Source organism: Agrobacterium sp. (assembly GCF_032092815.1).
Lineage (GTDB): Bacteria > Pseudomonadota > Alphaproteobacteria > Rhizobiales > Rhizobiaceae > Agrobacterium.
The window spans coordinates 90,002-146,446 of record NZ_DAMDBP010000010.1; the positions used below are offsets into that span (position 1 = coordinate 90,002).

The following is a 56,445-nucleotide window of genomic DNA, read 5'->3' on the forward strand; positions in this document are numbered from 1 at the left end:
ATGCGGAAACCGATTTGCCCGATCCGCTTTCACCGAGAATGGCGAGCGTTTCACCGCGGTCCAGATGCCAGCTTATGTTGCGCACCGCCTGTACGGTACCGGCTGCCGTATGAAACTGGACGGAGAGATTGCGAACTTCAAGCAAATGTTCAGCCATTTTTCTTGCCTCCGATTTCAAGTCTCCAGCGTTGCACAGGGTCAAGCACGATGCGCATCCAGTTGGACAGGAGATTGAGCGACAGGGTGGTGAAAATGATTGCCAGGCCCGGCCAGAAGGCCAGCCACCAGGCATTGGTCAGATATTGTTTGCCCTGTGCCACCATCAGGCCCCAGGTTACCTCGGGTGGCTGGATGCCAATGCCAAGGAACGATAGAGACGATTCCGCCAGCATGACAAAGGCGAAATCCAGTGTCGCAATGGTTACCAGTGTCGGAATAACCATCGGCAAAATGTGCCTAAACACGATGCGCATCGACGAGGCGCCCATTACCTGTGCGGCCTGCACGAACATGCGCTGGCGAATTTCCAGCACTTCGGCACGCGTGGTGCGCAGATAGATCGGGATACGGGTGATGGCCAGAACGATGACAATATTACCCACCGAAGGCGCCAGCATGTAAAGCACGATCACCGCCAGAAGCAGCGACGGAAACGACATGATGACATCTGCCAGCCGCATGATGATGTTCGAGACGCGTGGTGAGGAATAACCGGCAACCAGCCCGAGGAGCGCGCCGATCACGCTGGAGCAGATTACAGCAGCCGCCGCGATCATCAGCGTATTCTGGGCCGCAACAACGATACGCGCCAGCAGCGAACGGCCAAGCGCATCCGCGCCCAGAAACAGCAGCCAGCCATTTTCCAGCGAAAACGGTGGCAGATTGCGGGCCCGCAGGTTCTGCGCAACGGCAGCATCTCTGAGCAGCATCGGACCGAAGATCGCGCACAATGTCGCGAGGATCAGGAACAACGCAGCAAAGAACGCGAACTTGTCACGCCACAACATGCCCAGCAGCACCATTGCCTTGTTGCGAGGTTTGGCTGAAACAGCCTCTACGTTTGGAAGAGTATTGGTCATGGACATGGCCTTCAGGTCCGCAAACGAGGATCGAGCACGCTGTAGACGATGTCGATCAGCAGGTTCATGATGAAGATGGCGAGTGCCGTGACCATGATCGCGGCAAGGATGACGTTGAAGTCACGTTGCAGGATGGAATCGATCATCAGCTTGCCGACACCGGGGAAACCGAAAATCGTTTCAACAATCACCGCACCGTTCAGCATGGCAGCAGCCTGGTCACCGATAACAGTGATAACCGGCAACATGGCATTGCGCAGCGTATGCACGAAAATGATGGAGCGGTTGCCGACACCCTTGGCGCGCGCCGTCTTGACGTAGGCCGAGCCAAAAGCCGTCAGCATGGAGCCGCGCACCACCTGCAAAATCAAGCCAAAGGGGCGAATGAACAGGACGGCAATCGGCAATATCCAGTGCCAGACGGTGCCTGTACCAGAGGTTGGTACCCAGCCGAGCGAAACGGAAAACACCACGATACCGACAATGGCTATCCAGAAATCGGGCGCCGATGCACCGATTAGAGACAGGAGCGACACGAAGCGGTCAAACACACCGCCGGGGCGAAATGCAGCTAGCGAACCGATGACGATGGCAGCAACAGTTACCAGCGTAATGGTGATGAGCGCAAGCTGCAGGGTCCAGGTGAAGGCTTCCAGCACCACATCGATGGCCGGACGTGCCTTGCGGATCGATTCACCGAAATCAAGCTGCATGACATCACGCACATATCTGGCGAATTGTTCGATCAGCGGATCGTTCAGCCCATGCAATTCGCGGAACTTGTCCAGCATTTCCTGACTGGCATCGATCGGCAGGAACAAGGCTGCCGGATCACCTGTCAGGCGAGACAGGAAGAACACGATAACGATAAGCGTGACCAGCGAAAAGAAGCTCGCCACGATGCGCGTGAATATCTTTTTTCCCATCGCGTCTACTCCAGAAAGAAGCAGAAAGGCGAAGACAATTCTTCGCCTTTCCTGAGGTTGTGGAAAGGCTTATTTGAAGCCGATTTCAGACAATTGAAGCTGCGAGTTTGTTGCAATGGTCGGCGTGAAATCGATGCGCGGATTGACGCGGGCGAAACCAACCATGTGGAACATCATCACATCTGCAACGACGTCATTGTAGAGATAGGCAATAAGCTTTTTCCAGTCTTCCGTACGCTTGTCGCCAGTTGCAGCGGTGGCATCAGCAATCATCTGGTCGACCTTCGGGTCGGAGATACCGGACTGACGGCCCTTGCTGTCATATTTGAAGTACATGGAAAACACCGGATCGCCGCGTGAATTGTCGTGCTGGGCAGCAACCAGCTGAGGACCACGGCTTTCTGGATAGGGCTTTGAATACTGCTTTTCGAATTCGGCCACTTCATACATTTGCAGCTTGGTTTTGAAACCGACAGCCTCAAACATCTGCTGCGCAGCTTCCAGAACTTCAACAACGTTCGGGAAGTTGTTGGTCCGGCCAACAATGGTAATTGGCGTATCAACGGCAACACCATCAGCCTTGGCTTCTTCCAGCAGTTTCTTGGCACCTTCCGGGTCAAACGGCAGCGGCTTCACATCCGGGTTCCAGCCAACTGTGCTTGGAGGCACCATGGCAACAGCCTTGACCGCACCCTTCGGCAACAACGTGCCAATGAAGGCGTCACGATCGAGCGCCATGTTCAGCGCCTTGCGAACGCGTACGTCGTCAAGCGGTTTGATGGATGTATCCACGCGCATGTAGAAGGTTTCTGAGTTCAGGTAGCTGAAATCCATCTTCGGATCGGTGGCATCAAGCTCCGAAATATTGGTTGCGAGATCAGCTTCACCGGCTGCAACCATCGCTGCACGAACGGCAGGATCGGCGCGGAACACGTAGGTTGCTTTTTCAACGGCTGGAGCAGTACCCCAGTAGTCAGCGCGACGCTCAAGCGTGATGCTCTGGCCGGCTTTCCATTCCGCCAGCTTGTAAGGGCCGGTACCGATTGGTTCGCGGGTGAATTCGATCGGTGTTTCAGATGGCACGATGGTGACCAGCGTCATCAGCAGTGGCAGAATTGGCTGGGCCGGCGTTGCTGTAATGTCGATGGTGTTATCATCCACCACCTTGGCTTCAATCTTGGTATCGCCGAAATAACGCGGTGTTTCGCAGGAAATCTTGTCGCTCATGGCGCGCTCGATGGAGTGCTTCACATCAGCCGCATCGAACGCAGATCCGTCCGAGAATTTCGCATCCTTGCGCAGATGGAAACGCCAGGTTCCCGGCTGGCTCTCTTCCCATTTTTCCGCCAGGCGCGGCATCAGACCCTTGTTGTTGCGCACATCCAGTTCGGTCAGGGTTTCCGACACGTTCTGCAAAATGATACGACCAATGTTCGAACGCGTGGCCATGCACGGTTCGACCAGATCGACCTCCTCGTCCAGAACGACCGTGACGTCCTTTGCGCCCTGCGCATAACCGGTGGTGACGACCGACGTGGCCATCAACATACCGAGCAAAATCCGTTTGCCTTTCATCTGTTCCTCCCTTTGATGCAGCACCTTGCGATTGTCCGCTGACGGCTGCGCTGCAAATGCCGTTACGAATTTTAAGCTAGATATCGCGCTCGGCCGCAGCCTGCGCACGCCGTTTGAGGCGCCCTCCTCCCGCCACGGCCAGCGTGGACAGGAAAATCACTGCAGCACCGATCCAGGTTGAAAAGCCTGCGACCTCGCCGAACAAAACCCAGGCCATGACAGCAACGAATGGCAGACGCAGGAAATCCATCGGCGCGATATGGGACGCCTCCGCCATGCTGAATGCCTTTGTCATCAGCGTCATGTTGGCCGCACCCATCACGCCCTGCAGGGCAAGCAGGCAAAACTCCCTGAGATCAGGGGTCGACCAGAAGAAAAAAGCCGGAATAGCGGCCAAGGGAACTGTGACGATCAGGTTCCACGCCACGAGTGTTTCCGAATTATCCTTGTCCGACATGCGTTTAAGCATCAGTTGCACCAGCGCCTGCAGCGCCGAACCTCCCAGCGCAAACAACAAGGCCGGGGCAACAGTGCCTGCCGCACCTGGTTGAATGATGATCAACGCTCCCAGAAAGCCACTCACCACAGCGAACAGCTTCATCAGGTTGAAGGTTTCGCCCAACCATAGCCATGCACCAACCATCAGGAAGATCGGCGTCATGAACATGATTGCCATTGCATCAGCAAGAGGTGCGGCAGCAAAAGCCACAAAATAACAAACCAGCGCCGCCAGTTTCAGAGCGGCACGGCTGACATGCTGAAACCTGTAACCTGACTTCAGAATTTGCGGGCGGGTGGCAATCAACGGAAGGATAACGGCCAGCCCGAACACACTTCTGAAAAAACCAATGACAAAAGGGTGCACCTCGCCTGCAAGCAGACGAATAACGGCAGCATCAGCAGCGGCCAGCGCCGCAGCAAGGGCGACGTAGCATGAAGCCACCATAATGGTGCGATCATTTCGCTGAACATCAGCCGTAACCATGATTTCTCCCTGTGGATGCTCCCACATTCACTGACAACAAGCTTGCCGCAATCACATCAAGTTGTCAATTCTTCGCACATTAATGTTTGAAGAAGAATTTTTCTGACAAAATAAATATCTGATATTAAACAATATTTTTTATGAAAAACATCATTATTCGTCAAATTTTACATTCGTCATAACTTGACAACATATCAAAATCGGCAATGATGGGGATGAAAAAGCATCATAGGGAGGATGCAGGCGTGACACCGGAAGACATAGCCGCCAGCATGGATGGGCGCATCGCCGCATCCTCGGGCGGGCTGACACAGGCATTTTTGCCATCACCCAAAATACAGAACCACGCAGCATTTCTGCGTTTCCTGCCAGATGGCACTTTGGCCTGCGCATGGTTTGGTGGCACGCTGGAAGGAAAATCCGACATTTCCATCCATGTCTCGACATTGGCACAGGGCAGCAAACAGTGGTCGCAAGCGCATCAACTCAGTGATGACCCGAACCGCTCTGAGCAGAACCCGATGCTATTTGTTGAACCGGACGGCGAAATCAGCCTGTTTCACACCGCACAGCCCTCCGGTAACCAGGATGAGAGCCGGGTGATTGCAAGGAAAGTGTCATTTGACGGCACTCTTAGCGCTGGCGCGCCACGCGACATCGGCCTTGCGTCCGGCACCTTCATTCGCGCCACCATCGTGGTGCGCGACGACGGCGCATGGATGCTGCCACTGTTCCTGTGCAATCCCCGCCCCGGCGCACGCTGGACCGGCACCCATGATACCGCAGCCGTGGCTGTCAGCACCGACAAGGGTGCCACATGGAGCGTGACCGACGTGCCGGACAGCTATGGCTGTGTGCACATGACGATTGTTCCGCTCGACAACAACAAGATGGTGGCCTTCTTCCGCCGCAGGCAGGCGGACTTCGTGTATCGCACCGAAAGCCTTGATGGCGGCAGAAGCTGGTCAGTTCCTTCCGCCACCGACGTGCCCAACAACAACTCGTCGATTGCCGCCATTCGTTTGAGGGATGGCCGCGTTGCACTGCTTTGTAACCCCGTGTCAGCAGCCGAATATTCGCAGCGCCGTGCATCGCTCTACGACGAACTGGAAGAACAGGATGATCGCCCGAATGCTGAAGGCGGCATCGTGCCGATCTGGGGCGTGCCGCGCACACCGGTCACACTTTGCGTGTCGACCGATGAAGGCCATAAATTCCCGATCCGTCGCATCGTGGAAGATGGATCCGGCGCCTGCCTGTCCAACAATTCGATTGACGGCCACAACAAGGAAATGTCCTACCCGGCCATGGTGGAAGACGATCAGGGCGATTTGCATCTTGCCTATACCTACCACCGCAGGGCCATCAAATATGTCCGGCTGAACAGGGGCTGGATCGACGGAGAAACCGCATGAGCACACTCGTTGGAATAACCATGGGCGATCCCGCCGGCGTTGGCCCGGAGATCACCATCAAGGCACTGGCCGAGATGAGCACTGAGGACCGCGCCAATACGCGGGTCTATGGCAACCTCAAGCAGCTTGAAGCCGCCAAAACAGTGCTTGGCATTGATCTCGACCTGACTGGCCTTGTTGTTGATGTCGAAGTAGAGGGTGCCCCGGTTGCCTGGGGCAAGCTCAGCGCCATTTCTGGCGATGCGTCGTTCCGCTTCATTGATACCGCCGTGAAAGATTCGATGGCTGGCAAGATCGGCTGCATCGTCACCGCGCCAATCAACAAGGAAGCCCTCAACTCTGCCGGCCACCATTATGACGGCCATACCGGTATGCTGACGTCGCTGACAGGATCCAAATCCGCGTTCATGTTGCTGGCATCCGACCGCCTGAAGGTGATCCACGTCTCGACCCATGTGTCGTTGAAGGATGCCATCAACCGCGCCAAGCCGGAGCGTATTCTCGCCACCATCAAGGCTGGCAACGACCACCTGAAACGCATTGGTTATACCAAGCCAAAGATTGCTGTCGCTGGCATCAACCCGCATTGCGGTGAAAACGGCCTGTTCGGCACTGAAGACGATGAATTCATCGCGCCGGCTGTTGCGCAGGCACGTGCCGAAGGCATCGATGTCTACGGCGCAATCTCGGCCGATACCGTGTTCCACCGCGCCTATCAGGGTGGATTTGATCTGGTGATTGCCCAGTATCACGATCAGGGTCACATCCCGATCAAGCTGGTGGCCTTCGACACCGCCGTCAACGTCTCCGTCGGCCTGCCGATTGACCGCACCTCCGTCGACCATGGCACGGCTTTCGACATTGCCGGAACCGGCAAGGCCAATCACGTCAACATGAACGCAGCCATCGCCTATGCGCGCGAGCTGATAGCCGGGAAGAATGCACATGGCAAAGTTTGAATTCAGCGGCGTTTATTGCGCAGCAACCACCCCCGTTGCCGCCGATGGTAATCCAGATTTCCGCCTGTTCACCGCCCATTGCAAGGCATTGCTGGAAGAAGGCTGTGACGGTGTAGCGCTACTTGGCACCACCGGCGAGGCAAATTCCTTTGGCCTGAAACAGCGCATGGACATTCTGGAAAAGGCGATTTCCGGCGGCGTTGCGGCAGAAAAACTGCTGCCTGGAACTGCCCAGACCGCCATTGCCGACACCATTGAAATGACACGCCATGCCGTTCAGGCCGGCGTCCGTGGCGTCGTGCTGTTGCCACCCTTCTATTACAAGGGCGTCAGCGCTGAAGGCATCTACCGCGCCTACGCACAGGTCATCGAAGGCGTAAAAGACGACCGCCTGAAAGTGGTGCTCTACCACATTCCGCAGGTATCGGGCGTTGCCATTCCGCATGAGGTGATTGCCCGCCTGCGCAAGGATTATCCAGGCGTTGTCGTCGGCATCAAGGACAGTGCAGGCGATCTGGAAAACATGAAGGCAATGATTGCCGCATTCCCTGACTTTGGCGTGCTTGCCGGTGCCGACCCGCTGCTTCTGCCGCTGATTCAAGCCGGTGGTGCAGGCTGCATTACCGCCAGCTCCAATCTTGTCGCCGCTGAACTTCGCTTCGTTTTCGACAACTGGAATGTCCCGGGTCAGGAAGCAGCCGTCAAAGCCGCACAGGACAAGATTGTCGCCTGGCGCGAACTGACCAATGCCTATGTGCAGCTTCCCACGGTCAAGACCATGGTTGCCAAACGACGTGGCGACAATGGCTGGCTGCGCGTGAACCCGCCGCTGATCGAATTGTCTGAAACCGAACGGGCAGATGTCTGGGCGCGCATGGATGCGCTTGAGAAGGCTTAGAGCGATTTCGGTTCTTTTAGACCCTCACAATCGCTCTAACTCTTTGTTTTGTCGCATTTCCTGACGGAAAACCGCTAGCCACTTTTCCGGGAAATGCTCTAAGGGAGAACCGCCATGAATGGAATGGCACGACCGATCACCCTGCATCAACCCAAGCGCCTTGAGATAGGCGCCGGCGCCTCTGCCAAGCTGGGCGAATGGGCCAGTGGCGCATCCCGCATTCTGGTGATTGCCACCGAACATACGCTTGGTTTTGTCGACCGCTTGAAGCTGACCGGCGCAATCACCGTGTTTTCGGACATTCCGCCCGAACCGGATGACAAGGCGCTCAATGCCGCCATTGAAATGGCACGCAGCATACAGCCCGATCTGGTGGTCGGCCTTGGTGGCGGTTCGGTTCTCGATGTCGCCAAGCTCGTTGCCGCTCTATGGGACGGTCAGCAGACCTTGGATGACGTTGTTGGCCCTAACAAGGTGGCAGGCCGTAACACTGCGCTGGCACAGGTGGCAACCACCGCCGGCACAGGATCTGAAGCCGGCATCCGCGCCCTGATTACCGACAGTGTCAGCCACTCCAAAAAGGCGGTGGAAAGCCCCCACCTGCTGGCTGATATCGCCATTCTCGACCCGGAATTGACATGGTCAGTACCGCCAGCGGTAACGGCCGCCACCGGCATTGATGCCATGGCGCACTGTGTGGAGGCCTTCACCAATATTCGCGCCCATGACCTGATTGATGGTTATGCGCGCATGGGCATCCAGCTGGTCGGCAAATATCTGGCGCGCGCCGTGGAAAACGGCAAGGACACCGAAGCGCGCGCCGGCATGATGCTGGCCTCCTATTACGGCGGCATCTGCTTGGGCCCGGTTAACACCGCAGCAGGCCATGCACTGGCCTATCCGCTTGGCACCCGGCTTGGCCTGCCGCATGGGCTCGCCAACGCCATCATCTTCCCGCATGTGCTGGCCTATAACGTGCCGGTCCGTACTGAAAAAACCGCCGAAGTTCTCGACGCACTCGGCCTCGCCATCTCCAAGGACCCGGCAGCGGTGCTCACCGCAGCCTATGGTTTCTGCAAGGCGCTTGGTGTGGAAATGAAGCTTTCAGCCCATGGCGCAGAACAGCAACATCTACAAAGCTGGGCCGATGAAGCGCATGCAATCCGTCGATTGATGGACAACAATCCACGCGACATGTCGCCTGAAGATGTGCTGGCAATCTACAACGCCGCCTTCTGAAACCGGCGCGTACAGACACTGAACATCACAGACCTGTGAACAGAAACCCCGGCCAAAAGCCGGGGTTTTCATATACAAAGCACAAAACAATAAACTTATGCCCCTTGGGCAAGTTCCGGTCTGCGACCTTCAAACAACCGGTCGCGTGAGCCACGCAGATGCTGGCGCATCAGATTTCTGGCCAGATCGGCATCCCGTGTACGGATGGCTTCATAAATGGCAGCATGTTCATCAAACACATGTCGCAAACCACTGGTCGAGTTTTTAAGCGAAAGACCATGGAACTGCATACCAATGGCAATGTGATCTTTCAGGGCTTCCATCGCTGTTGAGAAATATGTGTTGCCCGAGGCCTGCGCGATCGACAGGTGGAACATGAAGTCCGCATCTTCGCGGTGGCGCTGGCGGCTCGTTGCATCCTGCAATGCTTCAAGTGCCAGACGAATGACCCGGATTTGCGTATCACTGTGCCGTTCAGCTGCACAGGCCGCAGCCTCCGGCTCCACGGTAATGCGAAACTCATAACAGTTCTGCAGATCGGCGATATTTTCAAGTGGCCCGAAACCCAACGGCTGTTTGACGCCCTGAATGCGCACGAAACTGCCAGCACCCTGGCGTGAATAAACCAGACCGAGATCACGCAATTTCTTGAGAGCATCTCGCACCACTGGACGCGAAACCTCAAACTCCGCCGCCAATTCGTGTTCGGTCGGCAATCTTTCATCACTTTGGTAGGCACCTGACTTGATGGCGTGTTTCAGCCGCTCAAACACCACCTCGCTCAGGCTTTTCCGATGTGAAATCTGCTCCACTGTCCGCATTATTTCACACCCTCATGTCCCAGAACCATATCAGCCACCTGCACAAGCGTATCAGCATTGCCGAACCCGCCCGACTTGGTGATGAAATACCGGTCGCCATATTTTGCCACCGGTAAACCTGGCAGGATCTCACCAAGTAGGGTCATGATGCGAATGCCTTGACTGTCGAAATAGGCTTCCGCGGACGCGCCGCCAGACAAAAGCAGGGCATCATAACCGGCATCTATGGCAGCAACAGACGCCGCCAGATTATCCGCAACCTCGACAGAGGTCACCGGTGATGCACTTTCCACTGCCTGAACAACCACCAGAGGTGATGAAACAGGAGCGGAAGCATCGCCATCCGTCATGGCTCCGCCCGGAGCGGCAATGTAATGCAGCGGCAAATCTGCATTCCTCACGCTATCGACCTGTGACACGGTAATCGGATCGCGCGAACCGATGGCAATCAACAGCTTGGCCGGCGGAATATTGACACTGTCCTGTCTTGGACGACCGGATTGTGCTGCCAGTGCATTGGCCAGCGACAAGGCACCGACCAGTAGATCATGTTCCTGCAACAGGCCAAGCGCTGCCTGCATGGCTTCCACCGAACTGGTGTCGGGAATGACGGATTTTTCCGCCACTGCACCCAGTCTTTCGGCAACCGGGATCGGTGCTTCCACACCAAAGCCACTGATCATGCCATTGGTCACGACACGCCCGAATTCGGGAATGGCCGGCAAGACCACAGCCCGATCAAACCGCAGCGCCGAAATTTCCGCCTCGACATTACCTTTCAGTCGGGAGTCAACCTTTTTGAACAGGCCCATTCGGCTGTCCAGCTCCTTTTGCGCGAGAGCCACCCGATCGGCCGCCTCCTGCGGTTCAATCTCGCGGCTGCGCGTGGTCACAGCAACCACATCAGCCCCACTGGCGACAGCCTCAGCCAATGCGGACTGATCCGTAACGACCACGACGGAATAACCGTGAGCGGCAAACGGCGCCGCTGAATCCAGCGCACCGGTCAAATCATCCGCAACGATCATCAATCTATTGGTTTCAAACTTCATGCTGCCGTACCGATTTTACAAATTTACCACGAATCCATGCTTCCACAGACCGTAATTTCTTTTGTAAATCATCGCATAACGAAAAATGAAAACAACCAAAATTTACAAGTAACAAACAAATTAAACGCGACTGCGCGCCCTATCGCGCATTGCACCAACAAATATGCCACCAACGGCCCTGCAATGAACCACTGCCGAGACACACTGTGGGCATGCGCCAATCGTAGAAAGTATAAGAGCCAGAATCCTGGTCTCGGTGAAACGCAAATGGGTTCCGAAACCATCACAATCACTATTCTTCCAGCAACGTGATTTTGGAACCGATTGACCTAATTAACTTGGTATTTAAATACAACAAAACAGATAATACTTTGCGACGGAGCCTGGCAGATGAAAAAATTTGGCCTGCACGCACTCAGAAATAAAATTACGCCGCCTAAAAACTATTCAAAAGCATTCACCTTAAACGTAAAACTAACAATCCACAGAAAATACAACCCATAATTTTAAATATCAATTACATCAAACCTTGAATTTCCAATTTCCGATGATGACTTGGTAAAAATCAAAAAATCATGCAATATCTGGACGTTAATCACGTTTACAAAATTTTAATGCCCTAATCATTTCGGGTCATTTATTTAATGAAGTTTTCATATTAGCATAATTAACAAGTGATTAATAAGAATGGACATGCATCAATTAGCAGATTCGGAAGAAAAACCATAAGAAAAAAGTAAAAAATGCGTAACGCTCAGGGAGGCATAAATGTTCATGGTATCATCGAGAAATACACAGCCAGACCGCATAAATAAAACCATAGTAACTGATCAAACATTACTTTTGATCGCGGACGCGGACCTGTTTTCCGAATGCCTCGTGGAGGCACTCGGCAAAAAGTTCCCGATGTGTAACGTCGTGAGCATCAGCCAACCACAGGCTATCCAGGACGAGTACGATTCCGATGTGAAGCTGGTTCTCCTTTATCGGATCGGCGGCCAGCAATTGCAGGACGCACTGACCAATATCCGGGAAAAACACCCTTCGGCGTCCATTGGCCTCGTCATTGATGCCGTCGGCATGCTCGAAGCGTACCTCAAGCAATTGGTTGAGACACGTATCATCGACGGCGTACTGCCAATCAGCCTGCGGCTGGATGTGTTTATGGCAGCGGTTGATCTGTTGATAAAAGGCGGGGAGCATTTTCCTTCTGCGCTGCTTGGTCGCCTGGTTGAAACCAAGACACCAACCGGCGCCGTGCCTCATGTCGGCGGACCAGGCGCCCTGGCTTCAACGTCCAAACAACATCATCACGATTTCAATGGCTTGACGACCCGTGAAGTGCAGATTCTGGATCTGTTATGCAAGGGTACGCAGAACAAGATCATTGCGGACAAGCTTAATCTGTCAGAAAACACCGTGAAGGTGCATGTCAGGAACATCTATAAAAAGATGCATGTTCGCAACCGCACCGAGGCGGCGTCCCGTTTCTTTGCATTCGATCAGTCCGAGATGGCGCACACCGATTGGAAAAACTGATCTACCTCGTGCAAAACCATTGCTGCCTTTGCACGAGGTCATCACAAACCTTACTGCGATCACATCGTTTCAGCAAATAGAGATCGCTGCTGGCAGGCCTTAACGCAGATAGCAGCGGGCCTTTTGCCCAAAGCCGCTTGGAGAACACGTATAAGGCGACGAACCAAGGTCATCGACCCTGGCAACGGCAACTGGTGCCTTGTCGGCTTCAACGCTGGCGACGACGAGATTTGCGGATGTCCTTTGATAACCGTAGGACTTCTTCGGCGCCGTGACGCGCTGGCTGACTTGGTTAGGAGCCTTCAAGGCGGCCGTTTCACCAAACAGCGTTCCCTCAACAGCAGAACATGACGCGACAGAAAAAGCGATAACGGCAATAGAACACGCCATCTTGCAAAAACGCGCGCGCTTTAGCGCCGCCGCCTGGTTTGAATGAATAACAGACATATGTGTCCCCTGTGTCGCAATTTGCGACCGGCTGCGATGCGTTTGCGGACAAACATCCCGTCAAACACAATCATGTTGATATTTGAACTCATGCACCTCTGACCAAGGTAAGCACGTCACACCACACACAACCGCTCCCGGTGGCCAGCATGCCTCGTAGCCGCTTCCAGCTTCGGCACACATGTCACCTTAACCTCATTCGATTGAGTGAGGCTTACGCCAATGCTTGATAAGAAAGGCATAATGTAGGCATGGTTAAAAATATGTGCACAAAAGGATTAATCACCGTATTATCAGTGTAATCAATTGTAATATTTCAGCAATTTTACGTTGACGTGAAGCAACAACACAATATGATCGCCTTAAAACAACAAAAAAGGCTGGGACTCAAAGTACAGGCGGGCGACAACAACAAGTAATAATCCGCCGAAATTTCACAAATTAAAACGAGCGACACAACTACAAGGAAACAGCACTGTTGTTTCCACGTGGGAAGGAGTGTGTGTAATGCGTAAGTTCGTTCCCGATGACAGTGATTCAAACATCAACATTTACTCGAACTGGAAGCCAGGTCTTCGTGTGCTGGTCAACGGCGGTGCAGGTTTTCTCGGTTCACATCTGTCCGAAAGGTTGCTGCAAGCTGGCCATGAGGTTATTTGCCTCGACGATTTCTCCACCGGCAGGCTTACCAACATTGAACATCTGATGTCCAACAGCCGCCTGACGGTGATGGAACATGATGTCCGTCATCCCTATGACCTGGATGTCTCGATCATCTTCAATTTCGCGTCCCCTGCATCCCCACCCGATTACCAGCGCGATCCTGTCGGGACCCTGCTGACCAATGTGATCGGGGCGTTGAATGTGCTGGAGCTGGCCCGCCGCACCGGTGCAACCGTTGTCCAGTCCTCGACTTCAGAGGTCTATGGCGACCCGCATATCAATCCGCAGCCCGAAAGCTATTTCGGCAACGTCAACCCGATCGGCCCACGTGCCTGCTATGATGAAGGAAAGCGCAGCGCAGAAACGCTGTTCTTTGATTATCACCGCAGTTTCGGCGTCGATATCAAGGTCGGCCGGATCTTCAACACCTATGGTCCGCGCATGCGCCGCGACGATGGCCGCGTTGTCTCCAACTTCATTGTTCAGGCGCTGCAGAACCAGGACATCACCATCTATGGCGATGGCAAACAAACTCGGTCCTTCTGTTACGTTGACGACCTGATCGAAGGCTTCCTGCGTTTCGCAGTTAAAAGCCCGGACTGCTGTGGCCCGATCAACATTGGCAACCCGGCAGAAATTCCGGTCCGACAGCTGGCTGATATCGTTATTGCCATGACCAATTCCAAGTCACGCGTTGTTCACCTGCCCGCTGCAGTCGACGACCCGCAGCAGCGCAGACCGGACATTTCCCGCGCCAGGCAGGAATTGAAATGGCAGCCACGCGTCAATCTGGAACGGGGTTTGGAAAAGACCATTCGTTACTTCGACGCGTTGCTGAGCAGCGAAAAAGTGGTGGAGGCTGTATGACATGGCCCGCTACATCCTCGTCACCGGCGGAGCTGGCTTCATAGGAAGCCACATCTGCAAGGCTCTATCGCTTTCCGGCATGGTGCCGGTTGCTTATGACAACCTGTCCACCGGCCACAGTGATGCAGTGCGATGGGGGCCGTTAATCACGGCCGACATCGCAGATCACAGCATGTTGCGGGCAACACTTTCCGAGTTCGCGCCGTCTTATGTCATCCATTGCGCGGCCAATGCCTATGTTGGTGAATCGGTCACTGACCCGCGCAAATATTACCGCAACAATGTGGCTGGCAGCCTGACACTGCTTGAAGCCTGCATGGATCACCATGTCGAAGGTCTGGTGTTTTCCAGCAGCTGCGCCACCTATGGCATTCCCGAGACCTTGCCAATCCGCGAGGAAACGCCGCAGATCCCCGTCAATCCCTACGGCCGCACCAAGCTGATTTTTGAAATGGCGCTTGAAGATTACGCCGCCGCATATGGCATGCGTTTTGTCGCCTTGCGTTATTTCAATGCTGCAGGTGCCGATCCGGAAGGCGAATTGTCGGAACGGCATGAACCGGAAACCCATCTGGTACCACGTGCGCTTCTGGCAGCAGCCCGGAAGGTTTCGCAACTGGATGTGTTCGGCAATGATTATGATACCCAGGATGGAACCTGCATACGTGACTATATCCATGTTAGCGATCTCGCCGACGCCCACCTCGCCGCCATTCGTTATCTTTACGGCGGCGGTGAAACATTGCGCGTCAATCTCGGTTCCGGCCAAGGCGCATCTGTTGCGGAAATCGTCGGCGCCATTCACCGCGTAACCGGGCAAAAGGTGCCGGTTCATTACGGCCCGCGTCGTGCCGGTGATCCCCCTTCACTGTTTGCCGATATTGGTCGCGCCAAGGCCGTGCTTGGTTTTACGCCATCACGCTCCGACATCGAAACCATCATCCGCACTGCGGCACCCACATTCGGACTGGAGGCCAGCAAATGAGCACCACACAGTTCGACACTCCCGCTCTGACACCTAAGGCAACGCGCAGAACCCATGCCAAGGTGTCCGACACCCTGTTCGATCGGGTTTTCACCGGGTGGAACCGCATTGCCTATCTGCTCGGCATTGCCGGGTGGCTGGTCACGCTGGTCTATTTCTGGGGCTGGTGGCTCGACACCGACCACATGCTCTCGATGCCCTATTTCATCGCGGTCAGCATCTCGGTGTTTTACGTCACCATCTTGCCCGCCTATTTCGTGTTGATCTTCCTCAACGCCAAAGTGGTGAAGCAAGATGCCCCCCTGCCGCAGGGGCGTGTTGCCATGGTTGTCACCAAGGCACCGTCGGAACCGTTTTCGGTGGTCAGAAAAACCATGCTGGCCATGCTCGAGCAGAAAATCCCGATCGATTACGATGTCTGGCTGGCGGATGAAGATCCGTCAGCGGAAACCAGACGCTGGTGTGGTGAACATGGCGTGCTGATTTCCACCCGCAAGGGCGTGGAAGCCTATCACCGCCCCAAATGGCCCCGCCGCACGCGCTGCAAGGAAGGCAACCTCGCCTATTTTTACGACCATTACGGCTATGATCGTTATGACTTCGTTGCGCAATTCGATGCCGATCATGTACCGGAAAACACCTACCTCTACGAAATCCTGAAACCCTTTGCCGATCCTGCGGTCGGTTACGTATCGGCCCCCAGCATCTGTGATGCCAATGCCGATGAAAGTTGGGCAGCACGCGGCAGGCTTTATGTCGAAGCCGGACTGCATGGCGCTTTCCAGACGGGATATAACAACGGCTGGGCACCGCTATGCATTGGCTCACACTATGCCGTGCGCACCCAAGCCCTGCGTGAGGTTGGTGGGCTGGGCCCGGAACTGGCCGAGGACCACTCAACGACCCTGCTGATGAATGCCGGTGGATGGCGTGGCGTGCATGCGCTCAACGCCATTGCCCATGGCGATGGTCCATCAACCTTTACGGACTTGGCCGTGCAGGAATTTCAATGGTCGCGCAGCCTGGTGACCATCCTGCTGCAATATTCGAAGGACTATGTGCCGGCCCTGCCTGCGAAGCTGAAATTCCAGTTTCTGTTTTCGCAGATTTGGTACCCGTTATTTTCCCTCGTCATGGCCATGATGTTTGCTATGCCAGTCATTGCGCTTATGGCAGGTCATCCCTTGGTCAATGTCAGCTATCCCGAATTCATGCTGCATTTTCTACCATCGATCCTGATGTTGACGGTGTTCACCTTCTTCTGGCGCGCAACCGGAACATTCAGACCACATGATGCCCGGCCGTTCTGCTGGGAAACATTTGCCTTTCTGTTTCTGCGTTGGCCCTGGTCGCTCGCGGGCTGTCTGATTGCCGTGCGTGACCGGATCACGGGTTCTTTTGTAGACTTCCGCATCACACCGAAAGGTGGAGCAAAAGTCGGCAGCCTGCCAATCCGCATCATGGCTCCCTATATCGCCTTGGCTGCCTTTACCGCCCTTGTCATGTATTTGGCACCAGATAGCCGTAGCACGCAGGGTTTCTATATTTTCGCCGCCATGAACGTTACGGTTTATGCCTTCCTCGTTCTGCTTTTGATGTTCCGTCACGCATCAGAAAACAGCCTGTCTATATTTCCCCGCACCTGGGGCAATGCGCTGGCAACCGTGTCATCGGTCGCCATCATCGCTGGTGGTGTGGTGCAGTTGAACACCCACGGTCTCGGCGGACTGGAAGCCCTGTCTCATGGGCAACCCTATGTCAGCTTTACTGAAACACGCTTCAACGCATCCGGTGCAGGCGTCGGCGGCACCAAAACCATCAAAATGAAATTCCGGGTAAAATGGCATGGCGTGCAACCCGAACTGGACGTGCAGGTAAAGCCCGGGCCTGCGCAGCCCAACTATGGAATCATCATGCAGGCAACGACCGGACATGATGGAACCCTACTGAAAGGAAGACTGTCATGACAAAAATAATCAAAAACTTCAGGCTTCCAGTCCTTCTGCTAAGCCTGAGCATGCTGGCACCACATACCGCATTTGCCGTTAAGGAAGTCAAAAAATCTCCGCAGCTTCTGAGCGCATCTGAAGTGGTGGATATGTACAAGGACAAAACCTGGCGCTGGCCATCGGGGGGCGGACGGTTCGATTCTGAAGGCCGCCGCTTCACTGCCATGACCGAAGAAAACGGCAAAAAGTCCATCGGTGAAGGCACCTGGTCGGTCGATAACCTCGGCAAGATGTGCATGAAGGCCACCTGGACCACAGACGGCATGTCTGCCAAGGCAAGAACATGTTTTTCCCATGGCAGGCTTGGCAAGGTGATCTACCAGAAGCGTTTGCCGAAGGGCGATTGGTACGTGTTCCGCAGTGCCAAACCCAGAGCAAGCGATGAATTTTCGAAACTTGTGAAGACCGACAGCGTAACTGTTCAGGCGTTGGCGGCCAAACAAACCATGTCAGTCAAAAAATAGTTGGAGAGGAGAAAAGCCATGAAAAAGCTGAGCAAAAAATTCCTGTCCGCAGCGGCTATAGCAATCCTGTGTACCGCCGCGGCCTATCCGGTGGTCCAGTCACAAGCACAAAATGCGGCTGGCATGACTGCAGCCACCTTGCGTTCCATAACGGATAAACGCCCGACACTGCATGCCGATGGCATCAAGTTCGGCGCCTATGATCCGCATGGCGATTTCGGCCAGCAACAGGGCGTTGCCACCGAACACCTGTTCCTGCCTTGGGAAGATGTGGATCTGGAAAGCCTGAAAACAGCCGATGCCTATGCGATGGAACGCAATCGCAACGTGCTGATAACCGTCGAACCATGGTCGTGGGACGTGAGCTGGCGGCTGACCTCAGATGAGTTGCGACGCAAAATCCTGCAAGGCGGTTACAATGAAAACATGCACGCCATTGCGCGCATGGTTTCACAGATGAAAAGCCCTGTCACCATTCGCTGGGGCCAGGAAATGGAAGACAAATCAGGCCGCTTCTCATGGTCCGGCTGGGCACCGAATGATTATATAACCGCCTATCGCAAGATGATGGATATCGTGCGCAAGGAAGCACCTAATGCCAAGATCATGTGGTCGCCAAAAGGTGAGGACGGCCTGCAAGCCTACTATCCCGGCGATAATTACGTCGATCTCGTCGGACTGTCTGTCTTTGGTCTTGAGGACTTTGACAAGATCGAACATGGCGGCGCATGGACCTTCGGACAGTCGCTCAAGAAGGGTTACGGTTTGGTGGAAAAATACAACAAGCCGATATGGGTCGCCGAACTGGGTTATGAGGGCAATGATGCCTATATCAAACCCTGGATGAACGACGTGACGCTGAAAACCAGCGAGTTTCCCAAGCTGGAGGAAGTCGTCTATTTCAACGACAAGGACGTCCATCCATGGCCGCACAACCTCGGCAAACCCGACTGGCGTGTGGTGCGCAACGCCCAGACAAACTGAGGCGTGGCACAAAAATGAGGTGAGACAAAAAAGCCCCGCATCGACAGACGATGCGAGGCTTTAAATCTAGAGTGAGAGCGCCACGATCAATCCTCGTGGATATTGCTCGCATGCTTGGTGTCGCGCATGCGGATGTAAACGATCAACGACAAGCCAATCATGATCGTGACATACCAGAAGAACCATTCTTCATGGCCGATCTGCTTGAACTTCAGGGCCACAAATTCTGCCGTACCACCAAAGACCGTGTTGGCAAGCGCATAAGGAAGTGCAACGCCAAGGGCACGGATGTGCGCCGGGAAAAGCTCCGCCTTAACAACGGCATTGATCGAGGTGTAACCAGTCACGATCAACAGGCCTGCCAGCACCAGAGCGAATGCGGCAAAGGCATTTGTCGTTACAGCCAGTGTCGAGAAGATAGGGTAGGTGCACAGAAGACCGAGCACGCCGAACGCGACCATCAAAGGCTTACGGCCAATCTTGTCGGAAAGTGCACCGGCAATCGGCTGGAAAAGCATGAAAACGAACAGCGCTGCTGTGGTAATCTCTGTCGCACTTTCCTTGCTGAAGCCTGAGGTGTTGACGAGAAATTTTTGGAGATAGGTCGTGTAGGCATAGAAGGCCAGCGTGCCACCGGAGGTCAAGGCCATAACCATCAGCGCTTCGCGCGGATAGTGACGGAAAAGCGCCCAACCACTGGACTTCGGCTTTTCTGCCGTGTCCGTCTTGGTGTTTTCAAACGACTGCGTCTCAACCAGACCTCGGCGAATGTAGAACACCGCAATGGCCAGGAAACCGCCAATCAGAAATGGAATGCGCCAGCCCCAGGCACTCAGCTGCTCCGGCGTCAGAATCCGCTGCAACACCAGCAGAACGGCGAGCGCCAGCAACTGACCGGAAATCAGCGTGACATATTGGAAGCTGGAGAAGAAACCACGGCGGTTCTTGCCAGCCATCTCGCTGAGGTAAGTGGCGCTTGCACCATATTCACCGCCAACGCTGATACCCTGCAGCAAACGCGCAAACACCAGAATGGCAGGCGCGGCAATGCCGATGGTTTCGTGGCCGGGAGTAATGGCAATCAGAAGAGATCCGAGACACATCAGCGTGACGGAGAGCGTAAGACCTGCCTTGCGGCCTTTGCGGTCCGCGTAGGTTCCCATGAACCAAGCGCCGATCGGGCGCATCAGAAAGCCAACGGCAAAAACCGCCGCAGCACTCAACAACTCAGCAGTCTGGTTGCCGGACGGAAAAAAGATCGGCGCAAAATACAAAGTAAAGGCCGAATAGACGTACCAGTCATACCATTCGACGAGGTTGCCTGCAGAGCCACCAACAATCGATTTCAAACGGGTTTTCTGGTCCAGAACTGGAGCACCAGTCGGACTTGATGTCATCTTATTCACAGTAACTCCAATTCGTAATTATCTGGAGATGAGGCGCGCGGGAGGTAGGAGATGCGATATTTTGCCGCGCCATATCACGGCTATACACCCGGATTGCTGCGGTGCGCAAGTTTATGCTGCATTGCAACATTCATGGATTAGACCAAAGGATGAGACGCCATCAGATGCACTCAAGCACCGGCAGCAAGCACGGCTTACGGGTAACGTCAGGAGACGGTGATAAAGTGGGTCGCATCAGACTGAAGCGGCGCTGTTATTATGCAGACCCAAATGCGCCGCAGAAACGCACGCCAAAAATGCGTTACAGCATGATATTTTCAATGATGCGGGAAAGTTTTTGGTGCCCCTTGCCGGAATCGAACCAGCACTCCTCTCGGAACCTGATTTTGAGTCAGGCGCGTCTACCAATTCCGCCAAAGGGGCAAACAGGAGCAAAGTCCTGTGGTATGGCGCCGGACTATACGAAGGAACTGGTTCCGGTCAACCGGTTTTTGCAAAAATCAGCAATTCACGAAACTTTGCTTGAGCACGAGACCGGGCAGAACAATCGCCGCATTTACATTTCAGCCTGCAGTGGATTACAGGTTACAACGTAATGCCGGGCAGGACGGCACCCTCTCTCCCTTCCTTTCCTGTCTCATGCGTGGGCATTTATCCCACAGATACCGAAGCAAGAGTGAAATTCATGGCACAGACACAATCCGCGCAATCCGGCCTTACCGTATCTTCCGTTCTGGTTACCGCAGGCATGATCTTTACCGTGGGCTCAGCACTCGGTTTCCAGCACATTGGCGGTTACACGCCCTGCGCACTCTGCCTTCTGCAACGCGACCCCTATTATTACGCTATACCGCTCGGCATCCTGGCCATTATCGCCAGCCTGCTGAAACTGCCATCCAGGATCGTCAAGATACTTCTAGTGCTGATCGGCATCGCCATGGTGATTGGCGCCGGCATGGGTGTTTACCACTCCGGCGTGGAATGGAGTTTCTGGGAAGGTCCGATTACCTGCTCCACCGGAGCGCCATCTATCACCACCAATGCTGGCAGCCTGCTGAATGACCTCAATGCCGTCAAGGCACCATCCTGCAACAGCGCTGCGCTGCGGGTGCTTGGCCTGTCCTTTGCAGGCTGGAACGTGATCGCGAGCATCGTCCTTGCCGCAATCGCCTTTTACGGCGCGACACGCAAGAAAATCTGACCGGAAACCGGCTTCATCAAGGCTGAAGCTCGGTATCCCAGTAAAGATAGTCCATCCAGCTTTCATGCAGGTAATTGGGCGGGAAAAGCCGCCCATTATTGTGCAGGTCCTGCACGGTTGGCTGGTATGGTTTCTGATGCGGTAGCATGCCAGCCTGTTTGGGCAGTTTACTGCCTTTTCTCAGGTTGCATGGGGAGCAAGCCGCCACGACATTTAGCCATGTGGTTTCGCCGCCATGTGCCCGCGGTATCACATGATCGAAGGTCAGATCGTCATGGGAACCGCAATACTGGCATTGGAACTTGTCGCGCAGGAAAACATTGAAGCGGGTGAAGGCTGGATTTCTGGCCGGTTGCACATAGGTTTTGAGGCTTATGACACTCGGCAATCGTATCGAAAAACTCGGGGATGATACCGAGTGATCATACTCTGCTATGATATTCACACGATCTAGAAAAACCGCCTTGATCGCGTCCTGCCATGACCAGAGCGACAAGGGATAATAACTCAGTGGCCTATAATCAGCGTTCAGAACGAGCGCCGGTAAAGCCTGTGGGGAGACTGCAATCGTCAAGGGCTTCTCCTGATCGATTCGGCATCTGCATTGTGTATATTAGGTCCGTTGTTACAGTATTGTGAAGCCTATAAATTTAGCGCCGAAAGAAAGGCATATTTCAGGCGATCGGCAGTGCTTCGCGCCGCGTGATCACGGCGTAATGTGCCCAGAAAAGCCGGGCAGCGACCGAACGCCATGGCGACCATTTTTCTGCCAGTGTTGCAAGCTGCGAAGTCGTTGGGCGCGCCTCCAGAGCAAGCGCATGGGCAACCGCCGCCTGCAAGGCGACATCACCGGCTGGAAAAATATCAGCATGCCCGCCACAAAACATCAGATAGACCTGCGCCGTCCAAGGCCCGACACCTTTGACGGCAGTCAATTCGGCCATCGCAGTCGCTGCTTCCTTTTTGCTGAGCGCTTCAAGATCAAGCTCGCCTTCGGCAACGGCAGTTGCAATACGCAATAGGGTTTGCGCCTTGGCCCGCGACAGACCAAACCCGGCAGAAATCTCCGGATCGATGGCAAGATAATTTTCAGCCGTCAGTAGATCAGCGCCCTTCACGATCCTCCCCCAGATGGCGTCCGCGCTGGCGCGCGACACCATCTGCGAAACGACGATGCTGGCCAATCCGGCAAATCCCGGTTCACTGAGGCGCAACGGCACCGGACCGCAGCCACTGGCAACCAGACTGAGCGACGGATCAAGCTCAAGCAAAGCAGCAAGTCCGGTGCGGATATCTTCATCACCTCGAATAACCGTCATCGAACCTTCCTCAACGCGCGTCGCACCCACGAGCACCGCGTTAGCCTACCCTTGGCAAACGCACAAAAATAATGCCTGTAGAGAGCATGTCTGATCTGCCTCGTCAAAACTGCATCACCCGTTTTGCGCCAAGCCCCAATGGGCCATTGCATCTGGGTCATGCTCTTTCTGCCCTGTTGAATGCCGATATGGCCAGAAAAATTCACGGCCGTTTTCTGCTGCGCATTGAAGACATCGACCAGACACGCTGCACACCGCAATTTGAGCAGGGCATTTACGACGACCTGTCCTGGCTTGGCCTGTCCTGGGAACAGCCGGTACGCAGGCAGTCGGAGCATTTCGACGACTACCGCTCTGCACTGGAAAAGCTGGTGGCCATGGATCTTGCCTATCCGGCATTCCTGACGCGCGGTGAGGTCAAGGCAGTCGTCAAGGCCACCGAGGCAACCGGCATGCCATGGCCGCGCGATCCTGATGGCGCACCGCATTATCCTGACATCGACAAACAACGCACAACGGCCGAACGGCAAGACCGCCTTGCTGCAAATGCCCCCTTTGCATGGCGGCTGGACATGCAAAAAGCCATATCCACTTTGCAGGGGCCGTTGCTCTGGGAGGAATATGGCAGTGGTCAGCATCAGTCTGTTCAAGCAGACCCGGCTCAGTGGGGTGATGTCGTGCTGTCCCGCTCGGACGCGCCTTCCAGTTACCATCTCTCGGTGGTGATCGACGATGCCCTGCAAGGCATCACCGATGTGGTGCGTGGCATGGACCTTTACCACGCCACCGCCATTCATCGCCTGTTGCAGCAGCTTTTGGACCTTCCGGCACCCAATTATCATCATCACCGGCTTATTCTCGGTGACGATGGTCGCAAGCTTTCCAAAAGCGAAGGCAGTACGGGACTGGCAGCCTTGCGCGCGATGGGCAAAACGCCCTCAGATATCCACCGCCTGATCGGGCTCTGAGCTTTCCTTGATGGTTTTGCCATTGATCGTGCGTTTGATGATGCGGCGGACCTGATATTTCATCAGGGCCGCGTTGACCTCGGCACCGAGCATGAAAATCACCCCGATCATGTAGAGAAACACCAGCACGATCATCACCGATGCCAGACCGGCATAGGTGGCGGTGTAATTGGCGAAAGTGGCAAGATAGGACGCAAAGAGCAGCGCGCCGGCCACCCAAAACAGCAGGGTCAGCACAATACCCGGCAACACATCCAGCAAACGCCGCCTGCCTGCTGGCAGCCACAAATGTGCGATCACCAGACCGGTAAATAGCACGATGATCGTTCCGTAAACACCCAGGCTGGACATGGTGCTGAGAAAATCCGTCATCCACGGAAAGCGCTCTTCGGCAAAGGCAAGCGCCACTGGCACCGCCACCAGCACCGTGCTGATCGCAGCAAAGATGATGACCGCCATCAGCACATAAAACAGGCTCCAAAGACGGGTGACATACCACCAACGTGTTTCCGACACCCGGTAGGCGCGGTTGAGAGAGATACGCAGCGCCTCCACCCCGTTCGACGCGAAGTAGGCGGCTGCCAGCACCGACACGGTCAACAGTCCGCCGCGTGGAATGGTCAACACCTGCTGCACCTGCGCAGCAATGGGTGCGGCAATCGCTTCCGGCCAGGTGTCGAAAATCAGATGCACGGCGGTTTCTGAAAAACTGTCGGCGCCGAGAAAACCGGCGAGAGCCGTTCCGAAAATCAGGAACGGAAAAAGTGCCAGCAGAATGGACAGTGCCACGTGACTTGCCATTGCCCAGCCGTCATCTTCCGCAAAATGGAAATAGGCATCAAAGGCGACCTTGTAGGCCAGTCGCAATGTAGCGAACATGTCACCTCCTGAATCGGGCATGCTGATTGTAACTTAGCAGCGAATATGGGAAATCAGCATCGTTTTGTACAGGGAAGAGGCATGACAGACAAACCGGTCATCATCATTACGGGCTGCTCATCGGGTATTGGCGCATATTGCGCAGCAGCTCTGCACAAGGACGGTTGGCGGGTGTTTGCCACGGTCCGCAAGACTGAGGATATGGCCGCACTGGAAGCCCAGGGCATTGAGACCCTGTTGATGGATTATACCGAACCCGCCTCAATTGCTGCACTGGTCGACACGGTTGCCGCCCGCACCGAAGGACGCATCGACGCGCTGTTCAACAACGGCGCCTATGGTCAGCCGGGTGCAGTCGAAGATCTTTCGGTCGATACCCTGCGCCGCCAATTCGAGACCAATGTTTTTGGCTGGCATGACCTGACTTGCCGCGTCATTCCCTTCATGCGCAGGCAGGGCCATGGCCGCATCGTGCATTGCTCGTCCATTCTCGGTCTCGTGCCTTACCGTTACCGTGGGGCCTATACTGCTTCCAAATTCGCACTTGAGGGGTTGGGCGTGACCCTGCGTATGGAGCTGGAAGGCAGCGGCATTCATGTCAGCATGATCGAGCCGGGGCCGATCGCGTCAAAATTTACCGCAACGGCCCTTTCGCACATTGAAGTCAATATTGATCTGAAGAACTCGGCCCATGCGGCGCAGTACGAAAGACAACTGGCGCGACTGGACGGAACAGGCCCGGTCAACAAGCATAAACTTGGTCCTGAAGCCGTCCATAAAGTACTCAACCATGCCTTGACCGCAACAAGACCGAGACCGCATTATCTGGTCACAGTTCCTGCCAAACAGGGCGCGTTTCTGAAAAGGATATTACCCGCTGACATGTTTTATCGGTTGCTGCGAAAATTCGACTAGAGAAACGTGGCTGGCAGGAAGAGCAGAACGCGCGACTAAAAAAATGATGATGCGTATCAACACGCACGGACCTCAAGGGAAACAACAGGGATAAAATCATGTCGGGCTTCACAACGGTTCTTGCCCTCATTGTCATGGGACTTGTCGTGCTCGTGCTGATCCGCGGGCTGTTCAACATGCTCAAGGGAACGGATGGCAACAAATCAAACAAGCTGATGCAGTTGCGTCTGGTGCTGCAGGCGCTGGCGATTGCGCTGATCATGCTGACATTGTGGATTACCGGCGGCGGACGTTAAGGCAGGAAGATGGTCAAGCTGAACAAGATTTACACCCGCACCGGCGACAAGGGCACAACCGCACTCGTTTCCGGACCGCGCCGCCGCAAGGATGATTTGCGCGTCGAGACCTACGGCACGGTGGATGAAACCAATTCGGCCATCGGCATGGCACGTCTGCACACCAAATCCTTTCACGAGTTGGATGCGATGTTGATGCGTATCCAGAACGACCTGTTTGATCTGGGCGCCGACCTTGCCGCCCCCGATACGGGCGAGCCACTGGGGTACGAGCCTTTACGCATCATTGCCGCTCAGGTCACGCGCCTGGAAACGGAAATCGATGCGTTGAATGCCAGCCTTTCACCGCTGACATCCTTCGTGCTGCCGGGCGGTTCGCCGGCATCGGCCTACCTGCATCTGGCACGTACCATTTCCCGCCGCGCAGAACGACAGATCGTGGAGCTGTCTTTCACCGATGGCGAAACGGTAAACGCAGCGGCACTGCAATACATCAATCGTCTGTCTGACTTCCTGTTTGTGGCAGCCCGTTTCACAAATGACGGTGGCGCCACCGACATTCTCTGGGTCCCTGGCAAGAACCGCTGAGAATGATCATGCATCAGAGGAAAATCGATGTTCATACCGCTGCATGATTCGAACTCCCTCAAATACATCAAGACGCAATATGTCACGATTTCGCTGATCGTCATCAACACGTTGGTGTGGTTGGCAACAGGTGCATTCGTGTCAGATGAAACCTTTGGCCGCGCCGCAATGGGGCTTGGTTTCATTCCTGCCGTTGTCTTCGACTACGCCCATCTGGAACCGGCACTGCAGATGATACCGGATGACGCGACCTTGATTACCTACGCGTTTCTGCATGGTGATTTCTGGCACCTCGCCGGCAACATGGTGTTTTTGTGGGTGTTCGGCGACAATGTCGAAGATGCGCTTGGCCATGTCAGATTTCTGCTGTTCTACCTCCTGTGTGCGGCAGCTGGTGCCCTGTTCCATGGTCTGGTTGCGCCGATGTCGGAAGGGCCGCTGATTGGTGCTTCCGGCGCTGTATCAGGCATTGTTGCCGCCTATTTTCTGCTGCATCCGAAAGTGCGTGTCTGGGTTCTGGTGCTGTTTCGTGTTCCGCTGCCACTACCAGCCTTTATTCCGCTGGCCCTGTGGATCGGCCAGCAGTTTCTGATGCTGGCGGCTGGCATGGATGACGCTGTGTCATGGGGCGCCCATGTCGGCGGAATTCTGGCCGGCGGTATTCTCGTTGTATTCATGCGGCGGGCGGGTGTGCCACTGTTCGACCGCACTATTGTGACACCAAAGGCCGTAAAACACGTCACTGAAGTGCCAAAAACTGTGCCTGTGTCGCAAACTCAGCGGTCAAATGACGGCATTCGATGGGGCCGTTAGACGTAAACAGTTTTATTTATCTTCACGTAAACGTAAGCTATCAGCCAAACGCATGGCCTCATGAGCAATGTTCCGTTGAATTTATGGAAAAAATGCGTATCCATGTGCCCACTCGAAAATATGGTGGTCGTATGCTCTGTCCACATGATTGAAGTTGAAGGAAAACCCCATGAAGATCCTTGTGCCCGTTAAACGAGTCGTTGACTACAACGTGAAAATCCGCGTGAAAGCAGATGGCACGGGCGTTGAACTTGCCAACGTGAAAATGTCGATGAACCCGTTCGACGAAATCTCCGTCGAAGAAGCTCTTCGTCTCAAGGAAGCTGGCAAGGCTGAAGAAGTGGTCGTTGTTTCCATCGGCCCCGCCAAGGCTGAAGAGACGCTGCGCACCGCGCTGGCCATGGGCGCCGACAGAGCCATTTTGATCGAAACCGACGAAACCGTTGAGCCGCTGGCCGTTGCCAAGCTTTTGAAGGGCGTCGTTGAGGCTGAAACGCCTGACCTGGTTATCCTTGGCAAGCAGGCCATTGATGACGACAGCAACCAGACCGGCCAGATGCTGGCAGCACTTCTCGGCTGGGGTCAGGGCACCTTCGCTTCGAAAGTTGAAATTGCTGACGGCTCCGTTGCTGTGACCCGTGAAGTTGACGGCGGCCTGCAGACCGTTTCGCTGAAACTGCCTGCGATCGTCACCACCGATCTTCGCCTCAATGAACCGCGTTATGCCTCGCTGCCAAACATCATGAAGGCCAAGAAGAAGCCGTTGGACAAGAAGACACCTGCCGATCTCGGTGTCGACATTGCTCCACGCCTCAAGGTTCTGAAAACCGAAGAACCGGCTGGCCGCAAGGCTGGCGTCAAGGTTGGCTCGGTTGCAGAGCTGGTATCGAAACTCAAGGCCGACGGCGTATTGTAAGAGACGGAAAAGGGAGATTTTATTATGGCCATTCTTCTTCTGGCAGAACACGACAACGCAACCCTTTCCGACCAGACCGCCAAGACGCTGACGGCAGCCGCCAAGATCGGTGGTGACGTGCATGTGCTGGTGGCTGGCTCTGGCGCCAAGGCTGCCGCCGATGAAGCTGCAAAGCTTTCCGGTGTTGCCAAGGTGCTTCTGGCTGACGATGCATCCTATGCCAACCAGCTGGCAGAACCGCTTGCTGCGTTGATCGTATCGCTGGCACCGTCCTATGACGTCATTATTGCCCCAGCGACCGCATCGGCGAAAAACGTTGCGCCACGCGTTGCAGCCCTGCTCGACGTTGCACAGGTTTCCGAAATCACCGAAGTGGTTTCCGCTGACACCTTCAAGCGTCCGATCTATGCCGGTAACGCCATCCAGACCGTACAGGCAACCGATGCCAAGAAGGTTATCACCGTGCGTACAGCTGCCTTCGCTGCAGCTGCTGCCGGCGGTTCTGCTGCGGTTGAAGCAGTTGCTGCTGCTGCCAACCCTGGCGTTTCGTCCTTCGTATCAGACGCGCTGGCATCGTCTGACCGTCCGGAACTGACCTCTGCCAAGATTATCATATCAGGTGGTCGTGCGCTTGGTTCTTCCGAAAAGTTCAAGGAAGTCATTCTGCCGGTTGCTGACAAGCTGGGCGCTGCCGTTGGTGCATCCCGCGCTGCTGTTGACGCCGGTTACGCACCGAACGACTGGCAGGTTGGCCAGACCGGTAAGGTCGTTGCGCCGCAGCTTTACATTGCTGCCGGCATTTCCGGTGCCATTCAGCACCTGGCAGGCATGAAGGACTCGAAGGTCATCGTTGCCATCAACAAGGACGAAGAAGCACCGATTTTCCAGGTTGCCGATTACGGCCTGGTGGCAGATCTGTTCGACGCCCTGCCTGAGCTTGAAAAAGCACTGTAAGAAAACAGACCTGATGAATTGATTGCCGGGCAGGAAACTGCCCGGCAATATTTATTAATCCCTGCACCCATATATAATGCCCGCAAACATCATACCCTTTTGCCCGGAGGAAACAGCACCATGACCGTTAGTTTGAAAAATATCGGCATTATCGGAGCAGGGCAGATGGGCTGCGGCATTGCCCATGTTTCGGCACTGGCCGGATACAAGGTGCACATTTACGACCTGAGCCAAAGCGGCATTGAAGCCGGCCTTGCCACGATCAACGGCAATCTGGCCCGCCAGGTCAGCCACGGCAAACTGGAAGACGAAAACCGCAAGAACGCACTGTCCAAGATCAGTGGCTCGACCGACATCAACGATCTCGCCTCCATGGATCTGGTGATCGAAGCGGCAACCGAAAGCGAAGACATCAAACGCAAGATCTATGCGCAGGTCTGCCCGGTTCTGAAACCCGAGGCTCTGCTGGCCACCAACACTTCATCACTGTCGATTACCCGCCTGGCATCGGCCACAGACCGTCCCGAGCAGTTCATGGGCATCCACTTCATGAACCCGGTTCCGGTGATGAAGCTTGTGGAGCTGGTGCGCGGCATCGCGACCGGCGAAAAGACATTCGATGCAGCCAAGGACTATGTGCGCTCGCTGGACAAGGCGATCACCGTTGCCGAAGATTTCCCGGCCTTCATCGTCAACCGCATCCTGCTGCCGATGATCAATGAAGCGATCTACACGCTGTATGAAGGCGTCGGCACCGTGGAAGCCATCGACACCGCCATGAAACTCGGTGCCAACCATCCGATGGGACCGTTGCAACTGGCCGACTTCATCGGTCTGGATACCTGCCTTTCCATCATGCAGGTGCTGCATGATGGCCTGGCGGACAGCAAATACCGCCCCTGCCCGCTGCTGGTCAAATATGTCGAAGCTGGATGGCTCGGTCGCAAATCCGGCCGTGGTTTTTATGACTATCGCGGTGAAACACCGGTTCCGACTCGCTGAGACTGTGCAATTGAGCGGGGGAGAAAAGGTAAATCCACCCCCGCCAGATCATCGGATCACGGTGCCTTTGCCGCCGAGATCAATGCCTTCGCATCGGGACTGTCCCATGCCGCCGGCCCATTCATGGACGCCAGCAGGCATCCCTTGCCATCAAATAGCAAGGTGGCAGGCAGGCCAAAAGCCAGCCCTTCCTTTTTCAGCACGTTAAAAACGCCCATGGAACTGTCGCGGTAATAACCGAGCGCGCCGATCTTGTATTCGTCAAGGAAGGTCTTCGGTTTTTCATCGCCGCCGGTATCGATATTGACGGCCACAACTTCAAAATCCTGACCACCGGCCTCCTGCTCCAGCGCATTCAGCGCCGGCATTTCTTCGCGGCACGGCACACACCATGTCGCCCAGAGGTTCAACAGCACGGTTTTCCCGGCAAAATCTGCCATGGTCATGTCTTGTCCTTCAGGACCCTTGAAGGAAAGATTGAGCGGACGCGGCTCGGACGCTGGCGCCATGGCAGCCACCTGCCCCTTGGAAAAAGGCTTCAAGGCCGCAATACGGTCGCCTGCCCCCTCACATAAACCGGCGACATTGGCCTGAACCTCTTGAACCTCGCTACCAGACCCAATATGCCTCATGTACACCGCGCCTGCACCGGCGATGATACCGGCAATGGCGGCAATACCAACAAGCTTGGCAGAGGGAAGGCGAAATGGTCTCTTATCTGTCACTACATACTCCGGGACTGGCAAACCATGGCTGACGGCAACGACACGAAATCCTCTAACCAGATGTGGGGCGGGCGCTTCGCATCCGGTCCGGCCGCAATCATGGAAGAGATAAATGCCTCCATCGGCTTCGACAAGAAACTTTATGCCCAGGACATCCGCGGCTCTATGGCGCATGCTGCCATGCTGGCTGAAAAAGGCATTATTTCGCACGAAGATAAAGACAAGATCACTGAAGGCCTGAACACAATCCTGTCAGAGATCAAAAACGGCACCTTCGAATTCTCGCGCAAGCTTGAAGATATTCATATGAATATCGAAGCCCGCCTTGCAAACCTGATTGGTCCTGCGGCAGGTCGTCTGCACACCGCCCGCTCGCGCAACGATCAGGTCGCGCTCGATTTCCGTCTGTGGGTAAAGGAAGAGCTTCAGAAAACCGAAGCCATGCTGACGGATCTGATTGCCGCTTTCCTCGACCGCGCGGAAGAACATGCCGCAACCGTCATGCCGGGCTTTACCCATCTGCAGACGGCACAGCCGGTTACCTTCGGCCACCACTGCATGGCCTATGTGGAAATGTTCGGCCGTGACCGCGCCCGCGTGCGCCACGCCATCGAACATCTCGATGAAAGCCCGATTGGTGCGGCTGCACTTGCCGGCACCGGATACCCGATCGACCGTCACATGACCGCCAAGGCACTTGGTTTCCGCGAACCTACCCGCAACTCCATCGATACCGTTTCAGACCGCGACTTCGCACTGGAATTCCTGTCGATCGCCTCGATCTGCGCCACGCATCTGTCGCGCCTGGCCGAAGAAATCGTCATCTGGTCGACACCGCAATTCGGCTTCATCCGTCTGTCGGATGCTTTTTCCACCGGCTCCTCGATCATGCCGCAGAAAAAGAACCCGGATGCCGCTGAACTGGTCCGCGCCAAGACCGGCCGCATCAACGGCTCGCTAATCGCGCTTTTGACGGTGATGAAGGGTCTGCCGCTCGCCTATTCCAAGGACATGCAGGAAGACAAGGAACAGGTCTTCGATGCGGCCGAAAGCCTTGAACTGGCCATTGCCGCCATGACCGGCATGATCCGCGACCTGGAAGTGCGCTCCGACAAGATGCGTGCCGCTGCCGGTTCCGGTTATTCCACAGCCACCGATCTGGCCGACTGGCTGGTGCGTGAAGCAGGTCTTCCCTTCCGTGATGCCCACCATGCAACAGGTCATGCCGTGGCTCTGGCAGAAAAGAAGGGTTGCGATCTCGCCGACCTGTCGCTGGAAGAATTGCAGGCCATCAACCCGGCCATCACCAACGGCATTTTCGACGTTCTGTCGGTTGATGCATCGGTTGCCAGCCGCACCAGTTTTGGTGGCACGGCACCGTCTGAAGTGCGCAAACAGATTGCCTGGTGGCGCGCGCGCAACTGATCAATTTAGCGTTACGCCAGTATCACAAGAAACAGGGTGCACAAGCGCCCTGTTTTTCTGTATCAGAAGAGCAACTTTTTCCTTTGGACAGACCCATGCTTTCAAAAACGGTTCGTAGCTTCCTTCTTCCCCTTGGCATGATGCTTGCCGTCAGCCTCGTCGTTACCGGTTGCGGCCGTAAAGGCGCCATCGATCCGCCGAGCACGCCGGTTGAACAGCGCAACAAACGCGCCGCCGATGGCAAGGAAGTACAACAGGTAACGCCTGAGCGTCCTTTCGTTCTCGACCCGCTGCTCTAACGGAACATAGCCCGTGAACCACTTTCAATATATTGACGGCGTATTGCACGCCGAGAATGTGCCTGTGCCTGAGATAGCCAAGGCTGTTGGCACACCATTTTACGTCTATTCCACCGCAACGCTGGAACGCCACTACAAGGTATTTTCAGCGGCCTTTGCCGATGTTGATTCCATGGTGTGTTACGCCATGAAGGCAAACTCCAATCAGGCCGTGCTCAAGACACTGGCCCGCCTGGGTGCTGGCATCGATGTGGTGTCCGGTGGAGAGTTGCGCCGTGCTCTTGCAGCTGGTGTTCCCGCCAACCGCATCATGTTCTCGGGCGTTGGCAAAACCGTTGTCGAAATGGACCTGGCGCTGGAAGCTGGCATCTACTGCTTCAACGTCGAATCCGAGCCTGAGCTGGAAGTGCTGAACCTGCGCGCCCTCAAGGCTGGCAAAAAAGCCCATGTGTCCTTCCGTATCAATCCCGATGTGGATGCACGCACCCACGCCAAGATTTCGACCGGCAAGAAAGAAAACAAGTTCGGCATTTCCTACCAGCGCGCCCGCGCTGTTTATGCCCATGCCGCAACACTTGAAGGTATTCAGGTCACCGGCATCGACATGCATATCGGCAGCCAGATCACCGATTTGCAGCCTTTCGAGGATGCATTCCGCCTGCTGCGCGAATTGGTCGAAACCCTGCGCACCGATGGCCACGTGATCGATCACGTTGATATCGGAGGTGGCCTTGGCATTCCCTACAAGGATGACAACAACCCGCCACCACTGCCGGATGCCTATGCCGATATCGTCAAGGCTCAGCTTCGCAGCCTCGATTGCAAGATCGTTACTGAACCCGGCCGCCTGATCGTCGGCAATGCCGGCATCCTGGTAACCGAAGTGCTGTTCGTGAAGGACGGTGGTGAAAAGACCTTCGTGATCGTTGACGGCGCCATGAACGACCTCATTCGCCCGACGCTTTACGAAGCCTATCACGAAATCCGTCCGGTCACGATTTCGGCCGCCAATGCACCGCGCATCAAGGCTGATATTGTCGGCCCGGTTTGCGAAACCGGTGACTATCTGGCGCTCGACCGTGAAATGGCCATGCCAAAGCCGGGCGACCTGATTGCGGTCGGTTCTGCCGGTGCCTATGGCGCCGTTCAGGCAGGCACTTACAATTCACGCCTGCTGGTTCCAGAGGTGCTGGTCAAGGGTGACGAATTCCATGTCATCCGCCCACGCGGCTCCTATGAGGACCTGATCGGTCTTGATTCCGTACCGGCCTGGCTGGACTGAGATCGGCAATCCCGATCACTTTTCGGAGAAATTACCGGAAAAATGGGGGTGAGCAGCCGCTTGCCCTCGTCTTCGCCATAAACAGTGTTATCTTGCAGAGATTGCACCGGAGCACCATCTGCCTTTAGAGGCGGGAGACATGCTCTGGCTCTTTAATGCGCGTGTCGTGGCTGGCGAAAATCGATTTCGATGTTCAAGCCGATACGCTAAAGTCTTTTTGCGATTCCGGTTTTTGCGGGATCAGGTGGCCAGAACCGGGAGAACGGATTGATGACCACATCCAGACAAGGCAGAAAAGGCGCCTTCGAAGGACAACCTGCGCTGGCCCGAAAGGTCGCAGCGAAACGGTTTGTGGCCAGACTGGTGCTGCTGGCAGAACGTGCTGCACCCCTCTCCATCCTGCCTTTGTCGATTGCCGCCATTTTCCTGTCGCTGGCATGGTTCGGTGTTTATCGCCAACTGCCCGACTGGCTGCGCCTTGGCATCGTTTTCGTTCTGGTTTTTGCATTCCTGTCGTCGCTGCTGCCGTTTTTGCGGCTGCGCTGGCCCACCGCCGATGAGGCCGGACGCCTGCTGGAAGAACGCAATGACCTGCCGCACCAGCCGGTTGGCGTGCAGGAAGATGAACCTGCCTCCGACACGCCCTTTGCCCGTGCCCTCTGGAAAGAACACCAGTTGCGCATGGCGCGCCGGATTGCGACGCTGGATGCAGGCCTGCCAAAACCTGACATTGCCCGCCATGACCGTCTCGCACTGCGCGCCATTCCAGCCCTTGTTCTGGCGGCCGCCTTCGGCTTTTCCTATTCGAATGGCGCCGGCACCATTGTCGAAGCCTTCCGCAACAGCCCGGCATCCGGACCGATCAACCCCGATCTACGCATCGATGCCTGGGTAACACCACCATCCTATACCGGACGTGCGCCGATCTTCCTGACCGGCCGTAATGAGGCGTCAACCGATGCCGTTACCGTGCCGCAGTCATCCAAACTGACTGTGCGGGTAACCGGCGGTGAAGGGGGCGAACAGGTCAGTTTTGAACCGGAAATCGGCGGAAACCTGCAACCGTTGTCGCCGGAAGCAGGCTCGACGGGTCAGACACCACCGCAGGGGGCGAACCCCAATGCAACGGCCTCTGAGACGACAGCCGACCGGCAACTTCCACCCCGCACCTATGCGCTGGAAATTTCTGAAAGCGGCACATTGATTGCCAATGGCGAGCAATGGACTTTCAATGTGCTTGCCGACAAGGCGCCGGTCATATCCTTCGACAAGATGCCACGCCGCGCCGTCAATGGTGCGCTGGAAATCGGCTTCATTGCGTCTGATGATTACGGCCTGCGCGAAGCACGTGCGATCATTGAACCGGCAGAAAAAAATGATGGCGCCACGCCGCTTTATCCTCTGCCGGATTACAAGCTCGACCTGCCGCGCCAAAACAGCCGCGAAATCAAGGGCCTGACCAGCCGCAACCTGACCGAACACCCATTGGCCGGCAAAAAGGTACGCATCACTTTGGTGGCCACGGATGGCGCCGGGCAGGAAGGCCGCAGCCCTTCGCATGAAATGGTTCTACCGGGCCGTGGTTTCAGCGAACCGCTGGCCGCAGCGGTTGCCGAACACCGTCAGATATTTGCGCTCGACACCCGCCAGATGCCCAAGGCCATTGCCTATAATGAAGCGGTGACCCTGCGTCCGGAAGAAACCATACCGAACAAGACCCATTATCTGCTGCTACGTTCTGCCCACACCCGCATGAAACTCGCCTATGACGAGGCAAGCCTGAAGGACACGGCGGATTATCTCTGGGAAATCGCGCTTGGCATTGAAGATGGCGATTTGTCGCTGGCTGAACGCCGTCTGCGTGATGCACAGAAGCAGCTTTCCGATGCACTGGAGCGCAATGCTCCGGATGAGGAAATCGCCAAGCTGATGGATGAGTTGCGCAAGGCCATGCAGGACTTCATGAGCGAGATGGCGCAGCGCATGCAGAATGCGCCGCAATCCAACATGAATCAACAGGCACAGAATTTCCTGCGCCAGCGCGACCTGCAGAACATGCTCGACCAGATCGAAAATCTGGCCCGTTCCGGCAACCGTGACGCGGCTCAGGAAATGCTGTCGCAGCTGCAACGCATGATGAACAACCTGCAGATGGCCCGTCCACAACAGGGGCGACAAAATCAGCAGAACAGCCAGCTCCGTCAGCAGATCGACAAGCTGGGCGAAATCATGCAGCAGCAGCAGCAGTTGATGGACCAGACGTTCCAGTTCGATCAGGCTTTGCGCGACCGCATGCAACGCGGTGACCCGCAGCAGCAGGGCGAGAACGGCGAGCAGCAACAGGGCCAGCAGGGTGACCAACAACAGGGTCAGCAGCAGCCAGGCCAAGGCCAGAACCCGACCGACCAGATGACTGCAGAACAATTGCGCGAGGCCCTGAAACAACTGCGTGCCCAACAGGACGCATTGGGCAAGCAACTAGGCGAATTGCAGCAGGGCATGAAAGATCTCGGCATGCAGCCTGGCGAAGGTTTCGGCAAGGCGCAGCAGGAAATGCAGGGCGCCGGCGAAGCCTTGGGTCAAGGACAGGGTGAACGTGCTGTCGAAGGACAGGGCAATGCCCTCAATGCTCTGCGTCAGGGCGCGCAGGACATGATGAGCCAGATGATGCAGGCAATGCGCCAGCAGGGTCAAGGCCAGGGGCAGGACGATGGCATGATGGGACAAGGTGGTCAGAACGGCCGCGACCCGCTTGGCCGTCCTCGTGCCAGCAATGGGCCAGACTTTGGCGATCAGGTGCGTGTTCCAGACGAGATCGACGTGCAACGCGCCCGTGAGATTCTGGAAGCCATTCGTGAGAAGCTCGGGCAGAACCCGCCCGGTGAGGCAGAACGCCGTTATCTCGAACGCCTTTTGGATATCCGCTAAATAGGTCTCTCCCCAACCCAACCACTTGGGGAGGATGCACGGTTCTCCCTCAGGTTAGGTCGTGCAAATCCTTGCCGAGTGGCGCGGTCAGTTGAAAATCTGAAAACCGGACCTTCAACCCTGCCCGTTCAGGTGTGCAGGCCATCGGGCCAACGAGATAGTTTTCGGCAGCGGCAAAGGGCGCAAGGCGCACAAGTGGCCATAATTTGCCATCGGCCGAGACCTGCACACGGATGACACCCTTCTCCACCGTCACCCGCATCCAGAAATCATCGGCATTGCCTTCGTAAGGGGCGGTCGACCAATCAGAACGACCATCCGTCAAGACGCTGGCCAGCATGGCGCGGCCATCGGAAAGTTCGATCCCGGCCTTGATCCAGCGATACCCATCCACACGCACCATCAGACCGGCCTGATCATAAAGAGACTGATAATGGCCGCGAATGCGAAATTGCGCCGTGAAGGCCGATGGTGCCGTGACCCCGTAAAAATGCCCGCTGTCGCGTGTGAACCCGTAATAGGTCTCGCGCCAAAAATCCGATCCCTCATCCGTGATGATGTCGAGAACATCGTCGCTCAGGGACCAGTCCTTCGGCTCATTCAGCCAGGCACCATTTTTCAAGGCACGCTCCTGTCAGGATTTGCAGAGAAGAAAAATTGGCAACAGGCAAAAAGGCGGCGTCGTCAGGCCGCCGTACGATTGGCAAGTGCGCGGGCAACAGCCATGCGGATATCCGGCAAGGCAAATGGCTTGGAAACCACATCAACGACCTTTTCCATCAGATCGTCGGCACGTTCCCGCTGCTCGGCATAACCTGTCATCAACAGAATGCGCATATCTGGAAATTGCGATGCGGCACGGTGCGCCAGCTCGATACCATCCATAACCGGCATGCGGATATCGGACAAAAGAAGATCGAAATTATGCTCTTGCAGCTTCTCCAGCCCTTCAGCACCATCCGCCGCCTCGTGGGTTTCGTGGCCATCAAGGCGCAAGGCCCGCGCCACAAATGAGCGCAGTGAATCCTCGTCTTCAGTAATCAAAATTCTTGCCATAATAACCATTGCTCCTGGCAGTCATCTCCAGCCATGAGCAAAATCGCCGCTGCACCTTTTCAATCGGTAAAGATTGCGCCCTTTGTTACGATATAAGACGCGATGCCGCTGATATGGTTAACAAGCAGTCATCAGGCGAGAGGCGATTTACGCCTCTGCATCACCTTTGACGACGCCGACAAATGGCAGTTCGCGGAAGGCATAGGCCACGTCCATACCGTAACCGACCACGAAATAATCGGGGCATTCGAACCCGACATAGTCAGCCTCAAGGTTTTCCTTACGCTTGACCTTCTTGTCGAGAAGCACGGCAATGGTCACGTTGCGAGCGCCACGCTCATAGAGCAATTCCTTGGCAAACAGCAGCGTGCGACCGGACTCCAGGATGTCATCAATCAGCAGAACATCGCGATCCTTCACATCGCTGTCGATGTCTTTCACGATCCGCACACCCTGCGAAACCGTACCCGCGCCGTAGCTCGACAGGGTGATGAACTCCACCTCGGGTGCAAGACCACTGTCATGCAGCGAGCGGATCAGGTCGGCGGCGAAGATGAACGAGCCCTTGAGAACCGCGATCACCAGCAGATCCTTGGTGGGACCCGAGGCAATACGCTGCGCCATATCCCGGTTACGCTCGGCGATTTGTTCTGCCGTATAAAGCGGCTCGATGAGCTTTCCACGAACGACGGGCATGCAATCTCCTTGGCTGACAGGCGGAAACGGTAAAAACCTTGCCGCTTAATAAAGGAAACCCGCTAGCACAATCACGAACCGGAAACACCCATTTCCATAAAGGAAAGCTTCAAACGCGGCGTTTTTCCACCGGGATGGCGTAATTTTGTCGTGAATCCGTGGCTCTGACCGGCAAGAATTTCGGCAACAGGCGGATTGATGACAATGCTGGCAACAAGCTGACCATTCTCGGACATCAGATCTGCGCGGATATTTGGTACTGCCAACACATCCCCGCCATGGTTCTCGACAATACCGTTGATGGACAGCACTTCCATGCCATCCGCATCCTGCGGTGTGATGGTGACATGGGAAATGCCAAGCGGGTTGACCTGCTCCTGAACCGCTGCAGGCGCCCCGGAAACCAATGTGAAACCACCGGAAACACCAAAAACAACCACCACGGAAAGTGCCACCAATGCCGAATAAGCATCGACAGACAATTTGCCAAGGCGCGCTTCCACCTGTCGCAACAGGCCCGGAAACGGCTGGGAAGGCATCACACGCTGTTGATAACGGCGCTGGCGATTGTCATTGCCATAGCCGCGTGCCGGTGTTTCCTTTACCGTCACAAACTCGGCGTCAATCACATCATTTGCTGCCGGGCCGGAACGCTGCGCTTTGCGCGCGGGATGCTCAGGCAGGAGAAGATCGAAGTCGAATGTGTCATGACGACGCGACGAACGGAACATACCCATGGAATTTCCTCTATGGTTTTCCGCCCTTTGAAAACTGGGCATTGAAACAAATACTCACCAAACGTAAATTTAAATGGTTAATGCTTCGCAAACATCGGGTCATGACAGACACCGCGTCACTGGTTTGAAACCATGATGCGGGCTGAAACGTTCCATGCAAAATTGCCGCTGTGAAAGAGAAAGACTGGAAGTCCGTTGATCCATTTCGAAAATGTCGGGTTGCGCTATGGCATGGGCCCAGAAATCCTCAGGGACATGACGTTCGATATTCCCAAAGGATCATTTCAGTTTCTGACCGGCCCGTCGGGTGCGGGTAAAACCACTCTTCTACGACTGCTGTTCATGTCGCTGCAACCGACCCGCGGCATGATCCGCATGTTTGATCGGGACATTTCACGCATTCCACGCGCCGAACTTCCCCTGCTTCGCCGCCGTGTTGGCATCGTGTTTCAGGATTTTCGTCTGCTCGACCATCTCACAACCTATGAAAATGTCTCCCTGCCGCTGCGTGTGCGTGGCAAGGACGAAAGCTCTTATCGGTCCGACGTCATCGAACTGTTGAAATGGGTGGGGCTTGGCGAACGCATCAATGTGCTTCCGCCCATTTTGTCCGGTGGTGAAAAACAGCGCGCCGCCATCGCCCGCGCTTTGATGGACCAACCGGAAATCCTCCTCGCTGACGAACCGACCGGCAACGTTGACCCGCCCATGGCCAAACGACTTTTGAACCTGTTTCTGGAATTGAACCGGCTCGGCACCGCCGTTGTTATCGCCACCCATGATTTTGCACTGATGGATCAGGTCGACGCGCGTCGCATGATCCTTACCGAAGGGCGGCTCGATATCTATGAATGAGATCAACCGTCAGCAGCTTTCGCCACAGCAAAATCGCAAGCAGCGCCCTGCCATGCGTATTCGACCAATGGCGCCGATATTACCGCCCTCCAATATCCAGGGCAATGCGCTGATTGTCGTCATCGCCATCATGGCCTTTCTGGCCTGCTTGACACTCGGCGCCGTCAGCATGATCCGCGCAACGGCATCTTCCTGGCAGAGCCAGATTTCCCGCGAAATCACCATCCAGATCAAACCCGAAGACGGACTTGATATGACGGCTGCGCTGAACAAGGCGCGCAATCTTGCCCTGACCTTTGTCGGCACGCGTGAAGGCACCATTCTTGATGATGGTGCAACCGCGCGTCTGCTGGAACCATGGCTGGGTTCTGGCCTCGACATCAATGAGTTGCCGGTACCACGCCTGGTCATCGTCACGATTGATGAAAACAATCCACCCGATTTTCAGGCCATGCGGGATTTGTTGAAAACCGAAGTGCCGCAAGCCTTTCTTGATGACCACCGCACGTGGGTGGACCGCCTAGTTTCCATGGCGCGCACCACTGTGATGATCGGCATCAGCGTCTTGGGACTGGTGTTCATCGCCATGGTGCTGACCGTGATCTTTGCAACACGTGGCGCACTTGCCGGCAACAGGCACATTGTCGAGGTGCTGCATTTCGTTGGCGCCGAAAGTAAATTCGTGGCGCATGAGTTCCAGAAACATTTCCTCAAGATCAGTTTCAAGGGAGCTGCGGCTGGTGGACTGCTGGCAACTGCCGTGTTCTTGAGCGCCGGTTTCTGGCAATCACGATCGATAGCCACCCCGCAAAGTGACCAGGCAACTGCCCTGTTCGGAACATTTTCGGTGGGTCTGACCGGTTATCTCGGCATCTTTGCGACCATGATCTTCATCGCCCTGCTGACGACGCTGACCGCTCGCGTCACCGTTATCCGCACGATCGATGACATCGACCAGATGCGCTCAGACGCTTCCCGCACCGATGGAATTCCTCCCGCCTGACATAGTTTGGCAAGGAAATGCCTGTTCCTTGCCGCAATCTGCCATTATTGAATAGACATGCTGATGAGTCGGTCGCAACGCAACGATGAGACAAACATCTCACGGGAAAGCAGATCCGAAAGGAGCCTGTTTTCACGGCGCGGACCTTTGCGCAGGACCGCACGCTACCTGATCCTGGCAGCAGTCGTGATTGCTGCCATTGTTTTTGCAGGATTTTTGCGTTTTGCCGATGCAGTGGCCACCATGAAACCACCGACCGACATCAAGGCGGACGCGATCATCGTGCTGACCGGCGGTTACCAGCGTATTGATCAGGCAGTCGAGCTTTTGCGCTCCGGCGCTGGTACGCGCCTGCTGATATCAGGCGCCAATCCGTCGACCAGCCGCGCCCAGATCCGCAAGATGACACAGAGTTCCAGTGACCTGTTTTCCTGCTGTGTCGACGTGGGTTATGACGCAATCGACACCATTGGCAATGCCAATGAAGCAGCCCGCTGGATTGGCGATCACGACTATTCCAATGTGCTTGTCGTGACCAACAATTACCACATGCACCGTAGTCTGTATGAATTGCGCCGGGCAAGCCCGAAGACCGAGTTCATCGCCTACCCTGTCGTCAGCTCCGACCTGACCCGCAAGAACTGGTTTGCAGACCCTGATGTATTGCGCACCCTTCTCTATGAATATGCGAAATATGTCGGCGCTGCCGCCCGCGATATTGCCGGAATGGGCAAAAGCAATGGCCTTCGCGGCCTGACGAGCCCAGACGGAAAATAAAACGGCACTTGCCGTAACTGCGCCTTTTCGTGTAGGCGTGCGGTAACTGCACCCGATATTATCGTTTCGGAACCATCTCCCATCGAAACAGCGGATGTGCCCGGAGAGTTGTCCTTTATGCTCAAGCTGCGTTCCGCACTGTTCAACACACTGTTTTATGCCAATCTCATTCTCAGGATGGTCGTGCTGACGCCGATCTATTTTATCCTGCCGCGCAAGATTGCCTATGAGATCCCCAAGAACTGGGCTCGTTCCAGCCACTGGCTGATGAAGAACATCGTCGGAACAACCTTTGAAATCGAAGGGCTGGAAAACATTCCGACCACCGGCTGCATTTTTGCACCAAAACACCAGTCCTTCTGGGACACCTACGCATTGCTGCCAAACCTCAATGATCCGGTTTACATCCTCAAGCGCGAACTGCTGTGGATACCGCTGTTTGGCTGGTACGCGATGAAACAGCGCATGATCCCGGTCAACCGTGCCGCACGCGGCAAGGTGATGCTCAAAGTGATGGAACGCGCAAAACAGGAAATGGCAAAAGGCCGCGAGCTCATCATTTACCCCGAAGGTACACGCCGTCCGCCGGGTGCCGAACCGCATTACCGTTATGGCATCGCCCGCCTGTACCGCGACCTCAAGGTCCCTGTCGTACCGGTTGCCATGCATCCCGGTCTGTTCTGGCCACGTCGCTCGACCATGCGTTACCCCGGACATTTCAAGGTGCGCATCTTGCCACCGATCGAGCCTGGCCTCGACCCGGATGCGTTTTTCGAAAAGCTGATTGCTGTGACCGAAAAGGCAAGCGACGAATTGCTGGTCGAAACCGCAGCCAACAATCCTGATCTTCCCTTGCCACCAACCGCCATCAAGCGGCTGGAAGAGATCAAGGCCATGGAAAATCCAGCCAGCTGAACGCTGCCTCCTTACCTGTTAAAACGGGTCATGCAACAGACCAGAGCCGCCCTCCCTTTACGGCTTGGCGAAAGCAGCGTTTGTGACAAATCCGTGTACTAGTCACGGTTTTGCCGCTTATGGGAGTTCTCATTGTAGTTGTCGCCTGGCACCCCAGCGCTCATAAGAGTGGATTACCGTTCGGGTGACGAAACACCCAGACGATCCCGGGAGAGACGACGACTACATGATTGCAATGAAACAGATGAGGTGGGGCGGAGCAGCCTTACTGGCTTTGAGCTTCGCATCCGCTGGAATATTACCCGCATGGACTGGATTTGAAAACGGACCGATAGAGAACGCGCAGGTTCTGCTGTTGCTGGGTGGGGGATTACTGGCAGCACGTTTTGCAGTTCGCAATCAATTGGCGACCAAATGGTTCTGGATCGCGGTTGTTCCTGTATGGATCATCATGGCCCTGCGTGAGCTGAGCTGGGGCGCCGTGTTCCTGCCCGCACTATCGATCAGCGAGCATGGGCCGTTTTTCTCATCCACACAGCTCTGGTACAAACCTTACATCACCCCTGTACTGGCTGTTGTTTTCCTGTTGATTGCAGCATGTGCCATCAAGGCCAAGGGGTTGTTTATCGTCAAACATCTGCTTGTCACGCGGCAGTTTCCCTTTGCTGATCTCGCCCTGGTTATTCTGGCAATGGTCATTTCAGCCGGTGCGGAAGGACATATGGGCCTGAACTTCGGTGAATGGGGTCACATGCAGGTTTTGGAAGAAATGTCCGAACTGGCAGCCTTTGTTTTCCTGCTTTCCGCACAGGCCCGTGTGAGGCACGCCCTGAAAAGCCTGCCCGCCTGAAGCGCGACGATAGACGACGATAAAAGTCTAACCGTCGATCCGTTGCAGGCTGGAGGCCACGTTCTCCAGCCACAGATCGCGTATGCCGATATCCGTCAGATGCTGAATGGTATTGACGACATAATCGGTGTTTGGGCCTGATCTGCCCACACTGCCGCTGACGACACGGGCAGCGTCTTCGATGCTCAGTCCACCGGCATATTGTTCGTGCAGCGGATCGGCAACATAGGTCACAGCGTTGACCTTTGCACCAGCCTTCAGGCTGACCGGCACGATGCGCTCCTTGTAGACATTGGTCACAAGTTCGCGTTCACGCAGATAACCAATCACGTCAGCATGCGCGCTGCCCTTGACGCGGAAAGCCACACCAAGGCAGGAGCCACCACGGTCTAAACCCAGCACCAGACCCGGCTTTTCCTCGGTGCCGCGATAGACGCTCGACCATATGCAAAGCGAACGCCTGTAACCATACAGCCGGGCCGTCTGACGTTCCTCAAACGCAAAACCCGGGTTCCACATTAAGGAGCCGTAGCCAAATACCCAAAAATCGTCCATATCGCACGCCAGATCATCATCATGTTTCGTCGCCAGCCTTGGAGAACATCATGGCAGCATCAAGCCAATCGACAAGCAACAAAAAATTTCTATTGCTCGGTACGGGCATTGTGCTGGCAATCGCTGTCTATACCGGCGGTTGGTTCTATGCCGCATCCGCCTTGCGTGAAACAGTGCTGAAAACCATCAGCCCGGCTGGCGGCAAGGAAATCAGCGGTGAATGCGTGGATATGGATTTCCGCGGCTATCCGTTCCGTATTGGCCTGTTCTGCTCCAAGGTGACGGTGGATGACAGCACCAATGGCATTTCTGCGTCCTTTGGCTCGCTGCGGTCGGCAGCGCAGGTCTACGCGCCCAACCACATCGTGATGGAGTTGGACTCACCGGCTGAGATTCGCACCGCCCATGGCTTGTCGATCAATGCCGCCTGGGAAAACCTGCAGTCCAGCCTGATTGCCAAGCTGAAGGGCGTTGACCGGACATCAACCGTTATCGACGGCCTGAAGGCGACGGCAGTCTCCTCGGTCAGTGGCCAGACCATCAACTTCAATGCGGGACACACGGAAATTCACGTGCGGCAGAACAATGCCGATCTTGACGCAGCCATTTCCATGACCGATTCCGCAACGGTGATCGAAGGCTGGCCACAACTGTTGCCGCGCCTTTCCACCAATCTCGATGTCACGCTGGTCGGCAAGGCTGGCATGATTGATGGCAGCGACGAGGCAGGCCTTTACGGCGCAACCGGTGAGCTACGCCAAGCCGTTGCCGATATTGGTGAAGGCCGCACCATGACGCTGACCGGCCCGTTTTCTTTCGATGAAAGCGGTTATCTTTCGGGCAAGTTCAAGCTGGAAGTTCAGCAGTTGGGTGAATGGGGCAACACTGCCAAGGAAGCGTTTCCGCAGCTGGCACCAACCATCGATAGCGCCACCAAACTGCTGCGTGCGCTTGCAGGTGGCAGCCAGCGTGTCTCGGTCGATCTGGTGGTGGACCGTGGTCGCGCAACGGTAAGCGGCTTTATTCCGCTGGGAAAGATACCGCCGATCTGAACCGGCGGTATCGTTTTTCCGATTATTTCTTGTCGAGGATATGCCGGCCGAAATCCGGCGTATCCACATCTTGGCCAGCCTGAACGATTGAGCGGCGGACAGCGCGGGTGCGGGTGAACAGTTCAAACAGCTTGTCTCCCTCGCCCCAGCGGATTGCTCGCTGCAGATAAGCCAGATCCTCCGAAAAACGTGACAGCATTTCAAGGATCGCATCCTTGTTATGCAGGCAGATATCCCGCCACATGGTCGGGTCTGATGCTGCCAGACGGGTAAAGTCGCGGAAACCCGAGGCAGAATATTTGATGACTTCCGATTCCGTCACCGTCTCCAGATCATCCGCCGTGCCAACAATATTGTAGGCGATGATATGTGGCAGATGTGAAACGATCGCCAGCACCTTGTCATGGTGCTCAGGCGTCATTTCATCGACCATCGAGCCGAGTGCCTTCCAGAAGGTCTTCAACTTTTCCAACGCCTGCGGGTCAGTGCCCTCAAGCGGTGTAAAGATGCACCAGCGGCTACGGAACAGACCGGCAAAACCGGCATCCGGACCGGACTTTTCCGTACCGGCCAGCGGGTGGCCTGGAATGAAATGCACACCCTGCGGCATATGCGGCTGCATCTGCGCGATGACCGATGCCTTGGTCGACCCCACATCGGTAACGATCGCACCGGGTTTCAGATGAGGCGCAATCTCGATGGCCACGCTTTCAGAAGCACCAACTGGCACCGACACGATCACCAGATCGGCATTCTTAACGGCTTCCGCTGCCGAAATCGTATAATGCGTGCCAAGCTGCAATTCTTCGGCGCGTTTCAGGGTTTCGGCGCTACGCGTCGACACCACAACATCGCCAGCGATGGACAGTTCCTTGATATCCCGTGCGATGGACGAGCCGATAAGGCCGATACCGATCAGGGCAATTCTGTCAAAATGAACGTCGCTCATGCACTGCGTCCCATAAATTCTTTCAGCGCGGCGATGACACCGGCATTCGCTTCTTCCGAGCCGACCGTCATGCGCAAGGCATTGGGGAAACCGTAACCGCGCACTGCACGCAGGATATAACCACGGCTGGTCAGGAACTCGTCGGCATCGGTTGCACGCTTGCCATCGACATCAGGGAAATGCACCAGCACAAAATTGGTGACCGACGGGGTAACTGTCAGCCCGAGATCGGTGAATTCCTGCGTCAGCCTTTCCAGCCACACCTTGTTGTGTGCAACGGCCTTTTCCACAAAGGCCTGATCGCGAATGGCGGCGGCACCGGCAGCGAGCGCAGGCGCGCTCATATTGAATGGGCCACGCACGCGATTGACCGCATCGATCACATGCGCCGGCGCATACATCCAGCCAACGCGCAGCGCAGCAAGACCGTACACCTTGGAGAAAGTACGCGTCATCACCACGTTGCGGTTGGAGGAAACCAGTTCCAGCCCCGCTTCATAGTCATTGCGGCGCACATATTCGGCATAGGCCGCATCCAGAACCAGCAACACGTGCTTGGGCAGGCTCGCCTGCAGGCGACGAATTTCCGATACCGGAACATAGGTGCCGGTCGGATTGCCCGGATTGGCAATGAAAACCATCTTGGTGTTTGGTGTAACCGCTGCCAAAATCGCATCGACATCGACCGTGCAGTCGCGTTCCTTGACCGTCACGGGTGTTGCACCAGCACCCATGATCTGAATGCGGTACACGAGAAAACCGTGCTCGGTGATGATCGCTTCATCGCCAGTGCCAAGATAAACATGACACAACAGGCCAAGCAGCTCATCGGAACCGTTGCCACACAGAATATTGGCAATGTTCAAACCATGGATATCGGCGATGGACTGGCGCAGAACCGTCGCCTGCCCATCCGGATAAAGCTCAAGATGGCTGGCAGCCGTACCAAAAGCCTCGATTGCGCTTGGGCTTGGGCCAAGCGGCGTTTCATTGGAAGACAGCTTGTACACCTTGGCCACACCAGGCGCGTGTTCCTTGCCCGGAACATAAGCGGCAATGTCCAGGATGCCCGGACGCGGAACGGGTTGGCTCAGCTCTTCATGCATGGGAACGACCTTCAGAAAAACGCCTGTGCAAACGGCACGGTGAACACCGGAATGTCACAACGACCCTTGGGCTTGGATAGGCAATTGCCCCCTCGCTCCAGGCCCGCTGCAACCTGTTAAATGCCGATTGCTCCTAGACCGGAACGCAGGATTTGTCGAGGGTTAGGCTGTGCTTACTGTCAGTTTTGACCTAACGGCGTTTGCTCTCTTTGGCGCGTATGCGGGTGGTCGGAATGCCCTGTGGTGCAAGCACCGGCACGAACACACGACGCGACGCGCGCTGTGACACCGGCAGACCCTGATAAAGCCGCTTCTGCGCCTCCACGATAATCACGCCGGAAAACACCGGCCACAGCTTGCGGCCAATGGTTTCGAAATAACGCCGCAGCTTGAGAATGACCTTGAGTTTGGAGGGCGGAAACAACAGCGCCTCGGTCGAAACACCGGGGGTAAAATTGGCCTCGCGCAGCAAGGTCGTCAGCTGACCTCTGGAATAGGGTCGGCCAGACCCGAACGGCGTGTGCTCCATACGTGCCCAGACACCACGGCGGTTGGGAACAACGATCACCAACCGTCCACCCGGCGCCAGCACGCGCCATAACTCGGTCAGCGTTTCACGCGGATTTTCGGCAAACTCCAGAGAATGCACCATCAACACACGGTCTATCGACGCATCCGGCAGCGGCAATTCCTCATCAAATACCAGAGCCGTGGACGACAATTCGCCCGCTGGCCAGTTCACCGCGCCTTGCCCTGCCGGCATGAAGGCAAACGTACGCTCGGTATCTGCACGAAAACGATCGAGATAGGGCACAGCATAACCGAGGCCTAGCAGACGCTCTTCCGGTAGCGGTGGCCACATGGTGGAAAGCGCCATCACGATGGATTGCTCCGCCAGCCGTCCAAGGGTGGAATGATAAAATTCACGCAGATCGACAATATCGGTGTTCATGACCAGAATGTAGCAGCAGCCGGTTGGACTTCAAGGACAATGCACTTACATGAAAGAACGCACAACCGTAAGCCAAGGAGGAGCCTGCCATGAAACCTTTGGAAATCGAAACCTTCCTGTGCCGCAGCGATAATTTTGGCGTGCTGCTGCACGATCCGGTATCGGGCGCGACGGCCTCCATCGATGCGCCTGAGGAAAAAGCGATTGTCGAAGCCGCCAAACGGCGTGGCTGGACCCTGACGCATATTTTCACCACCCATCACCATCACGACCATGTCGATGCCAATCTGGCCCTGAAAGAACAGTTCGGCTGCACGATCCTCGGACCACACGGAGAGGCGGTTGCCATTCCGGGTCTCGATAAATCCGTTATGGATGGCGACGAATTTGAATTTGCCGGCCGTACGGTCAAGGTTATCGAAACCCCCGGCCATACTGCAGGCCATGTCTGTTATTACATTGCTGAAGATGGGCTGCTGTTTGCCGCCGACACCCTGTTTGCCATGGGTTGTGGCCGCCTGTTTGAAAGACCGGCCGCTGACATGTGGCATTCCTTCCAGAAACTCATGGCACTCCCAGACGATACCGAGGTCTATTTCGGCCATGAGTACACGATTTCCAACGCCCGTTTTGCCTTGACTGTCGATCCTGATAATCCGGTGCTCCGCGCCCGTTCCGGTGAAGTATCAGCGCTGCGTAACGCAGGAAAATTCACAATTCCAACGACGATCGGCCTTGAGAAACAGACCAACCCCTATATGCGTGTCGCCAATGCCTCCATCCGCCAGCATCTTGGCATGACCGATGCCAGCGATGAGGATGTATTTGCAGAAATCCGCACCCGGAAGGACAATTTTTGATGGCAGCGCAGGATTTGACGACGGCACAGGCGATCATTCGCGAACTGAAGCTGGAACGCCATCCGGAAGGTGGCTGGTATCGCCAGACCTTTCGTGACAGCACCGGCGACAACCGTGGTCATTCCACCGCCATCTATTACCTACTGGAAGCAGGCGAACGCTCCCACTGGCATCGCGTGACCGATGCGGTCGAGGTCTGGCACTATTATGCAGGCGCGCCTTTGAAACTGCATGTCGCCGAAGGTGGCACCGCCGGCACCACAATTACCCTTGGCCCCGATGTTCTGGCAGGGGAGCGCCCGCAAGGGCTTGTGCCTGCCGGATGGTGGCAATCGGCCGAAACGACAGGTGATTTCACCCTTGTTGGCTGCACGGTGTCGCCCGGCTTTGAATTTTCAAGTTTTGAAATGGCACCAGCAGGCTGGCAGCCGGAACACGGCTGACCAGACCAACGCAGGTTTTTCAGCCGCCATATTTGGTGGCGGTGATGTAAACCGGGCCGACCTTGGTTGGGATGCGCGCATAAACCGGCGCGTAGAGGTCCATGTTTTCCGCCTTGGCAAACCAGACTTCCATGGAAATCGACTTCAGATACTCGATGTCAGCGCGACCTTCACGGAAACCGGACTTCGGCACGTAACGCAATGTACAGACGATGGCATCGCCACTGAAGCCGGTGGTCGAGAAGGGCCGCGTGCCCTTTGAGCTCAACACCAGATCCATGCGCGATTCCCCGTCATAGATCGGCAGACGACTTGGGCAGACACGGCCACCGGCTGGAATGATCAATCCGGAAATCGGATCGAGAACCGAACGCAAGTCTCTGTCACGCACCTCAACCCAGTTTTTGGGCCGGACCTTGGGTTCGGGGCGCACCACCGTCGCAGTGACATTGCCATTGCGATAACGCACCTCATAGGTGCGGGTACGTTTGCCGTCCTTGTAGACCAGCGTATACTGGTTGGCGAGCATGCGATTGCCACGCTTGATGCCGGATACCGTGGTACGGCCCGATATATCCTTGATGACGCTGGCAATACCGGCCGCATTGAACGAGCCTGAAATCGAATAATTGCCATTGGTCATCTTTGTCGAAAAAGACGCCTTGGCAATCGGCAGCAGGCCAAGATTGATGCTATATTCGCTTTTGTGGGACGTTTCGGCCGCGTGGGACACGCCAAAAGACGCCAGCAGGACTGCCGCAGCCTGTACATATTTCCGTCCGATGGCTATCATTCCCGCCTACCTTTGGCCGCCCAAACCGTTTCGGACTGCATCATATAGCTGCACTTGTGGCAATAAAATAGCGATGATTGTCGGGAAAACTCGGAAATTCCGCCTCAAAGCCATTGAGCGGCTTGACTGTCACGCCCTAGCTGACTATAGAACCGCAACTTTCCAATCATGGCCAATTGGATTGCCTTCCGGTTTTTGCCGGGAAGCTGGTTCAAAAGGCAAACACAAGAATAGGTGTACCCATGTCCCGTGTATGCGAATTGACCGGCAAGGGCGTCCAGACAGGCAACAACGTCAGCCACGCCAACAACAAGACCAAGCGCCGCTTTTTGCCAAACCTCTGCAGCGTTACGCTGATTTCTGATGTTCTTGGCCAGCGTTTCAGCCTGCGCGTTTCCGCTGCAGCCTTGCGCACCGTTGAGCATCGTGGTGGTCTCGACGCTTTCCTTCTTAAGGCAAGCGAAAACGAACTGAGCATGCGCGCTCGTCTGCTGCGTCGCCAGATCGCAAAGAAGACCGCTGAAGCAGCCTGATCTGCCCAAGCACGAAATGCAAAGGCTTGATGGGCACCACTCATCAAGCCTTTTTTATTGAATAAACATTGTTATCCCTCCAACTGGTGGCATCACCCAGGATAAAAAAATGCCCTACCTGCGTTACACATTTATCTATGTCGTCCTTATGACGCTTGTCGTCGTGGCTTCGAACATCTTCGTTCAGTACCCGCTCAGCGGCACGCTGTACGGTATCGCCCTTGGCGATCTCCTGACCTGGGGTGCATTTACCTACCCCATCGCTTTCCTGATTACCGACCTCACCAACCGCCAGTTCGGACCATCCATCGCACGTCGTGTGGTGTTTGCCGGTTTTGTCGTTGGTGTCAGCCTGTCGTTCTGGACGTCGATCCCTCGTATCGCCGTAGCATCGGGCACAGCCTATCTGATCGGCCAGCTGCTTGATATTTCGGTATTCAACCGTCTGCGCCGTCAAAGCTGGTGGCACGCGCCATTGGCCGGCTCCATTGCCGGTTCCGTGCTCGACACGGTTCTGTTCTTCTCGATCTCCTTTGCACCGGCATTCGCCTTCATTGGCCCCAACGATGCCTTTGCAATCGAGAACGCACCAATCTTCGGTGTCATGGCAGCAGAGGCTCCACGGTGGATCTCCTGGGCGCTTGGCGACCTGACGGTGAAGGTTCTGGTCGGACTGTTCATGCTTCTGCCCTACGGCGCGCTAATGAGCACGCTGAAGCCAATGCCGCCGGCAAAGACGGTATAATCAACAAAAGAAAAAGCCCGCGTCAGCGGGCTTTATTCATTCAGGCGAAATTCCAGCATCATATTGCGTTGCAGGAATGAGTGGTTGTCATCGGACACCAGAATGATGTGGGCTGCACCATCGGGCCCGGCAATCACATCCATACCTTCCATATTGTCGATCTGGCTTTCCATGCCGGCCTGAAAGATCACCGGACCATCAAGAAGCGCACCCGGCTTGATATCGGCACCGCGAATACGCCGAATACGCACACCGACACCCTCGGCCATGTTGAACCGCCGCTCCAGCAACAACAGATCACCATTCGGCAGGAAATCGCTATCGGTGACGTCGAAGGATGGATGACGGGCAACGGTAAACGTGCCCTTCAATGGCCCCTCAAGGATCGCGCCAAGAAGATTGCCATTTTCATCGACACTTTTTTCAGCCACCACCACCAGCGCACCACGCAACGGCGAATTGGCAGGTGCGATACCCAATGCCTCCATGCCGCCATTGCCACGCAGTTCAGCCGATGGAATGAGATGAGGAATGCGTTTGGCAGGCCGTGATGTCTCAAAGCCCGGATCAGGATAGACATCGATGCGGTGTCGCTGCTCGTAACTGACAATGACCTGTCCGTCGCGCAACACCAGCCCTTCGGCGTCCATTTCCATCTTGCGGCGCGGCTCGCGTCCGGCCGCATCCAGCATCGGGGTGATCTTGACGCCAGTAACGCCGGACAATTTGCCATCAGCAGAGCGCTCGATCTGTCCAGTCATCCAGTGGCCGGTATCGAGAACGGCAATGAAATTACGACCATCGGGCCGAAACCGTATGCTGGAAACGGCACCGAACAAGGGTTCACGCGAGCTGAGAACCAGACCGCCGACAAATTCCAGCGAACCAAAACGGGTTTCCTTGCCGCTGACCTTGAAGCCTTGCAAAACTCTGGCGCTTACCGGCGCATCAACGCCGCTTGCGGCAGCCGGCACCGGCAAAGCCAGTGCTACGCTGGCAACAAGTGCTGCGCAAAACCCTTTCAGGGAGATTGGATGTTTGATCGAGCCCGTCAAGAAATACGCGTACCGCTTACCCCGCACGACGCGCTCGTCCGGACGCCTTCGTATTGCTCTGCTCCTCAAACAGCGATGCAAGCTGTTCCGTCATGGCACCTGCCAGTTCATCCGCATCAACGATGGTCACGGCACGGCGGTAATAGCGCGTCACATCGTGACCGATACCGATGGCCAGAAGCTCGACCGGTGACCGCGTCTCGATCTGTTCGATAACAGCACGCAGATGCCGTTCGAGATAATTGCCTGGATTGACCGACAGCGTGGAATCGTCGACCGGTGCACCATCGGAAATCATCATCATGATCTTGCGCTGCTCGGGACGACCGATCAGACGGTTATGCGCCCACATCAGCGCTTCACCGTCGATGTTTTCCTTCAACAGGCCTTCACGCATCATCAGGCCAAGATTGCGGCGCGACCGCCGCCATGGCGCATCTGCACTCTTGTAGATGATGTGGCGCAGATCATTGAGACGGCCAGGTGACGCAGGTTTTCCATTGGCAAGCCACTGCTCACGCGACTGACCACCCTTCCAGGCCTTGGTGGTGAAACCGAGGATTTCCACCTTGACGCCCGAACGTTCGAGTGTACGCGCCAGAATATCGGCGCAGGTGGCAGCAACCGTGATCGGGCGACCGCGCATCGAACCGGAATTGTCGATGACCAGCGACACAACAGTGTCACGGAATTTCGTGTCGCGTTCCTTTTTGAAAGACAGCGGCTGCATCGGATCGATGATCAGACGAACCAGTCTTGCCGGATCAAGGTAACCTTCTTCAAGGTCGAAGTCCCAGGAACGGTTCTGCTGCGCCATCAGGCGGCGTTGCAGGCGGTTTGCCAGGCGTCCCACGGCACCCTGCAAATGCGCAAGCTGCTTGTCGAGAAACGCACGCAACCGGTCCAGTTCCGCTTCTTCGCAGAGATCTTCGGCGCGAATTTCCTCGTCGAATTCCTCGGTGAATATGCGGTAGTCGACCTTTTCGTTGAAATCGTCAAACGGGCTGTTTGGACGTCGGGTTTCACCCGGTGTCTCGGAGTCGTCATCGAGATCATCGGACATTTCGTCCTCAGACATCTCGGCGCCATCCATTTCACCTTCGTCCATTTCCTCTTGTGAGGCTTCGCTTTCTTCAGCCGGTGCAGCGTCAGAACCGGCCTCTTCCTCGACCTGTTCTTCCTCTGTCTCGTTGCTGCGTGGTTGATCTTCTTCGCTCTCGGCGTCCTGATTGTCGGCTTCGCTGTCGACGTCACCGAGATCTTCCGCCATCTGCATCGAGGTCAGCATATGCCGCACGAGCTTGGCAAACGCCTTCTGGTCGTGGATGGCAGAACCAAGATTATCAAGATCGACCGAGGCTTTTTCCTCGATGAACGGGCGCCACAGATCCAGCACCTTGCCAGCACTTGCCGGCGGCTTTTCGCCGGTCAAGCGTTCGCGCACCAACAGTGCCACAGCTTCGGCAATCGGTGCATCATCCTGCTTTTCGATCGTCGAGAAATTGGCCTTTGCGTATTTTTCGGTGTTCATGCTGCGGATGTTGGAGGCAACACCCGGCATGCGCAGCGAACCGATCGATTCGACACGCGCCTGTTCGACGGCATCAAAGATGACACGGGCATCGGCACCCTGCGGTGCCATGGTGGCATGCACGTCACTGTCATGGCAGGCAATGCGCAGCGCCATGGAATCGCCCAGACCACGGGTGATGGCGATTTCCTGCGCTGTCGGTTTCTTAGAGATTTCCGGCAGGCGCATACGTTCGCCAGCCAGACCAGGGCGTTCATTGGCAAAAACCACCTCGACCTGGGCATTTCCCGCCACGGAACGCACGCTGCCGGCAATGGCATTACGCAACGGTTCCGTATCGATCACCGTACCGCTTTTCGCTCTGGAATTATCGCCACGCATTGCCATGCTATTACCCATTCGCCTGAGGTGCTTTGCGCGATGGTCAGCGCAAAGAACTCTCATCCCTTGATAAGTCCGACAGTTGATCTGCCCCTTGTCGGGGCAGGATATTAAGCGGAGAGAACGATGTTTGCCGCGCTTTCCTTCAGTTCCACGCCAAAGGCGCGCTGATAAAGTTCAGCAACCAGCGTGCGCTCGAGTTCGTCGCACTTGTTGAGGAAGGTGACGCGGAACGCAAAGGCGACATCGCCGAAGATTTCAGCATTTTCTGCCCAGGTGATGACGGTACGCGGGCTCATGACGGTCGAAAGGTCGCCATTGATGAAGGACGAACGTGTCAGATCGGCCAGACGCACCATCTTGGAAGCGATTTCGCGTCCCTGTGCGGTGTTCAGCTTCTTCACCTTGGCAACAACGATATCAACTTCCTTGTCGTGCGGCAGGTAGTTGAGGGTCGTCACGACAGACCAGCGGTCCATCTGCGCCTGGTTGATCTGCTGCGTGCCGTGGTAGAGACCAGTCGTATCACCAAGACCAACCGTGTTGGCGGTTGCGAAAATGCGGAATGCAGGGTGAGGACGGATAACGCGGCTCTGGTCGAGCAGTGTCAGGCGGCCCGACGATTCCAGAACGCGCTGGATAACGAACATCACGTCAGGGCGACCAGCGTCATATTCATCGAAAACCAGTGCGACATTGTGCTGGTAAGCCCAGGGCAAAATGCCGTCCTTGAATTCCGTGACCTGCTTGCCGTCTTTCAGAACAATAGCATCCTTGCCGACGAGATCGATACGGCTGACATGGCTGTCGAGGTTGACGCGTACGCAAGGCCAGTTCAGGCGCGCAGCAACCTGCTCGATGTGGGTGGACTTACCTGTGCCGTGGAAACCGGACACCATGACGCGGCGGTTGTGAGCAAAACCCGCAAGAATTGCCAGCGTCGTATCGCGGTCAAAAAGGTAGTCCGGATCGAGGTCAGGCACATAGGCATCGCCCTGGCTGTAGGCCGGAACGACCAGATCGGTGTCGATCCCAAAAACTTCCCGAACTGAAACGGTTGTGTCGGGCAGGTTGGAAATATCAAGATCAATTTTGCTCATCACGTCTCCAAGGCGGGTAGTAGCCACCCAGCCACATATCATCAGGCAATTATAAAGCGGGTTTAAGGTTCGCAGACCCTAACAGAAACCAGACTGCTTTAACAATTGATACGCTTGAATAACAGCCCGAAAACGTTCTTCCGAACCGCGATCGCCACCATTAGCATCAGGATGGTGCTTTTTGACAAGCTCCTTGTAGCGACGCTTGATTTCATCCTGTGTTGCACTGGCCGCCAGACCGAGCGTATCAAAGGCCTTGCTTTCCAGTGTTTTCAGCTTGCGGTTCTGCTGGAAGCGCTGTCCACCACTGCGTGCGCCACCGGGGCCGGTAAAACCAAACGGGTCGCGAATACGTGCATGTGCGCTGGCAGCACCTGATTTCAACGTGGAATGCAGAGGGCTGTCACGGGCCGTCTTGTTCACGCCCACTGTCCAGGTGGGGCGGTGACCGGTGATCGCCTCTTTCTGATAACGGGCAATATCCTTATCAGACAGGCCCGAGAAATAATTGTAGCCCTTGTTGTATTCCTTCACATGCTCAAAACAGAACATGAAGAATTGCCCCTCGGCATTGCGGCCGACGGGTGCGCGGTGCGCGCCAGGTCGCTCACAGCCATCCCATTGACACGTAGGAGCCTGAACCTCCTGCTGAGTGTCTTTTTTCCGGCGCGTGCGAAT

Annotated in this window: 59 protein-coding genes and 1 tRNA gene (1 of these 60 running past the window's edge); 33 read left to right on the top strand and 27 right to left on the bottom strand. The window is 55.7% G+C overall.

Going from position 1 to position 56,445, the window contains the following annotated elements:
* The 5 genes from RT613_RS08200 to RT613_RS08220 all read right to left on the bottom strand — a co-directional run.
* The coding region (locus RT613_RS08200; protein WP_409558788.1) for an ATP-binding cassette domain-containing protein at positions 1-157 on the bottom strand (157 nt) is incomplete at its 3' end.
* The gene (locus tag RT613_RS08205; RefSeq protein WP_313614561.1) at positions 150-1,022 is read right to left on the bottom strand and encodes an ABC transporter permease; all 873 of its coding nucleotides are present in this window, start codon (positions 1,020-1,022) and stop codon (positions 150-152) included. The genes RT613_RS08200 and RT613_RS08205, both read right to left, overlap by 8 nt.
* Positions 1,023-1,090: 68 nt before the next feature.
* Entirely contained in the window at positions 1,091-2,005 is a 915-nt protein-coding gene (locus RT613_RS08210; RefSeq protein WP_313614441.1) for an ABC transporter permease, read from the bottom strand.
* A gap of 69 nt (positions 2,006-2,074) precedes the next feature.
* Entirely contained in the window at positions 2,075-3,580 is a 1,506-nt protein-coding gene (locus tag RT613_RS08215) for an ABC transporter substrate-binding protein (RefSeq protein ID WP_313614442.1), read from the bottom strand.
* 76 nt (positions 3,581-3,656) lie between these two features.
* Entirely contained in the window at positions 3,657-4,565 is a 909-nt protein-coding gene (locus RT613_RS08220) for a DMT family transporter (protein WP_313614443.1), read from the bottom strand.
* Between the two features lie 245 nt (positions 4,566-4,810).
* Between RT613_RS08220 and RT613_RS08225 the strand changes: the two genes are divergently transcribed.
* From RT613_RS08225 to RT613_RS08240, 4 genes are all read left to right on the top strand, one after another.
* Positions 4,811-5,980, top strand: a complete 1,170-nt coding sequence (locus tag RT613_RS08225; protein ID WP_313614563.1) for a sialidase family protein — start codon at positions 4,811-4,813, stop codon at positions 5,978-5,980.
* A complete protein-coding gene (gene pdxA, locus RT613_RS08230) occupies positions 5,977-6,939 on the top strand; it encodes a 4-hydroxythreonine-4-phosphate dehydrogenase PdxA (protein ID WP_313614444.1) in 963 nt (320 codons plus the stop codon). The genes RT613_RS08225 and pdxA overlap by 4 nt, the downstream gene beginning before the upstream one ends.
* Positions 6,926-7,837, top strand: a complete 912-nt coding sequence (locus RT613_RS08235) for a dihydrodipicolinate synthase family protein (RefSeq protein WP_313614446.1) — start codon at positions 6,926-6,928, stop codon at positions 7,835-7,837. The genes pdxA and RT613_RS08235 overlap by 14 nt, the downstream gene beginning before the upstream one ends.
* A gap of 114 nt (positions 7,838-7,951) precedes the next feature.
* Complete coding sequence (locus tag RT613_RS08240; protein WP_313614447.1) at positions 7,952-9,076, top strand: iron-containing alcohol dehydrogenase; 1,125 nt, start codon at positions 7,952-7,954, stop codon at positions 9,074-9,076.
* A gap of 95 nt (positions 9,077-9,171) precedes the next feature.
* Here the strand turns inward: RT613_RS08240 and RT613_RS08245 are convergent, their stop codons facing one another.
* Together RT613_RS08245 and RT613_RS08250 are read right to left on the bottom strand one after the other, a co-directional pair.
* Positions 9,172-9,897: a FadR/GntR family transcriptional regulator gene (locus RT613_RS08245; protein WP_313614449.1), complete on the bottom strand. Its 726-nt coding sequence runs from the start codon at positions 9,895-9,897 to the stop codon at positions 9,172-9,174.
* Positions 9,897-10,949 (bottom strand): four-carbon acid sugar kinase family protein, encoded by a 1,053-nt coding sequence (locus RT613_RS08250; protein WP_313614450.1) that lies wholly within the window; start codon positions 10,947-10,949, stop codon positions 9,897-9,899. The genes RT613_RS08245 and RT613_RS08250 overlap by 1 nt, the downstream gene beginning before the upstream one ends.
* A 768-nt stretch (positions 10,950-11,717) precedes the next feature.
* Between RT613_RS08250 and RT613_RS08255 the strand changes: the two genes are divergently transcribed.
* Positions 11,718-12,488 (top strand): LuxR C-terminal-related transcriptional regulator, encoded by a 771-nt coding sequence (locus RT613_RS08255; protein ID WP_409558785.1) that lies wholly within the window; start codon positions 11,718-11,720, stop codon positions 12,486-12,488.
* A 99-nt stretch (positions 12,489-12,587) separates the two neighbouring features.
* Here RT613_RS08255 and RT613_RS08260 read toward each other — a convergent pair whose 3' ends face one another.
* Positions 12,588-12,935, bottom strand: coding sequence for a hypothetical protein (locus RT613_RS08260; RefSeq protein ID WP_313614452.1), 348 nt, complete (start codon positions 12,933-12,935; stop codon positions 12,588-12,590).
* A gap of 507 nt (positions 12,936-13,442) precedes the next feature.
* Here RT613_RS08260 and RT613_RS08265 point away from each other — a divergent pair.
* Genes RT613_RS08265 through RT613_RS08285 form a run of 5 tightly spaced genes read left to right on the top strand, consistent with a single transcriptional unit; the run spans position 13,443 to position 18,907 of the window.
* Positions 13,443-14,465: a UDP-glucuronic acid decarboxylase family protein gene (locus RT613_RS08265; RefSeq protein WP_313614454.1), complete on the top strand. Its 1,023-nt coding sequence runs from the start codon at positions 13,443-13,445 to the stop codon at positions 14,463-14,465.
* Position 14,466: 1 nt separating this feature from the next.
* Positions 14,467-15,450 carry a UDP-glucose 4-epimerase GalE gene (gene galE, locus RT613_RS08270; protein ID WP_313614456.1) on the top strand — a complete coding sequence of 328 codons (984 nt, stop codon included), beginning with the start codon at positions 14,467-14,469 and terminating at the stop codon, positions 15,448-15,450.
* A complete protein-coding gene (locus tag RT613_RS08275) occupies positions 15,447-17,417 on the top strand; it encodes a glycosyltransferase family 2 protein (RefSeq protein ID WP_313614457.1) in 1,971 nt (656 codons plus the stop codon). The genes galE and RT613_RS08275 overlap by 4 nt, the downstream gene beginning before the upstream one ends.
* Positions 17,414-17,923: a DUF995 domain-containing protein gene (locus tag RT613_RS08280; protein ID WP_313614459.1), complete on the top strand. Its 510-nt coding sequence runs from the start codon at positions 17,414-17,416 to the stop codon at positions 17,921-17,923. The genes RT613_RS08275 and RT613_RS08280 overlap by 4 nt, the downstream gene beginning before the upstream one ends.
* Positions 17,924-17,941: 18 nt before the next feature.
* Positions 17,942-18,907 (top strand): glycoside hydrolase family 26 protein, encoded by a 966-nt coding sequence (locus RT613_RS08285; protein WP_313614461.1) that lies wholly within the window; start codon positions 17,942-17,944, stop codon positions 18,905-18,907.
* Positions 18,908-18,993: 86 nt separating this feature from the next.
* Here the strand turns inward: RT613_RS08285 and RT613_RS08290 are convergent, their stop codons facing one another.
* Together RT613_RS08290 and RT613_RS08295 are read right to left on the bottom strand one after the other, a co-directional pair.
* On the bottom strand, positions 18,994-20,304 hold the full coding sequence (locus RT613_RS08290) for an MFS transporter (protein ID WP_313614566.1): 1,311 nt from the start codon (positions 20,302-20,304) through the stop codon (positions 18,994-18,996).
* Between the two features lie 347 nt (positions 20,305-20,651).
* A tRNA-Leu gene (locus RT613_RS08295) sits at positions 20,652-20,736 on the bottom strand.
* Between the two features lie 262 nt (positions 20,737-20,998).
* On the opposite strand from RT613_RS08295, the gene RT613_RS08300 reads away from it, so the two are divergent.
* Positions 20,999-21,514, top strand: coding sequence for a disulfide bond formation protein B (locus RT613_RS08300; RefSeq protein ID WP_313614462.1), 516 nt, complete (start codon positions 20,999-21,001; stop codon positions 21,512-21,514).
* Between the two features lie 16 nt (positions 21,515-21,530).
* On the opposite strand, the gene RT613_RS08305 is transcribed toward RT613_RS08300, so the two are convergent.
* Positions 21,531-22,088 carry an HNH endonuclease gene (locus RT613_RS08305; protein ID WP_313614464.1) on the bottom strand — a complete coding sequence of 186 codons (558 nt, stop codon included), beginning with the start codon at positions 22,086-22,088 and terminating at the stop codon, positions 21,531-21,533.
* A gap of 100 nt (positions 22,089-22,188) precedes the next feature.
* Positions 22,189-22,833, bottom strand: a complete 645-nt coding sequence (locus RT613_RS08310; protein ID WP_313614466.1) for a DNA-3-methyladenine glycosylase — start codon at positions 22,831-22,833, stop codon at positions 22,189-22,191.
* A 71-nt stretch (positions 22,834-22,904) separates the two neighbouring features.
* Between RT613_RS08310 and gluQRS the strand changes: the two genes are divergently transcribed.
* Positions 22,905-23,801 carry a tRNA glutamyl-Q(34) synthetase GluQRS gene (gene gluQRS, locus RT613_RS08315; RefSeq protein ID WP_409558786.1) on the top strand — a complete coding sequence of 299 codons (897 nt, stop codon included), beginning with the start codon at positions 22,905-22,907 and terminating at the stop codon, positions 23,799-23,801.
* Here gluQRS and RT613_RS08320 read toward each other — a convergent pair.
* Positions 23,772-24,680, bottom strand: coding sequence for a YihY/virulence factor BrkB family protein (locus RT613_RS08320; protein WP_313614470.1), 909 nt, complete (start codon positions 24,678-24,680; stop codon positions 23,772-23,774). The two genes, gluQRS and RT613_RS08320, sit on opposite strands and share 30 nt — an antisense overlap.
* Before the next feature lie 81 nt (positions 24,681-24,761).
* On the opposite strand from RT613_RS08320, the gene RT613_RS08325 reads away from it, so the two are divergent.
* The 7 genes from RT613_RS08325 (at position 24,762) to RT613_RS08355 (ending at position 30,164) form a co-directional block, all read left to right on the top strand.
* On the top strand, positions 24,762-25,595 hold the full coding sequence (locus RT613_RS08325) for an SDR family oxidoreductase (protein WP_313614472.1): 834 nt from the start codon (positions 24,762-24,764) through the stop codon (positions 25,593-25,595).
* Between the two features lie 98 nt (positions 25,596-25,693).
* Positions 25,694-25,891: a twin transmembrane helix small protein gene (locus tag RT613_RS08330; RefSeq protein ID WP_192491515.1), complete on the top strand. Its 198-nt coding sequence runs from the start codon at positions 25,694-25,696 to the stop codon at positions 25,889-25,891.
* A gap of 9 nt (positions 25,892-25,900) precedes the next feature.
* Positions 25,901-26,479: a cob(I)yrinic acid a,c-diamide adenosyltransferase gene (locus RT613_RS08335; protein WP_313614474.1), complete on the top strand. Its 579-nt coding sequence runs from the start codon at positions 25,901-25,903 to the stop codon at positions 26,477-26,479.
* 27 nt (positions 26,480-26,506) lie between these two features.
* Entirely contained in the window at positions 26,507-27,292 is a 786-nt protein-coding gene (locus RT613_RS08340; protein ID WP_313614476.1) for a rhomboid family intramembrane serine protease, read from the top strand.
* Between the two features lie 169 nt (positions 27,293-27,461).
* Positions 27,462-28,208, top strand: coding sequence for an electron transfer flavoprotein subunit beta/FixA family protein (locus RT613_RS08345; RefSeq protein WP_313614478.1), 747 nt, complete (start codon positions 27,462-27,464; stop codon positions 28,206-28,208).
* Between the two features lie 24 nt (positions 28,209-28,232).
* Entirely contained in the window at positions 28,233-29,162 is a 930-nt protein-coding gene (locus RT613_RS08350; protein WP_313614480.1) for an electron transfer flavoprotein subunit alpha/FixB family protein, read from the top strand.
* A 120-nt stretch (positions 29,163-29,282) separates the two neighbouring features.
* Positions 29,283-30,164 carry a 3-hydroxybutyryl-CoA dehydrogenase gene (locus tag RT613_RS08355; RefSeq protein ID WP_313614482.1) on the top strand — a complete coding sequence of 294 codons (882 nt, stop codon included), beginning with the start codon at positions 29,283-29,285 and terminating at the stop codon, positions 30,162-30,164.
* 56 nt (positions 30,165-30,220) lie between these two features.
* Here the strand turns inward: RT613_RS08355 and tlpA are convergent, their stop codons facing one another.
* Positions 30,221-30,889: a thiol:disulfide interchange protein TlpA gene (tlpA, locus tag RT613_RS08360; RefSeq protein ID WP_313614484.1), complete on the bottom strand. Its 669-nt coding sequence runs from the start codon at positions 30,887-30,889 to the stop codon at positions 30,221-30,223.
* A gap of 24 nt (positions 30,890-30,913) precedes the next feature.
* Here tlpA and argH point away from each other — a divergent pair, with 24 nt between their 5' ends.
* From argH to RT613_RS08380, 4 genes are all read left to right on the top strand, one after another.
* Positions 30,914-32,314 carry an argininosuccinate lyase gene (gene argH, locus RT613_RS08365; protein ID WP_313614486.1) on the top strand — a complete coding sequence of 467 codons (1,401 nt, stop codon included), beginning with the start codon at positions 30,914-30,916 and terminating at the stop codon, positions 32,312-32,314.
* 95 nt (positions 32,315-32,409) lie between these two features.
* Positions 32,410-32,613: an LPS translocon maturation chaperone LptM gene (gene lptM / locus RT613_RS08370; protein WP_313614487.1), complete on the top strand. Its 204-nt coding sequence runs from the start codon at positions 32,410-32,412 to the stop codon at positions 32,611-32,613.
* A 13-nt stretch (positions 32,614-32,626) separates the two neighbouring features.
* Positions 32,627-33,895, top strand: a complete 1,269-nt coding sequence (gene lysA / locus RT613_RS08375; RefSeq protein ID WP_313614489.1) for a diaminopimelate decarboxylase — start codon at positions 32,627-32,629, stop codon at positions 33,893-33,895.
* Positions 33,896-34,165: 270 nt separating this feature from the next.
* Positions 34,166-36,823: a TIGR02302 family protein gene (locus RT613_RS08380; protein WP_313614490.1), complete on the top strand. Its 2,658-nt coding sequence runs from the start codon at positions 34,166-34,168 to the stop codon at positions 36,821-36,823.
* A 49-nt stretch (positions 36,824-36,872) separates the two neighbouring features.
* On the opposite strand, the gene RT613_RS08385 is transcribed toward RT613_RS08380, so the two are convergent.
* The 4 genes from RT613_RS08385 to RT613_RS08400 all read right to left on the bottom strand — a co-directional run bounded on the left by RT613_RS08385 (position 36,873) and on the right by RT613_RS08400 (position 39,306).
* Complete coding sequence (locus RT613_RS08385; protein WP_313614491.1) at positions 36,873-37,445, bottom strand: DUF1349 domain-containing protein; 573 nt, start codon at positions 37,443-37,445, stop codon at positions 36,873-36,875.
* 62 nt (positions 37,446-37,507) lie between these two features.
* The gene (locus RT613_RS08390; RefSeq protein WP_313614493.1) at positions 37,508-37,879 is read right to left on the bottom strand and encodes a response regulator; all 372 of its coding nucleotides are present in this window, start codon (positions 37,877-37,879) and stop codon (positions 37,508-37,510) included.
* 147 nt (positions 37,880-38,026) lie between these two features.
* A complete protein-coding gene (gene hpt / locus RT613_RS08395; protein WP_313614495.1) occupies positions 38,027-38,575 on the bottom strand; it encodes a hypoxanthine phosphoribosyltransferase in 549 nt (182 codons plus the stop codon).
* Between the two features lie 71 nt (positions 38,576-38,646).
* A complete protein-coding gene (locus RT613_RS08400; RefSeq protein WP_313614567.1) occupies positions 38,647-39,306 on the bottom strand; it encodes a hypothetical protein in 660 nt (219 codons plus the stop codon).
* A 201-nt stretch (positions 39,307-39,507) separates the two neighbouring features.
* Here RT613_RS08400 and ftsE point away from each other — a divergent pair, with 201 nt between their 5' ends.
* The 5 genes from ftsE to RT613_RS08425 all read left to right on the top strand — a co-directional run bounded on the left by ftsE (position 39,508) and on the right by RT613_RS08425 (position 43,712).
* Positions 39,508-40,167, top strand: coding sequence for a cell division ATP-binding protein FtsE (gene ftsE / locus RT613_RS08405; RefSeq protein WP_313614496.1), 660 nt, complete (start codon positions 39,508-39,510; stop codon positions 40,165-40,167).
* A complete protein-coding gene (locus tag RT613_RS08410; protein WP_313614497.1) occupies positions 40,160-41,170 on the top strand; it encodes an ABC transporter permease in 1,011 nt (336 codons plus the stop codon). Before ftsE ends, RT613_RS08410 begins: the two co-directional genes overlap by 8 nt.
* A gap of 63 nt (positions 41,171-41,233) precedes the next feature.
* Positions 41,234-41,947, top strand: a complete 714-nt coding sequence (locus RT613_RS08415) for a YdcF family protein (RefSeq protein ID WP_409558787.1) — start codon at positions 41,234-41,236, stop codon at positions 41,945-41,947.
* A gap of 117 nt (positions 41,948-42,064) precedes the next feature.
* The gene (locus RT613_RS08420; protein ID WP_313614501.1) at positions 42,065-42,862 is read left to right on the top strand and encodes a 1-acyl-sn-glycerol-3-phosphate acyltransferase; all 798 of its coding nucleotides are present in this window, start codon (positions 42,065-42,067) and stop codon (positions 42,860-42,862) included.
* Between the two features lie 226 nt (positions 42,863-43,088).
* A complete protein-coding gene (locus tag RT613_RS08425) occupies positions 43,089-43,712 on the top strand; it encodes a hypothetical protein (protein WP_313614502.1) in 624 nt (207 codons plus the stop codon).
* Between the two features lie 27 nt (positions 43,713-43,739).
* Here the strand turns inward: RT613_RS08425 and RT613_RS08430 are convergent, their stop codons facing one another.
* Positions 43,740-44,267, bottom strand: a complete 528-nt coding sequence (locus RT613_RS08430; protein WP_313614503.1) for a gamma-glutamylcyclotransferase — start codon at positions 44,265-44,267, stop codon at positions 43,740-43,742.
* Positions 44,268-44,317: 50 nt separating this feature from the next.
* Between RT613_RS08430 and RT613_RS08435 the strand changes: the two genes are divergently transcribed.
* On the top strand, positions 44,318-45,319 hold the full coding sequence (locus tag RT613_RS08435; protein ID WP_313614505.1) for a DUF2125 domain-containing protein: 1,002 nt from the start codon (positions 44,318-44,320) through the stop codon (positions 45,317-45,319).
* A gap of 22 nt (positions 45,320-45,341) precedes the next feature.
* On the opposite strand, the gene RT613_RS08440 is transcribed toward RT613_RS08435, so the two are convergent.
* The 3 genes from RT613_RS08440 to RT613_RS08450 form a co-directional block, all read right to left on the bottom strand.
* A complete protein-coding gene (locus RT613_RS08440; RefSeq protein WP_313614507.1) occupies positions 45,342-46,268 on the bottom strand; it encodes a prephenate/arogenate dehydrogenase family protein in 927 nt (308 codons plus the stop codon).
* Positions 46,265-47,374 carry a histidinol-phosphate transaminase gene (gene hisC / locus RT613_RS08445; RefSeq protein WP_313614508.1) on the bottom strand — a complete coding sequence of 370 codons (1,110 nt, stop codon included), beginning with the start codon at positions 47,372-47,374 and terminating at the stop codon, positions 46,265-46,267. Before hisC ends, RT613_RS08440 begins: the two co-directional genes overlap by 4 nt.
* A 190-nt stretch (positions 47,375-47,564) precedes the next feature.
* Positions 47,565-48,326: a class I SAM-dependent methyltransferase gene (locus tag RT613_RS08450; RefSeq protein WP_313614510.1), complete on the bottom strand. Its 762-nt coding sequence runs from the start codon at positions 48,324-48,326 to the stop codon at positions 47,565-47,567.
* Between the two features lie 89 nt (positions 48,327-48,415).
* On the opposite strand from RT613_RS08450, the gene gloB reads away from it, so the two are divergent.
* Positions 48,416-49,186 carry a hydroxyacylglutathione hydrolase gene (gene gloB, locus RT613_RS08455; protein ID WP_313614511.1) on the top strand — a complete coding sequence of 257 codons (771 nt, stop codon included), beginning with the start codon at positions 48,416-48,418 and terminating at the stop codon, positions 49,184-49,186.
* Positions 49,186-49,629, top strand: a complete 444-nt coding sequence (locus RT613_RS08460) for a cupin domain-containing protein (protein ID WP_313614512.1) — start codon at positions 49,186-49,188, stop codon at positions 49,627-49,629. The genes gloB and RT613_RS08460 overlap by 1 nt, the downstream gene beginning before the upstream one ends.
* A gap of 19 nt (positions 49,630-49,648) precedes the next feature.
* Here the strand turns inward: RT613_RS08460 and RT613_RS08465 are convergent, their stop codons facing one another.
* Positions 49,649-50,422: a DUF3108 domain-containing protein gene (locus RT613_RS08465; RefSeq protein WP_313614514.1), complete on the bottom strand. Its 774-nt coding sequence runs from the start codon at positions 50,420-50,422 to the stop codon at positions 49,649-49,651.
* Between the two features lie 242 nt (positions 50,423-50,664).
* Here RT613_RS08465 and rpmB point away from each other — a divergent pair, with 242 nt between their 5' ends.
* Complete coding sequence (rpmB, locus tag RT613_RS08470; protein WP_313614516.1) at positions 50,665-50,955, top strand: 50S ribosomal protein L28; 291 nt, start codon at positions 50,665-50,667, stop codon at positions 50,953-50,955.
* Positions 50,956-51,064: 109 nt separating this feature from the next.
* Positions 51,065-51,700 (top strand): VUT family protein, encoded by a 636-nt coding sequence (locus RT613_RS08475; protein ID WP_313614518.1) that lies wholly within the window; start codon positions 51,065-51,067, stop codon positions 51,698-51,700.
* Positions 51,701-51,732: 32 nt separating this feature from the next.
* On the opposite strand, the gene RT613_RS08480 is transcribed toward RT613_RS08475, so the two are convergent.
* From RT613_RS08480 to RT613_RS08495, 4 genes are all read right to left on the bottom strand, one after another.
* Entirely contained in the window at positions 51,733-52,731 is a 999-nt protein-coding gene (locus RT613_RS08480) for an esterase-like activity of phytase family protein (RefSeq protein WP_313614569.1), read from the bottom strand.
* 40 nt (positions 52,732-52,771) lie between these two features.
* Complete coding sequence (gene cobT, locus RT613_RS08485; protein ID WP_313614520.1) at positions 52,772-54,673, bottom strand: cobaltochelatase subunit CobT; 1,902 nt, start codon at positions 54,671-54,673, stop codon at positions 52,772-52,774.
* Between the two features lie 104 nt (positions 54,674-54,777).
* The gene (gene cobS / locus RT613_RS08490) at positions 54,778-55,767 is read right to left on the bottom strand and encodes a cobaltochelatase subunit CobS (RefSeq protein ID WP_313614521.1); all 990 of its coding nucleotides are present in this window, start codon (positions 55,765-55,767) and stop codon (positions 54,778-54,780) included.
* A 78-nt stretch (positions 55,768-55,845) separates the two neighbouring features.
* On the bottom strand, positions 55,846-56,445 hold the 3' portion of the coding sequence (locus RT613_RS08495) for a J domain-containing protein (protein ID WP_313614523.1). Its footprint extends 30 nt past the window's final position; 600 of the gene's 630 nt are visible here — the last part of the coding sequence; its start codon lies beyond the right edge, outside the window; its stop codon occupies positions 55,846-55,848.

Bases quoted from the DNA above. Each gene is read 5' to 3' on its own strand.
- RT613_RS08215 (WP_313614442.1), bottom strand. From the start codon at position 3,580: ATGAAAGGCAAACGGATTTTGCTCGGTATGTTGATGGCCACGTCGGTC.
- RT613_RS08465 (WP_313614514.1), bottom strand. From the start codon at position 50,422: ATGATAGCCATCGGACGGAAATATGTACAGGCTGCGGCAGTCCTGCTG.
- RT613_RS08380 (WP_313614490.1), top strand. From the start codon at position 34,166: ATGACCACATCCAGACAAGGCAGAAAAGGCGCCTTCGAAGGACAACCT.
- RT613_RS08415 (WP_409558787.1), top strand. From the start codon at position 41,234: ATGAGTCGGTCGCAACGCAACGATGAGACAAACATCTCACGGGAAAGC.
- pdxA (WP_313614444.1), top strand. From the start codon at position 5,977: ATGAGCACACTCGTTGGAATAACCATGGGCGATCCCGCCGGCGTTGGC.
- RT613_RS08425 (WP_313614502.1), top strand. From the start codon at position 43,089: ATGATTGCAATGAAACAGATGAGGTGGGGCGGAGCAGCCTTACTGGCT.
- hisC (WP_313614508.1), bottom strand. From the start codon at position 47,374: ATGCATGAAGAGCTGAGCCAACCCGTTCCGCGTCCGGGCATCCTGGAC.
- rpmB (WP_313614516.1), top strand. From the start codon at position 50,665: ATGTCCCGTGTATGCGAATTGACCGGCAAGGGCGTCCAGACAGGCAAC.
- RT613_RS08435 (WP_313614505.1), top strand. From the start codon at position 44,318: ATGGCAGCATCAAGCCAATCGACAAGCAACAAAAAATTTCTATTGCTC.
- RT613_RS08210 (WP_313614441.1), bottom strand. From the start codon at position 2,005: ATGGGAAAAAAGATATTCACGCGCATCGTGGCGAGCTTCTTTTCGCTG.
- RT613_RS08280 (WP_313614459.1), top strand. From the start codon at position 17,414: ATGACAAAAATAATCAAAAACTTCAGGCTTCCAGTCCTTCTGCTAAGC.
- RT613_RS08420 (WP_313614501.1), top strand. From the start codon at position 42,065: ATGCTCAAGCTGCGTTCCGCACTGTTCAACACACTGTTTTATGCCAAT.
- RT613_RS08265 (WP_313614454.1), top strand. From the start codon at position 13,443: ATGCGTAAGTTCGTTCCCGATGACAGTGATTCAAACATCAACATTTAC.
- cobS (WP_313614521.1), bottom strand. From the start codon at position 55,767: ATGAGCAAAATTGATCTTGATATTTCCAACCTGCCCGACACAACCGTT.
- RT613_RS08335 (WP_313614474.1), top strand. From the start codon at position 25,901: ATGGTCAAGCTGAACAAGATTTACACCCGCACCGGCGACAAGGGCACA.
- RT613_RS08330 (WP_192491515.1), top strand. From the start codon at position 25,694: ATGTCGGGCTTCACAACGGTTCTTGCCCTCATTGTCATGGGACTTGTC.
- RT613_RS08310 (WP_313614466.1), bottom strand. From the start codon at position 22,833: ATGACGGTTATTCGAGGTGATGAAGATATCCGCACCGGACTTGCTGCT.
- RT613_RS08475 (WP_313614518.1), top strand. From the start codon at position 51,065: ATGCCCTACCTGCGTTACACATTTATCTATGTCGTCCTTATGACGCTT.
- gluQRS (WP_409558786.1), top strand. From the start codon at position 22,905: ATGCCTGTAGAGAGCATGTCTGATCTGCCTCGTCAAAACTGCATCACC.
- RT613_RS08250 (WP_313614450.1), bottom strand. From the start codon at position 10,949: ATGAAGTTTGAAACCAATAGATTGATGATCGTTGCGGATGATTTGACC.
- RT613_RS08440 (WP_313614507.1), bottom strand. From the start codon at position 46,268: ATGAGCGACGTTCATTTTGACAGAATTGCCCTGATCGGTATCGGCCTT.
- RT613_RS08400 (WP_313614567.1), bottom strand. From the start codon at position 39,306: ATGTTCCGTTCGTCGCGTCGTCATGACACATTCGACTTCGATCTTCTC.
- RT613_RS08320 (WP_313614470.1), bottom strand. From the start codon at position 24,680: ATGTTCGCTACATTGCGACTGGCCTACAAGGTCGCCTTTGATGCCTAT.
- gloB (WP_313614511.1), top strand. From the start codon at position 48,416: ATGAAACCTTTGGAAATCGAAACCTTCCTGTGCCGCAGCGATAATTTT.
- RT613_RS08430 (WP_313614503.1), bottom strand. From the start codon at position 44,267: ATGGACGATTTTTGGGTATTTGGCTACGGCTCCTTAATGTGGAACCCG.
- RT613_RS08450 (WP_313614510.1), bottom strand. From the start codon at position 48,326: ATGAACACCGATATTGTCGATCTGCGTGAATTTTATCATTCCACCCTT.
- galE (WP_313614456.1), top strand. From the start codon at position 14,467: ATGGCCCGCTACATCCTCGTCACCGGCGGAGCTGGCTTCATAGGAAGC.
- RT613_RS08355 (WP_313614482.1), top strand. From the start codon at position 29,283: ATGACCGTTAGTTTGAAAAATATCGGCATTATCGGAGCAGGGCAGATG.
- RT613_RS08350 (WP_313614480.1), top strand. From the start codon at position 28,233: ATGGCCATTCTTCTTCTGGCAGAACACGACAACGCAACCCTTTCCGAC.
- RT613_RS08220 (WP_313614443.1), bottom strand. From the start codon at position 4,565: ATGGTTACGGCTGATGTTCAGCGAAATGATCGCACCATTATGGTGGCT.
- cobT (WP_313614520.1), bottom strand. From the start codon at position 54,673: ATGGCAATGCGTGGCGATAATTCCAGAGCGAAAAGCGGTACGGTGATC.
- RT613_RS08410 (WP_313614497.1), top strand. From the start codon at position 40,160: ATGAATGAGATCAACCGTCAGCAGCTTTCGCCACAGCAAAATCGCAAG.
- RT613_RS08205 (WP_313614561.1), bottom strand. From the start codon at position 1,022: ATGGTGCTGCTGGGCATGTTGTGGCGTGACAAGTTCGCGTTCTTTGCT.
- RT613_RS08300 (WP_313614462.1), top strand. From the start codon at position 20,999: ATGGCACAGACACAATCCGCGCAATCCGGCCTTACCGTATCTTCCGTT.
- RT613_RS08390 (WP_313614493.1), bottom strand. From the start codon at position 37,879: ATGGCAAGAATTTTGATTACTGAAGACGAGGATTCACTGCGCTCATTT.
- RT613_RS08340 (WP_313614476.1), top strand. From the start codon at position 26,507: ATGTTCATACCGCTGCATGATTCGAACTCCCTCAAATACATCAAGACG.
- RT613_RS08460 (WP_313614512.1), top strand. From the start codon at position 49,186: ATGGCAGCGCAGGATTTGACGACGGCACAGGCGATCATTCGCGAACTG.
- RT613_RS08325 (WP_313614472.1), top strand. From the start codon at position 24,762: ATGACAGACAAACCGGTCATCATCATTACGGGCTGCTCATCGGGTATT.
- lptM (WP_313614487.1), top strand. From the start codon at position 32,410: ATGCTTTCAAAAACGGTTCGTAGCTTCCTTCTTCCCCTTGGCATGATG.
- RT613_RS08275 (WP_313614457.1), top strand. From the start codon at position 15,447: ATGAGCACCACACAGTTCGACACTCCCGCTCTGACACCTAAGGCAACG.
- RT613_RS08285 (WP_313614461.1), top strand. From the start codon at position 17,942: ATGAAAAAGCTGAGCAAAAAATTCCTGTCCGCAGCGGCTATAGCAATC.
- RT613_RS08290 (WP_313614566.1), bottom strand. From the start codon at position 20,304: ATGACATCAAGTCCGACTGGTGCTCCAGTTCTGGACCAGAAAACCCGT.
- RT613_RS08240 (WP_313614447.1), top strand. From the start codon at position 7,952: ATGAATGGAATGGCACGACCGATCACCCTGCATCAACCCAAGCGCCTT.
- hpt (WP_313614495.1), bottom strand. From the start codon at position 38,575: ATGCCCGTCGTTCGTGGAAAGCTCATCGAGCCGCTTTATACGGCAGAA.
- RT613_RS08235 (WP_313614446.1), top strand. From the start codon at position 6,926: ATGGCAAAGTTTGAATTCAGCGGCGTTTATTGCGCAGCAACCACCCCC.
- RT613_RS08345 (WP_313614478.1), top strand. From the start codon at position 27,462: ATGAAGATCCTTGTGCCCGTTAAACGAGTCGTTGACTACAACGTGAAA.
- argH (WP_313614486.1), top strand. From the start codon at position 30,914: ATGGCTGACGGCAACGACACGAAATCCTCTAACCAGATGTGGGGCGGG.
- RT613_RS08260 (WP_313614452.1), bottom strand. From the start codon at position 12,935: ATGTCTGTTATTCATTCAAACCAGGCGGCGGCGCTAAAGCGCGCGCGT.
- RT613_RS08255 (WP_409558785.1), top strand. From the start codon at position 11,718: ATGTTCATGGTATCATCGAGAAATACACAGCCAGACCGCATAAATAAA.
- RT613_RS08245 (WP_313614449.1), bottom strand. From the start codon at position 9,897: ATGCGGACAGTGGAGCAGATTTCACATCGGAAAAGCCTGAGCGAGGTG.